The sequence below is a fragment of the Peribacillus frigoritolerans genome, from assembly GCF_030676415.1.
In the GTDB taxonomy this organism is placed as follows: Bacteria; Bacillota; Bacilli; order Bacillales; family DSM-1321; genus Peribacillus; species Peribacillus frigoritolerans_A.
On sequence record NZ_JAUUTW010000007.1, the window covers coordinates 115,343 to 173,013 of the forward strand.

The window sequence follows — 57,671 nt, forward strand, 5'->3', positions numbered from 1 at the left end:
GTCAAGAACCTGGATTATGGCAAATTAGAAGGAGCTTCTGGCGGAACCGTTCGCCAACGGGCTAAGTTAATTCAAGGCATCGATAAAGAGCAAGCAAAAAAAATCAATACCATCATTAAAAATAGCGGTCTTAAAGTGAAAAGCCAAATCCAAGATGATCAAATCCGTGTTACCGGTAAGAACCGGGATGATTTACAAGGAATCATTTCCGCAATCCGGGGCGCTGATCTGTCCATTGATGTACAATTCTTAAATTACCGCTAAGTATGAAGGCCTCACCTGCTTTGGGTGGGTCTTTTTTTATTTATCATCATTGCCTCAATAGCGGTCATCCCCCCTTTTCTTCAAATGAATCTCCTTCATGGAACATGGAAAGACTAGTCATGTTCCCTTAGTTATATAAATAATCACCCATGATTTATTTGGTCATTTTTTCCATGTTTTCTTTTTTCTAAAAAAAGGAATAGAAAAAGCGTAGATAATTAAACAGGAGGCGTTTATATCTTGACTACTCAAAACCAAAATCAGAACAAACAAGGATTTCCACCTCAACATCAGCAGCATCAACCTGGATTGGAAACAAAAATGGAACCGAATCCTGATTCAGTTAAAGCTGCCTACAAAGGAAGCGGCAAACTAAAAGGTAAAACGGCAATCATAACAGGAGGAGACAGTGGAATCGGTAAATCGGTTGCCATTTACTACGCTAAAGAAGGAGCGAATGTGACTGTTGCATACTTGGATGAACACGAGGATGCCAAAGCGACAAAAGAATTGATCGAAAAAGAAGGCCAGAAATGTTTACTCATTTCCGGTGATATCGGTGATGAAGCCTTCTGCCAGGATGTCGTCAAAAAAACGGTTGATGAATTTGGCGGTTTGGACATTCTAGTCAACAACGCCGGAGAACAGCACGTGCAAACAAGTATCCTTGACATTTCAGCTGAACAATTGGAAAAAACGTTCCGCACGAATATTTTCTCGATGTTCCACTTAACTAAAGCTGCATTGAAGCACCTTAAAAAAGGAAGCAGCATCATTAATACAACCTCTATCACAGCCTATCAAGGCAACCCAAAACTAATCGATTACTCTTCAACAAAAGGTGCGATACTGGCATTTACAAGAGCCCTGTCGAACTCCATTTCAAAAGATGGCATCAGAGTGAACGGTGTGGCGCCAGGACCGATTTGGACACCGCTGATTCCTGCCTCATTCGGTGAAGAGGATGTTGCCAAATTCGGACAGGATACTCCAATGGGCCGCGCAGGGCAGCCAGAGGAATTAGCACCAGCCTATGTATATTTGGCAAGCGATGATTCATCCTATGTCAGCGGACAAGTCATCCATGTAAACGGCGGAACCGTTGTAAACGGATAAGGCCTTACCTTTCCAAAAGCAGTGGATTTCACAAATCCACTGCTTTTACTCTTTCAAGCAGGATATTTCCGGTTAACGCGGAATATATGAATGGGAAGGAGTGGAGTCATTTTTGAAAAATATTGCAGATCCATGGTTCACCGTTCAGGAATTGGACTCAAAAACGTTTGCAATCAGTGAATATGGTCATTGGGAGAAAGTTCATTCCTTTTTATTACTTGGGGAGACCCGAGCTGCGTTAATCGACACAGGGTTAGGCATCAGTTCGATTAAGCGGATTACAGACCAGCTTACCGATCTTCCGATTATCGTCTTGACCACACACGTTCATGCGGATCATATTGGCGGTCATGGGGATTATGATACAATTTATGTTCATGGTGATGATGCCAATTGGCTGATCAACGGCATTGAAGGTTTGTCCCTGGAACAAATAAGAAAGAACATGGCCCGGGATATCACTGTACCCATACCCGAATCATTCGATCCTTTTACATACAAGCCATACCAGGGGTACCCTGATAGGCTCTTATCGGATGGGGACACGATTGACCTTGGGAACCGCAGTTTAGGCATTTATCACACACCTGGGCATTCACCTGGCCACATCTCAATTTTGGATAATGAAACAGGGTATTTATTTACTGGCGACCTGCTTTACTCAGATACACCAGTTTATGCATTTTATCCCTCGACAAGTCCTGAAGACCTTGTGAATTCGTTAGAAAAAATCGCAAAGATCAAGGCAGTCTCCAAAATCTATGGCGGACACAACCAACTCGGCCTCGAACCAAGGATCCTTGAGGAAGTCCTTGCAGCCATTGAATATCTTAAAGAGAATAAATTGGTCAGACACGGAACGGGTGTGCATGCATTCACAAGTTTCAGCGTACATTTCTAGCAAAAAAAGGCATTGCTCTTGCAATGCCCTTATCGTCAATAAGTCATGGCGATTGCACCTTGCTTGATCGATCTGCAGGAATGCCTTTCCACGAAATGATGTGGAATGATGGTCCCGGCAGGAGCATCCCCCGTCTGCAGCATGTCAATGATGCCCTTAGCGGCCTGATATCCCAAATCAAAAATATTAATATCTACGGAAGTCAGGGCCGGTAATGACAGTTCAGAGAAAAGAACGTTATTGAAGCTGACGATTGACATTTCTTCAGGAGTGCGGACGCCCATCTCGCGAAGTGAATGCACGATGCCAAGTGCCATAAGATCATCACTGACAACCAAAGCGGTTGGTGGTTCATCGATTGATAGTAACCTTTTTGCAGCTGCTTGTCCCCCTTCATGCAAAAAATCTTCATGCAGGGTATATTCCCTCCTTCGATCGATTCCAGCCCTCTTCAATGCCCGTTCATATCCTGACAAGCGATCAAGGGTCATCACAAGGGTTACATCACCTCCGATGAATCCAATCCTTTCATGTCCTAGCTGTATGAGGTAATCCGTTGCCTGTTCGGCAGCCAAGACATTATCATTATCAACATATGTTATCTCCTCGATAAAATCATAGGGTTTCCCAATGATCACAAATGGAAAAGCCCTTGCTCTCAAATAGGTCAGAATGTGATCGTTCATCCTTGAATACATCAGGATTATTCCATCCACCATCCCTCCCTGCACCATATTCACTACTCCTTCGTAGATTTCATCTTCTGTTTTTCCCGTGCTTAGCAACAGGGAATAATGGTTTTCCTGAGCTCCCTCACTTAGACCCTGGAGAATCGTCGGAAAAAACGGATTTTGATAATAATCATTTGACGAACTTGGCATTACCAAGCCAATGATCCTGGTCGATTGATTGGCAAGACTACGTGCAATGAAGTTTGGATGGTATCCTAATTTACTCATCGCCTTACGTACCCGTACCTTTGTTTTTTCACTTATTCGAGGATTGTTTGCAATCACTCGAGAAACTGTTGAAGGAGCAACATTCGCTAGCTGTGCCACATCTTTTATTGTGATGGCCATGCATTTCCCCTCTCCCCTCTTAGCCTTTATTGTCTTCATTTAAAAAAAGTTGAATACCAATAAACACTTCTCTATTATTCGTTTTATATTTATACATTTTGTATGTATCCATAATACACTCAGTTCAATAGTTATATCCATACTTTTTTTATGTTTGTTCAATTTTTCAGAAAATACTCACTTTTCCGTTTTTTCACATCTGTTTTAAAATCCAAAAAGAAGCTGATGTATGATCAGCTTCCTAAAAAACGACAGGTGTATTGGAAAATAAGAAGTCAGACGACTAACTACATAGGTTTTTGGCTAATTTCCAATCAAGTCCATAGAAATCAATAACGATAAACCCTCGTTTCATATGGACGTAAATCAATAAGGGACACCTCAGGGCAATCATCATAATTAGCTAGTAAAAGATCCATTTTCCCCCAATGAGAAAGGTCGATTTGATGGTGATTCATACTAAAGTTACATACTACCATGACTGAATTATCATTCATATTTCTTGTATAAATATAAAGTTCAGGGTGATCTTCCCATAACAATTCATATTCCCCATAAACGAGGACCTGATGTTTTTTTCGAAGTTCAATCATCTTTTTATAAAAATGATAAATGGATGACGGGTCATTTTTCTGCTGTTCTACATTAATGGCGCGATAATTTGGATTAACCCTCATCCAAGGTGTTCCATGGGTGAATCCCCCATTTTCAATATCGTTCCATTGCATCGGTGTTCGTGAATTATCACGGCCGCTATGCCATATAATGTTCATGATTTCATCATGCGGACGACCTTTCGAGGTCTCTATCCGGTAAAAATTTTTCATTCCTACATCATCATAATCATCAATCGAATCAAATTGGACATTCGTCATGCCAATTTCCTGACCTTGATAAATAAAAGGTGTGCCTTGCATGAAAAAGTAAAGAGCCCCAATCATTTTTGCGCTTTCCAACCAGTATTGATGATCATTTCCCCAGGTGGATACACTTCTTGGCTGGTCATGATTTTCAAAAAACAAAGCATTCCATCCTTTGTTTTTCAGCCCCTTTTGCCATTTGGTCATTGTGCGTTTTAACCCCTGAACATCAACATCGTGATTCTGTCCCCTATTCCAAAGTCCAAGATGTTCAAATTGAAAGATCATATTGAACTTCCCATTCGATTCCCCGACCCATTCTTCCGCCTGCTCAATCCTGACGCCATTGGCCTCACCGACCGTCATGATATCATATTTAGAGAATGTCTCTTCTTTCAACTCCTGAAGGTAATCCAGAATCCCGTCCTGATTGGTGTGCATTTCAAACGCAGGTACATACTGATGCCAATAAGGATTGGGCATATCCGGAAGGCCTTCACGCTTATGAATATGCGTGATCGCATCAATCCGAAAGCCATCGATTCCCTTATCGAGCCACCAATTGACCATTTCATATAATGCCTGTCGTACATCAGTATTTTTCCAGTTTAAGTCTGGCTGCTTTTCGGCAAATAAATGTAAATAGTATTGATTGGTCCTTTCATCGAATTTCCAGGCACTTCCGGAAAAGATACTTTCCCAATTATTAGGTTCACGACCGTCCTGCCCATCCCTCCATATATACCAATCCCGTTTCGGATTATCGCGGGACGAACGTGACTCTACGAACCAGGGGTGCTCATCGCTTGTATGATTCAAAACCAGATCGAGTATCACCTTCATCCCACGGCCGTGAACATCTTTCAATAACAGATCAATATCTTCGATTGAACCGAACTCATCGGAAACTGCTTGATAATCACTAATATCATAGCCATTATCCGCATTGGGCGATTTATAAAACGGACAAATCCAAATAACATCTATCCCTAATTCCTGCAGATAGTCAAGCTTTGAAATCAATCCTTTTATATCCCCGATTCCATCACCATTACTATCCATGAAACTGCGCGGGTATATTTGATAGCAAACCGCTTCTTTCCACCAGGTCTTTTTCATGCTGTAACCTCCCGATCCTGTTTTCCACAAAGCCTTAGGGACAATGTTTGGCGGCTACCGACAATCGAGAGGTATATGATTATTTTGGTTGGTTCCGTTTTGAACGCTTAATAACCAAAGCAATGAATATACCAAAAATAAGAAGAACTAATCCTATAACTAACAGGTAAGGAATATTAATAATCGACTTAGGTGACAGCGTGTAGACTTCTGTCGTCTCCCTGTCGATTACGATAGAGTAACTGTTGTCCTTACTGCGGACCAGATCCCCATTCAGCATACCTCTCAACTCTTTATTACTATCAAGTTCCTTATCAGTAAGGTTTATCGTTTGAGTTTCAGTCGTATTGTTCATGGCGACGACAATCGTTTCATCACCATATACACGCTTGAATACCGAAGCTCCACCTTTTTCATATAAAAGCTCCATATCCCCTTTTACCAATGCTGGGTACATGTCTCTGAGATCAGAAAGCTTTGTTATATATTCCACCAATTCCTGCTCTGTCTTAAAATTCATCAACTTATGATTATCCGGGGCAATATCCCCATTTAAGGCAATTTCCGATCCATAAAATACGATTGGCACCCCTGGCATCGTATATAGATACGACAGCGCCATTCTCCATCTGGAACCTGGATTTTCGTTATGATCGGCTGCATCCTTTGTAAAACGGGGCATTCCCTGTGTATCCATGAACAATGCCTGATGGGCATTGCCCCCTAATTCATCTTCGCTTTTCGCAAACGCATTAAAAACAGGCTTCAATTCTTTATCGGGTGCAGCAAATGCTTCCCGTAGCTCAGCATTTTGCGGATAAGCCATAAAAGCATCGATACCCGTCTTCTTGTAGCTTGAAATCAAATCGGCATCACCTTGTACATCGCCGATTGTATAGAAATTTGATTTTTCAGATTTGACTGCATCCACAAATTCCTTCCAAAAATCTTTTGCTACGTATTGGACTTTATTTATACGGTATCCATCAATATCGGTTTCCGTTATCCACCATTTAGCAGCATCAAGTAAATATTTCCTTGTTTCCTCATTATCTTGATTCAAATCGGGAAGACCAGCGACCCAGCCTGTTTCCAAATCCGTTTGGCTACCGTCCTTGGAGATCTTTTTTTCTTCATGGAACCAATCTTGTTTTTTTGGATCGGTCAGCCAAGTGGAGTCAGGACCCACATTATTTGCTTGAAAATCAATGATCACCTTTATATCGCGTTTATGTGCCTCATTCACGAGTTTTTTAAACTCTCTCATTGTCCCATAGTGTTTATCCGTTTTATAGAAATCGGCCACCCAATCGCCATGATAGCCATTTTCATCATTAGCGAAAATCGGTGAAAGGATGATAGCGGTATAACCCATATCTTTTAAATAATTCAGTTTCTTCGTGACACCTTCGAAATCCCCACCATTAAACGCGGATGGGTCATTCACGTTCGCATCTCCATTATTTTGAGTATTCCCATCGAAAAATCTGTCGACCAATAATGAATATACGATTTCATCCTTCCAAGTTCGTTGTTCTTTTTCAGCTGCTCCTACTGGAATGGCGTAAAAAAGAAGCAACGGAATTAAAGCGAGTGATAACACTCTTTTCCTCATATCCGCTCTCCTCCTAGCTATCTCTTTACGCCTTTAAGATTAGCCTTTTGACCCCTTAACGTCAAATCCAATTTATAAAAAACTTTACACTAAAGGGACAAATTGGGGATACTGGTTATGGTTACTGAATCGGAGAAGGGCAGAACACGATTAACGTTCTTTTTTGATCGTCTTAACCGCTTTATGCAAGGCTCTTTTTGGTTTTGCTTTTTGGGTGGTTATTTCATCCATGGCTGAATTCATCGGTCCCCATACCTTATTCATTTCTGGAATATTCGGCACTGGTTCAGCGTATTGTAATTGTATGCTTAAGGCTTGTGCCCTTTCATTTTCATTGATTGCGGCATTGTGTTTGATTGATTTATTCGGAGGGACTTCCCCTGTTAAACCATAACGCTGCATTGCATTATCATCATTTGTTAAATATTCAACTAATTTCGTAGACCAATAAGGATGTTTGGTGAATGCTGTTACATGCCAGCCTTTGATTTTCAATAACGTTTTCATTGGCTGGCCATTGGGCAATTCGGGCATGGGTGCTGTGCCTGTATCCTTTCGCTCGGTAAATGAGGTCCCGTCACTCATGAAAGAAGCCAAATTCCCTTGTATGAACAACTTCTCGATCGCTGCCTTGTCGCCTTTAGGAATCAAACCCGCCCTATACCATTTTTGGATGTACGCAGCCCCTTTTATGGCACCCTTATTATTCAAACCAATGTCAGAAGGGTCTAGTTTTCCATTCTTATCTTTAAATATATAACCTCCCATTCCAGCCATTACTCCATACGAATCATGGAATTCATTCCAATTGGCATAGTAACCATGCACGTTACCTTTTCTTAATTTGCTCGCCATTTTATATAGGTCATTCATCGTCTCAGGAGCCTTAGCCATCAATTTTTTATTATAAATGAAAACGGAAGTGGTTACGGATTTTGGCAACCCAAATACCTTATCTTGATATATTTCTCCCCTAATTGAAGGTTCAATGAAGGCATTTAATACATCATCATTCACCTTCACTTCCTGAATTAGGCCTTCCTTCACGATTTGCCCGACTTTTTCATGAGAAAAAGTTACGACATCCGGGGCCTTTCCATTTCCGATTGGCCCATCACGACGAAGCCGCTCATACATTTCGCTAGCTATTTCTAGCTCCTCATGTTCAACTTTGATTCCATATTCTTTTTCAAAAGCTTCAATCACCGGCTTTAGGGCATCCGCTTTACCTTTTTCCTCCCAAATGATTAATTTTTCCGGCTTCGCTTCATTGCTGGCTTCGTCTTCTTTTTTCTTATTTTCCTTCACTACTTCATTTTCCAAATCTGGACTGGAACCACAAGCACTTACACTAACGATCAAAAACATGGACATGAACAAATGAAAAATCAGCTTCTTCACTTTCATTCTCCTTTTTAAAATGTTTATTTTATCATGTCCAAAAGCACCAAATAATACTGTTTTTCAGTTCAGTCATTCAAATAAGGCCACTCAATGAAAGCGGTACCAAAGCTATTGTTATCATTATATGAACGGCTTTGGTTTTTACAACATTTTCCTTGGCGTATTTATTTCCTTGTAGTGATGAACACTTTTTGTTATTTTTTAGTTAATAAGTGCTTCTTTCAATTGAAATTGGGTATATAACCATATTGAAAAAACACTTAACCTGGCTAGTGCAGCTTCATAGAGCCCCCCCTCATAAACAGCCGGAAGTTTCCTTTTTTACATCCCCAAATACTTATAGAATTGGAGTGGTTTTTAATGGAATTTTCATCCATACACCATAGACCTAATGACAATTACGGCTATCCCATCAACACTGAAACCCTACATATCCGCCTACGTACAAAAAAACAAGATATCTCCTCAGTTGGATTGATTTTTGGGGATCCATACATTTCAGATAATGGTAAATGGCAGTACGAAGAACTTCCCATGAGTTTGTCAGGCAGCGATAACCGTTATGATTATTGGCATATCTATGTGAAGCCTCCCTACCGAAGAATTCGATATGGGTTCAAGGTATCCTCAGAGGATGAAAGTGCCATTTACACGGAAAAGGGCTTCTTTAAAGAACCCCCCCGAGATCCCGGATGCTATTTCGCGATTCCCTATCTACATCAAAATGAAGTTTTCGGGGCTCCGGAATGGGTCAAGGATACAATTTGGTACCAAATTTTCCCTGAACGATTCGCGAACGGAAACCCCGACAACGATCCGGATGGTGTAAAACCCTGGGGAAGTGAAGATCCGGCCGTGGATAATTTTTTTGGCGGGGACTTCGAAGGGATCATTGAACATTTGGATTACCTAGTGAATCTCGGCATCAACGGAATTTATTTCACGCCAATCTTCCATGCCCACTCCAATCATAAATACGATACGATTGATTATCTGAGCATCGATCCTCAATTCGGAACGAAGGAAACATTGAAAACACTAATAACCGAATGCCACAAACGGAATATCCGGGTCATGCTGGATGCCGTTTTTAACCATAGCGGCTACTATTTCCCCCCTTTTCAGGATTTACTCGAAAAAGGAGAGAAATCGAAATATAAGGATTGGTTCCACCCACACAGCTTCCCTCTTAAAGGAGGGGAAAGACCCAATTATGAAACATTCGGTTTTTTTGAATCGATGCCAAAATTGAATACGGCGAATCCGGAGGTGAAAGAATATCTGCTCGAAGTCTCGGCTTATTGGATCAAAGAGTTTGATATAGACTCCTGGCGGCTCGATGTGGCAAATGAAGTCGATCAGCCATTCTGGCGTGAATTTCGAACAACGGTGAAAAATATAAAGCCTGACCTTTATATCCTTGGGGAAATTTGGCATGACTCCATGCCATGGCTTCGAGGCGATCAGTTCGATGCGGTCATGAATTACCCTTTTACCAACCAAGTTTTTCGCTTGATCGCTTCACAAACCATCAATGCACGAGAGTTCACAGAAGAAATGACAGCCATCTATCACAGTTATCCTACCAATGTTTTTGACATGACATTCAATCTTCTTGGAAGCCATGATACACCGCGGATTTTCACGGATTGCGGGGAAGATCTAGCTCGAGCCAAGCTCATCCACGCAATCCTGCTGACATTCAATGGCAGCCCTTGTATATACTATGGAGATGAAATCGGCTTAACCGGGGGCATGGATCCAGGGTGCCGAAAATGCATGGTCTGGGAAGAAGAAAAACAAAATACCGAGCTTTTCAATGAAATTAAGGCATTGATCCACTTGCGAAAAGAAGAACGGTTACTTGCCAATGACGGGAAGTTCAAATTCCTTGATACAGCCGGAAACGAAAATATCGTGGCCTACCAAAAGTATAATGAAAAACGTTCTGTCGTGATCCTCATCAATCCGACGGATGTCCAGCAATCCTTTACCCTCCCTTTGGATTTGGAAGGACGTACACTAACGGATTTAAGAACAAAGGAAACCACACAGGAAGGTGAATTTGAATTGGGCGGTTATCAATATAAAATTCTCGCATTCAATCATTGAGGCAATGAAAACGGGGCAATGAAAATCATCCGCCCCGTTTTTTTTAATCGATTATTTGGATATCATATTCTTTGAACCATACATGGGTTTGTGCCAAGTGAGCGAGCAGCTGTGGACCTGACATCAATTGCCCGAACCACGGCACTTTAAAAGCGGCACCCTTGGAATCTACTATATCTGTTAGCTTCTGTTTATCGAAAAACTCATGCAGGACCGAATTTTTATCCGTCAGTAAGTCTTTCAACCATGCCTGCACACGGTCTGTATATATAGGATTATGTGTTTTTGGATATGGGCTTTTTTTACGATACAATACTTCATCCGGTAACAGCCCCTCCAAAGCCTTCCTTAGAATGCCCTTTTCACGGTTGCCTTCCATTTTCATTTCCCAAGGAATGTTCCATGCATATTCAACAAGGCGATGATCGGCAAATGGCACGCGCACCTCTAGACTTGCACCCATACTCATCCGGTCCTTTCGGTCAAGGAGCGTCGTCATGAACCATAATAAATTTACATAGAAAAGCTCTCTCCGCTTTGCTGCTACACCGCTTTCCCCTTCCAATTTAGGCGTTTCGGCAAGGGTGGTCAAATAAGCTTCCTGCGCATATTCCTCCAGCTTCAATTTCTCGCGCCATCCCGTTTTCAATAAAGATACCCGCTCCCCGGTCGATCTCATCCATGGAAAACCAGCACGATTCAAATCATCCTCACGATGAAACCAAGGATAGCCTCCAAAAATTTCGTCCGCACATTCGCCTGACAGGCCTACGACAAAATCCCGCTTAATTTCCTTACAAAACCAAAGTAAAGAAGAATCCACATCCGCCATGCCTGGGAGGTCCCTTACAAGGACAGCTTCTGTTAAATAATCCGTCAACTGCTCTTGAGTGATGATCGATGAATGGTGAACCGTGTTAAAACTATCCGACATCTTTTTAATCCAATAGCCATCAGAGTTAGGCTGAAAATCATTTGCCTTAAAATAGCGCTCATTATCCTCATAATCAATGGAATACGTATGAAGCTGGCCTTGCCCTTCTTTTTGATAGGCATTTGCAGCAATGGCCGTTATCGCGCTTGAATCAAGCCCTCCTGATAAGAAGGTACAAAGTGGAACATCTGATACAAGTTGCCGTGTCACTGCATCTTCGACAAGGAAGCGAACCTTCTCGGCCGTCTCATCAAGCGTATCCCGATGTTCTTCGCTTTTCACATTCCAATATCTCCAAATCCGGAGGCCTTTCCTTGATAAGGTAAGCGCATGGGCAGGCCTTAATTCCTGGATATTATGAAATATGCCCGACCCTGGCTTTCGGGATGGACCAACACCAAAAACTTCAGACAACCCTTCGCGGTCAATCTCCGTTTTAACATCCGGATGGGCCAGAATCGCCTTCAGCTCCGATCCGAAAATGAACCCGCCGTCCCTTTCCGCGTAAAAGAATGGTTTTACCCCCATGCGATCTCTTCCAACGAATAATTTCTGTTCCTTTTCATCCCAAATCGCAAACGCAAAAATCCCATTGAACAAATCAATGCACTTTTCTTTCCATTCTATATAAGAAGTTAGCAAAACTTCTGTATCAGAATGACCGTTAAAGGAATATCCTTTTAATAATAGCTGTTTACGAATATCCTCGGTGTTATATAGCTCACCATTATAACAAAGCGTATATCTGCCGTTTTCGTGATTTTTCGTCATCGGCTGTTTTCCGCCTTCCGCATCGACAACCGTTAACCGTTTATGGCCAAAGGCAACATGGGCTTCGCTCCAAACATTTCCTTCGTCTGGCCCCCGTTTTGCCAACGTTTTTGTCATGTTTTCCAGTGTTTTCGTTTTTGTCCGTAAATCTTTTTGAAAATGCACCCAGCCTGTTATCCCACACATTTTACACTTCATCCTTTCTATCCGGACTATCAAAAATATATTGGCTCCCTGTCTTAAAAAGATTTACAGTCCCTAAGTATCGATCGGCATCATTCCGTAGGACCCACTGCCCACAACGCCCGGCGTTGTTAATGAATTGTTGAGCAAAGCATCCCGTGTTTAAACATAGCCTATGCAAAGACGGAAGGATGGTTATTTGTCCATAATATTTTAAAATATACAGTTATATTTTCATTGGATTTTGACTAAAAAGTAGGTGAGGATTCCACTATTGGAGGTATATGTATGAGTCAGCAACAACGAACCAAGTTAATGAACAGGCAAACAAGAGCTTTTACCGAAGGAACAGTGGAAAATATCAATCAACAATGGATTTTTTTCGATGATGAAACAGATGAGGCCTGCTCCATTGAAGACCATGTTGATAGCATCATTGAAGTGTACAGGGGTGGGCGCTGGCAGCAAGGAGTAGTTGAAGAAGAGGGGAAAATCCTGCTTCACCGGGAAATCACCTTCTTAAGGGAAAATGAGCCAATTCGGATACGCAAAAAACTGCTCTACTCTTTTGAACGTTTATTGGAAGAATTGAACGACGATTCCTTTTTCCAATTTGTAACGACATTGAATTCACTTGATTTTTCTATTTATGATTGTATATATAGTTATAACCAGCTCACTTTTTTAAGGGCCGTCCCTAACCAGTCCGGCGTGAATTTCTTCACCTTTGATAACGAGAGCCAAATATGTCTCGTTCAACACCACTTTTCTTATGGGAAAAAGGATCACGATCGTTTTGAATTCACCCTGAACACTGGAAAAAGAATCGTCATTGAGAAAGTGAATTCACAATATGGGTAAAAGAATACGGGTAAATGAGATTTCCTCATTTACCCGTTTTCAATTCTGTATTAAAAAAAGTCCATTCCTTGTGGCAGCGAAAGCCCTAAATAAAGGACGAATACAAGCGCTACGATGAACAATATCCACATGGCACTTGTGCTTTTTCCTTTTTTCGTACGAACCAACACCATTTCCATCGCCGCAATCACGATGATTCCAACAATCATTTTTACTGCGTAAGCACCAAAATCCGTAATCAGCATGCCGCCAGTAAGGAAAATCAATAGATAAAACAACCGTGTTATCATATGTAGCATTTTCGCTTTCGGATTTCCACCTTTAAGCATCGAATATGTGACAAAGAAAAGAATGATTCCGATAACCCAAGCTGTAATATGCATATGTGTCATTTTTTTACCCCCTCGTTCAGTTTCCATTTCATCATATCATAGGCTTTTACACAAAAACAAAACTAAGGATCTATCCGAATAGGTAAAATCAACAATTTAATGAACATCATTTACATTTCTTCTTAACTGGTCCTCACCGGCGCATAACCGGCTTTTTACCATATGTAACAAGACGCCAAATATATTCAACCGGTCCGTATTTAAACAGACCCATCCACAATAAGGAAAGCAAAATTTGCAGGCAAAACAGGGCTAATAGAAAAACAAATCCTGTGGTATAAGAGACTGATCCATATAAACCAAGGCCATATGAATAAAAAATGGCCGTACATACCATCGATTGGAACAAGTAATTGCTCATCGACATCCTTCCTATATACGAAAGCGGGCGGAACAGACGGGAAGCTCCTCGATATTCCGCCAAAAGCGCGATTGCCGTGATATAAAAAATCGTAAGTAACGGTCCGCCCAAATAATCCTGCACGAATATCGTACCAAAGTGGTATATCGTCAGATATGGCAGAATCTTAACTGAAATGCCCAACAGCACGCTTATAATCGATATCGCTTTCAATTGTCGTTTATATTGAGTTGGGTTTTGGAGAAAGCCTTGTTTTGCAACTCCTGCTCCAATTAAAAAAAACGGAAAAATCGATAAAAAAAGCATAAGGGCATTTAATGGGTTGTTCACCATATACCAATCTAGTGCCCTTTGACTCATTATTTCCGTAAATGTACCAGATTGATAAACTTCCAAAGACTGTTTCATCATCGCCGAATCAGTCGTAATCGCCATCCCTTCCCTATCAAAAATGCCCATTATAAGAAATAGTGAACCCAATATCGCAAAAGGCAGGACATAACAAACAGAGCCTAGCAGAATTAAATTCCTGCCCTTCATCTTATAAAAAAACAAAAAGGCAAACCCAAATACAGCATAATTAATGAGGATGTCCCCATGCCAGATGAAAAAAGCATGAATGCACCCAAGTACCAGCAGGAAACTTAGCCTTTTCATATATAGCAAAGGAAATGAAATACCCTTTTCTTCACTCCTTACAGCTAGTATGATTGCCCCGAAACCGAACAAAAAGGCAAATAACGGATAAAAGCTGGCCTGTGCGACAATATCACTGAATCTGTACAAAATTCTGTCCCATCCTCCGGACCACCGCTCGGCACCATCTATGTACAAGAGCGGAGAGTGGAAAGAAGGCATATTCACTAAAAAAATCCCTAAAATGGCTAATCCACGTAAAATATCGATGCTTACGATCCGTTTACTTTCCTGCAATGGTACCATCGTGCCCTTCATAGGTACACCCTCTTTCATCCATAACGATTTAACATCTTTTTATAACTCCATTGCATCATCTTTGACTTTCGTGACCGCTTTTTGCTTTTTTATCAGTATGACAAACAAGCTCCCCAATAAGCAAAAGATTCCTGCAAGGAAGAATGCCCATGTATAGGAGTTGAATATTTTGAAGATAAGCCCTCCCCCGTACGCCGCCACTGCTGCACCCACCTGATGGGCCGCGAATATCCACCCGTATACAATCCCACTTTTCTCCATGCCAAATACTTGCCTTGAAATGCCTATGGTCGGAGGAACAGTGGCTATCCAATCCAAGCCATAAAAAACGGAGAAGATGATCAATAGACCGATTGAGCCTTCATTTAGCGCAAAAGGCAGTAATACGAGGGAAGCACCCCTTAGAGCGTAATACCAAAACAACAGCCAACGATTATCAAAACGATCTGATAACCACCCGGATACAGTCGTACCAATCAAATCAAAGATTCCCATGAAAGATAGCAGTGATGCTGCCGTCACAACCGGTAAACCAAAACTAATGCAGTAAGAAATGAAATGTGTGCCGATCAACCCGCTCGTTGAAAGTCCGCATATAAAAAAGCTTCCTGCCAATAACCAGAATTCCTTCACTCTCACTGCTTCAATCAACGACTGAAAAGCCATGGCGATGGGGTTCTTTTTTTGGACTGTAACAGCCTCCTGACTTTCCTCTTCTAATCCATATGGAAGAGTGCCGACTTCCTTCGGATTGTTTTTCATGAATAAAAGGATGATTGCCAGCATGATCAAGCTAAGGACCAAAATTAATCCAATCGCCCATCTCCATGAGTGATTCTCAATGATAATGGCTAAAACCGGAAGTAAAATGAGCTGACCTGTGGCTGTACTTGCCGTTAGTATCCCGACCGCCAGCCCCCGCCTCTTCTCGAACCAACGATTTGCCACATATGGGCTTAATACCGTTAAAAACACTCCAGAACCCAATCCAATGATAATTCCCCAAATTAGCATGAGCTGCCACTCATGCTCCATGAAAAAAGTGAGGAAAATCCCTGCCAATAAAGTGGACATGGCCAATACCATCATTTTCTTCAATCCAAGCACTTCAATTAGAGCGGCCATGAATGGACCCGATAATCCATAAAGAAAAAGACTTATGGCGAAGGCTAAAGAAATGACGGACCGGTCCCACCCGAACTCATTTTCAAATGGTACGATGAATACTCCCGATGATGACCTAACGATTCCGGCTACAATAATCGAGAAAAATGTTATGATTAAAATAACCCAGCTATAATGAATACGTTTCAATGTTCTCCCCCACAATCCAAAACTCTTAGAATCAACATGATGAAAAAGAAAAACTATAATAATTTGAAATATTTTAATAGTAACACTTTATCGTTAAACAGGAAGCTTTTTATCGAAACAAATTCAAGTGCTCCTGAATGACCATCCTTATCCAACAATGGCTTGAGTTACTGTGGCTTATTTACGAATGGAAACATATATATCGCCCTCTCAATCTTCATTTCATCAGGGTCGATATCTTCATGGCTTAATATGAAACCCATCGAACGGGCAAACAGAAAAAAAACGCTGATCATTTCTGAACAGCGTCAGCGAAGCATCAATTAACGAATCTGCCTGATTTCCCCTTAGATTCCCAGTAATCATTACGGAGGTGGATTTTTTGTATTTTCCCCGATGCCGTTTTTGGAAGCTCATCGACGAACGACACACTGGTAACTGATTTGAAATGAGCTAGTTTTTCCCGTGTGAAGGTCCTTATATCATCCTCCGTTAATTCCACGCCCCTTTTTGGCACAATGAAGGCATGCGGCGTCTCTCCCCACTTTTCATGCGGAACGGCAATGACTGCCGCTTCAAGAATGTCCGGATGTTCGTAGAGTACTCCTTCCACTTCAATCGAAGAAATATTTTCTCCGCCACTAATGATTATATCCTTTTTGCGGTCAACGATATCAACATTACCATTTTCATCGATTGTGGCCATATCCCCTGTATGCAGCCATCCATTTATCAGTGTCTGGCTGGTCGCTTCTTCATTTTTCCAATAACCTAACATCACTCCATGACTGCGGACGATGAGCTCCCCGATATCCACGCCATCATGGGCAACTTCCACACCATTGTCATGGATAACCTTTACCTCACTGCCTATGATGGGATATCCGGCTTTCGCCTTCATTCTGTATTTTTCTTTTTCCGGAAGATCATCGAATTCAGAACGAATCAGCGAAATCAGACTAACCGGTGTTGATTCAGTCATTCCGTAAATTTGAATGAATTCCCAGCCTAACTCTTTTTCCACCCTTGTAACGAATGCAGGAGGCGGAGCGGAACCCGCAACAACGATTCGGATATCCTGCTCGATATTCGGAACATTCCGTTCATAATATTGAAACAGTGAATTCAGAACCGTTGGTGCCATATGCATTATGGAAACCTTATGCTTTTCAAGTGCATCAAATATCATTTCGGGGCTGGTTTTCCTCAAACAAACTTGAGTGGCACCATTTGCCGTATAATAAAATGGGGCACCCCACCCATTCACGTGGAACATCGGCAGTACATGCAAATATGTATCGCGGTCATTGACCCTGAAATGATGCATCGCACCTAGGGCATGTAAATAGTTGTTGCGGTGAGTCAGCATCACCCCTTTGGGATTTCCTGTGGTCCCGCTAGTATAAAGGAGGCTTGAAACATCATTTTCATCCACTGACTCCCGGTTAAAGCTCATGTTATCATAACGTTCCAGCCAATGGTTGTAATCGGTTTCATTTATTTCTTCATCTTTATAATGAACGATTATGTGCTCCACCGATTCAAGTTCATCCTTGACAGGGGAAATTAGATGATACAATTCCTGATCTACGAAAAGGACCTTTGACTCGCTATGGTTCAAAATGAATACATAATCGGCAGCCTTCAAACGGATATTCAATGGAACGATTACTGCCCCAAGTTGAAATACCCCATAAAAGCCTTCAAGCATCTCAATTGAGTTAGGTGCCAAATATGCCACCTTATCACCCTTTTTGACTCCAAGATCCCTTAAACCATTTGAAAGCTGGTTTACACGGCCGTTCAACTCTGAGTAGGTTAATACCTTGTCATCTCCAATGATGGCTTTCTTATCGCCATATAGTAAGGCTGCTCGATCTAAGAAATGCGATAATACTAACGGTACGTTCATTTCCTCACCTCTTTTATTTTATTTGAAAATTCTGAATTAGTTTTATATTACCATATCTGTTCCCATTTTTTCAATAATATCAGCCGTTGTTATATAACAATATATTGATAGGCGGATGAATCACATCAATCATGAGTCAACATACAATACATTGAAACTCCCTTCAGTTATAGGCTCATGCCTAAGATTCAAGGGGAAAACCAGAATAAAAAAAGGGTGATTTTCTTGCCGGCCATCGTAGGAATCGTTCAAGTCATCAACGTCGGTAGCAGTGGAATTGTCCATATTGGTGACGTCTTTAAAATCAGTCCATATTCCACTTCTAAAACGTTTGCAGGTGCTGGCTCGTTTAATACGGGTGAATCCATATCCCTCTATAATGCCTATAGCACCACAAATACAAATGATACAGATGGTGTCGATCAGCCACTGGTCTTAAATCTCTAATGTTTTTAAGAAAGGAGTCAGCATGATCTTCAATATTCACCAGACCATACAAATCAATATGATAAAAATTGAAAGCATCGCCAATTCATCCGTTTTTCAAATAGGAAGTGCCGGTGTTATTAAACCATATTCCACATTAGCCAATACTGGAGGATTCACTGAGCCTGCTCCCGAAATTGAAGCTGATGTTACCCCGTTAACCAGTTTCGTCCCATTTACTCCTAGTTAATAGGCATTCACCTACATCCAACTTTTTCATATACTGTCATATATGAAATTAACATATTGTGAAGGTGAGGTGTTGAATCGTGAATCAGGATCTATATTCATATTCCATACAAATGCAGCGTTTTCTTGAAGCCCAGGATAAACGGATCATGAAACTTGAACACGAACTCAAACGCCTGACAGATGAACTTGCCGAGCTGAAAAATAAACCGCCAATCCATGTAGATAAAATTGAATATAAATTCGATCAGTTAAAAGTAGAATCTTTAGATGGAACGTTGAATATCGGTTTAAATCCCAATGACCTTAACAACATTGATGAATTTGCCGTCAACAACCAACCCGTTCAACCAGCACCAAACCTATTTCCAGGCAGGGAAATCGTTGTCCAGGAAATTCACAATGATATAATTTCAGACTTGGAAAATATGATCCACGATGCGGAAACCCAGCTGAAAATATCATTGGAACCCTCTTATCATGACTTCATAAGGCAAGACGTCGAACGCCAGCTTCATCAACGAATCAATATGTATTTCGATAATCTTTCTTACGCGGAACGTGCACCGCAGCAACGGGAGAATGTCAAGGAAAAGGTCAGGGAGAAGGTAAAATCCGATATTCAAACTGCATTATTACAATTCATTACCCATTCACAAGCCGAGACAGGAGGAAATCCAAATGGAGTTTAATGTAACCAATCACCAGCTTTGTGTAGGAGATATTAAAATTACCGGTGTAGCAAGCTCTGCTTTATTTCTCATAGGGGATGTACAAACGGTCCAACTATCCTCAGCATTCGATACCCCGCCGGAATCCCTGATCATCGGGCCATTCGTGCCGTTTTCTCCAGAAGGATAAATAACATGTTTTCTAGAATATCAAAAGTAAAATCTTTATTATCCGACACGGTATCATTCAGCTCCACCCTGCAAATCGGGGATACATCATATATAGATGGAAATGCCCTGGCGATAGCCGTTCAGAAGAAAAGTGAAACTTTCGATTCAGTGGATATTCATTTCGAGAACTATGACATTTTTAAGAAACCACTTTATATCCCGAGATTGAATGAACCAGTCATATCAAGTTTTTCAAATCCGAATCCCTTCATACGGGTCGGCAATATCAATATAATCGGGATATCAGCCTCATCTGTGGTTGGTGTGGGGAACGTAGGCCATGCACGTATGGAATCAAGAGCGAAACATATTCGAGAGGTTCCTAAAGATTCAACGGACAACACTTAAACTTTTAAAGGAGGGGTTCATATGCCCGCCATTACCGGCCCAGTTCAAGTATTTAATGTCGCGCAAGGAAACCTGGTATTCGGTGATTGCGCCGTCATTTCCCCTAAGTCTTCGTCCAAATCCGTTTTCGGATCCGGTTCGGGGAACACAGCTGCAATCACCTTCACGGCCAATGGCCTGAATGGAAGCAATGTCCTTGATATCAATGGGGTCGACCAGCCCATTACAGGGAATAATTAGTGAAAGAAGAAGCCTCCCATTTCCAGGGAGGCTTTTAAATTCGGCCTATTTTTCTAACATGTTAAATACTTGCTCGACGTCTTTGTCTCCCCTGCCTGATAAATTAACGATCAGTACATCCTCTCTTGATAACTCTTTTGCCAGCTTCATGGCGTGAGCTAGAGCATGTGAGCTTTCGAGAGCTGGAATGATCCCCTCTGTCTTGGATAATACCTGAAAAGCCTCAAGAGCTTCTTCGCCTTTTACTGTCTCATATTCCGCTCGTCCGCTATCTTTCAAAAAACTATGCTCGGGCCCCACGCTTGGGTAATCCAAACCGGCTGCTATGGAAAATGTCGGTTTTGGTTCCCCTTGTTCGTCCACTAACGTCAAACTTTTGAATCCGTGCAATACTGCCGGGACGCCTTGCGAAATACTCGGGGCCTCAATTGGCTCTACACCAATTAAACGGACATTTTCTTCATCGATATAATGAGCAAAAGCACCAATCGCATTACTTCCCCCTCCTGCACAAGCAATGATGGCAGTTGGCAGTTTTCCTTCCTTTTCAAGGATCTGACGCTTTGATTCTTCACTTATGATTGATTGGAAATGCTTAACGATCGTTGGATATGGGTGTGGTCCCACTGCTGAACCAAGCAAGTAAAAAGTATTTTCATAGTTTTGCACCAAATCATTCAATGCCTCATCAACGGCATCCTTCAATCGACCCTGTCCCTTTTCGACCGCTACGACTTTTGCCCCCAACAATTCCATCCGAAAGACATTCAATGCCTGTCTCTCCGTATCCAGCTTGCCCATATAGATCACGCACTCCATGCCAAACATCGCACATGCTGTCGCAGTCGCCACACCATGCTGTCCAGCCCCAGTTTCTGCGATGATGCGTTTGGCACCCATCCGTTTAGCGAGCAGGATTTGTCCAATCGCATTATTAATTTTGTGAGCCCCTGTATGATTCAGATCTTCACGCTTCAGGTATATTTTTGCCCCGCCAACCTTTTTCGTTAAATTCTTTGCATGGGTTAACGGGTTTTCGCGTCCGACATATTCTTTCAGATAATATTGAAACTCCTCAATGAATTCCGGGTCATCCTTATATTTCAGGAATTCCGTTTCTAAACTATCCATTACTTCCTGAAGTTCACCCGGTACAAAGCTTCCACCGAACTCACCAAAGTATCCCTTGCTCTTGATCTCACTCTTCATACTATTCTCTACTCCTTTATGAAGGTATTTTTCTCCACTAGTATATAGTAAGCATTCATGACTTTTCAAACTATTCTGTTTATTCAACCAAAAAGAGTATCCCACATCAATGGGACACTCCTTCTCTCTTATACTTCCAATAAATGCGAGCCGTCAAAGAAAAACAAGTAACGGCCGGTTACCTTCTTATTCATTATCCCCTCAACAGCCCTCGTATAGAGCTGAAGCTGCATCCGGTATCGATCGGCAAGAATCTCTTTAGCCCCTTCATACCCGCTAGCAAAACGGCCGGTGATTGTATCCGTTTTATAATCGAGAAGCACAAGACCTTGTTCATCTTCAAAGATACAATCAATCACACCTTGGATAAGGATCTCTTCATCTCCAGCTGCCCAATCGCCGTAAGCTTCCTTTGCAGGCAACGACATCGTAAATGGGACTTCACGGCGAATGCTCTCGGCCCTCTGCATTCTTTGTCCGATTTCACTGTCAAAGAATTCGACGATCGTCTCCGGATCCACAGCTTCTTTCTGTTCCTCCGTCAACAACTCGCGTTGAATCAAGTCAACCTTCAGTTCCTGAATCGATTGAATGGTAATCTCCTTAGATAGATCTATATGCTGCATGACTAAATGTGTAATCGTACCCCTTTCAGCAGGAGTCAGTGACTTTTCTTGCATGAAAGTCGGCCGCTTCGTGATAGGACGCTTAAATTTACGCAACAACTCTGTGGAGCTTTGCTCGTCCTTAAGTTCATATTGTCGTTTTAGTTCGGAAACGGATTGCTTGGAACGATACACCGTCGCCTCATGTTCGGGGTACTCCCATTCCAGCTGTTCCTTGATATCATCATAAAACTCGGAAACGATACCGACTTTCTCCGATTTCTGGACATGATCAAGTATTTGCTCTTGAACTAGTGCCTCTTCCTCATCCAGAACAGCAAGCTCTTCACTTGGAATGACGGAAATGGACCAATTCGATGGATGCGACTCCATTTCCAAGCCAAGACCTGCAGCACCAAGAGAATCCCGATGTCGGACAAGGGATGGACCAATCCAATCAAGATAACTTTTTGCACCTGCCCGTACATAGTCCTTTAATAGCCAATCCCCATGTGCCGCATTACTTTCCCAGTTCTGCTGCGTTTTTTCTGCATCATTGATACTGGCGATCAAATAAAGCTTTTCCTTAGCCCTTGTAAGAGCCACGTAGAGGACACGCATCTCCTCGGCAATTAATTCAAGCTGCTTTTTTTTCTTAAAAGCCAATTGAGGGAGGGATGGATAAGTTATCCGTAATTCGGAATTCACATACTTTGCCGCAAAGCCATAATCCTTATCCAGTAAATAGGGCTTGCGTAAATCCATCATATTGAATTGCTTGGAAAGACCGGCAATGAACACGATCGGGAACTCAAGCCCCTTTGACGAGTGAATCGTCATCAGCCGGACTACATCTTCCTGTTCCCCTAAAGCCCGAGCTGCCCCTAAATCATCTCCACGTTCTTGCATCCTTTCTATGAACCGCAAGAAACGGAACAGACCGCGGAAAGAACTTGCTTCATATTGCCTTGCCCTGTCATACAGCGCTCTTAAATTGGCCTGACGCTGTTTACCACCCGGCATCCCACCTGCAAAATCATAAAACTGCGTTTCGCGATATAGAAGCCAGATCAAATCTGATAATGCCTCCTGCCTGGCAACCTTCCTCCACTTCACTAGTTTTTTATAAAAAGCAGAGGCTTTTTCATAAAGCCCCGGATGTTCTTCCGGGTCACTCTTTCTGTAAAAATCAGCTAGCGCTTCGTAATAGCTTCCTGTATGGAATAAACGCACCTTTGACATCTCTTCTTCATCCAGCCCGACGATAGGTGAACGGAGAACGGATGCCAATGGGATATCCTGTTGCGGATTATCAATCACCTTCAATAAGGAAATCATGATGGCCACTTCAGTCGCTTCAAAATACCCTGTCGACAAGTTGGCGTAAACTGGAATTCCCTGTTTTTTAAATTCCTCCATGATTTGCGGTGCCCATGGCATCGAACGAAGAAGAATGACCATGTCTCGATAAGTGGCAGATCGGTACTTTTTGGTTTTCGTATCATATATCCGATGCTTTTCGCTTATAGCCTTTTTAATGAGCTTGGCCATCTGCCTTGCTTCGAGCTGCGCTTTTTCGAGCTCCTCGGCCTCAAACCCGCCATCCGATCCTTCCGTTTCCGAATGAGCTTCCGGATCGGCTGTTCCATCAATTAAATGGAGTTCGATCGGGTTTGGATCGTCTTCGGGATATGGAGCACCTTTTTTCAATTGGGCATCTTCATCATAATCAATCTCACCGACTGTAATGCCCATCAACTGTTGAAACAAGAAATTGGTCCCATCGAGAACTTCCTTTCGGCTCCGAAAATTGCGGTTCAAATCAATTTTCAGTCCGGAATCAACACCATCATGGGTAAAACGTGTGTATTTTCCAAGGAAGAGATTCGGTTCCGCAAGCCTGAACCGGTAAATGGACTGCTTAACATCGCCTACCATGAAAAGATTCCCATGATATTCGCTGTCAGCCGTCACAAGTGTTAAGATGGATTCCTGAACCAGGTTCGTGTCCTGATACTCATCTACAAGTACCTCTTTGAACTGGTTCCTGTATTCGACGGCTGCCGCTGAAGGTTTTCGTTCACCATCCACAATTTCCCCTGTCAAAATTTGAAGACAATAATGTTCCAAATCCGCGAAATCCACCAAGTTCTTTTCTGCTTTTGCAGCAAAGAATCGATCGTCAAACCGTTTAACTAGCATTACAAGTGTATCGACATAACCCTTGAGCTCCCTTATATCCCGCAAGTAGCTTTCCGGTTTACGGGAAAATAACTCTTCCTGTAACGATTTGATGATCTTCTTTGCCTTATCCCGATACTTGGTAGCCTCATCCGTGACTTCTTTGATAAAATCTGTACCAGTAAGGCGTTTTACCGTCCCAAATTTCACGTTTTGGATTTCTTCATAAAAAGCATTCCAGGATTGGTCCTTCACTTCCGAAAGTTTAGCAACCAGGGCAAGATCGGCTATATAATTCTCAGCCCTTGGTGCCGGCCCCCCAGGGACTTTTGTCAACGCAAGCGAGCGTTCCAATAAATCCCTGGCAGTGTCCAATTGTAAACCAATATCGAACTTCAATGAATCGATAAACGAAAGATCATCAATCCCATCATCATCAGCCAACTCATACATGCCAGCGGCACCATCGAGCCATCGGTCCGGGTCTGGATTCGATTGTGAAAAATCATGCAGCGATCGAACGATATTCTGAAGTGCATCATCGTTTCGATCGCTTGTGAAAGCATCAACCAAATTAAAGAACTCTTCATTATCACTTTGGCCATACTGCTCCTCAAAAAGCTCTTCCATCACTTCATCACGGAGCAGCTGGATCTCCGTAGAATCTGCAATCCGGAAGCCCGGGTCGATATCCGTCAGATAATAATACTTCCTGATCACCTCTAAACAAAAGGAATGAAGTGTGGAAATCGAAGCACGATTAATCAAGCTCAACTGCTTACGCAAATGCTGTGAATGCGGATTATCATTGATCGCTTTTTCTAATGCCTCACTTACCCGATGGCGCATCTCGGCAGCCGAGGCATTGGTGAATGTAACCACGAGCAGTTCATCAACATCGATTGGATCTTCTTCTGAAATGACTTTTTGAATGATCCGATTGACGAGTACCGCTGTTTTCCCTGAACCTGCAGCGGCCGCAACCAGTATGTCCTGATCTTTAGCCCATATCGCCTTCCATTGATCTTCCGTCCAAGTCACGTCTCCTGGCAGAGCAGGAATTTTCGTTTTACTCATCGCTCTCCCCCTCCCCCCTTAATAGCTCAAGAACGTCATTTTGTTTCTTCTGTGCCAAATTCCTGAATTGGTTCTCCTCCAGTGACTGGTCGAATTGGCATACAGATTTAAAGGAACAGAAGGTACACGGCGTTTTTTCCTTTAATTTGTATGGCGTTATTTCCACATCACCATCGACCATTCGATCACCAGCCTCCTGATAAATACGGCGCACATGATGATTCAGAAGCGAAAACTCTTCCCTGCTGGCAACCTTGGAAGCCGCCAGGAGCGATCCGTCCTTTTTAAATCCAGCTGGGATGATATCCGACTTACCCGAATTTTCAATATCAAGCGAGGTATCCATCATCTGAATGACATTTGAATGATCTAGTACAAGTCCATTCATTTTAAAACTTTTATAAATTTCTTCTTCAATTTTATCCAAACTGAGCATTCCCTTTGATTTGACAACGGGATTATGCACATGAAAATACAAAACGCCGGCTGGAATCGCTTCTTTTCCAATAAGCGACTTGGAATGGGTGACGACGATATCAAGGTATGTCAACATTTGCAGCGCGAGTCCATAATATACTTCACTCATGTTCAGTTCCTTTTCACTCGACTTATAATCGAGCACACGCAAATAGACACCCTCATCTTCTTCCGCTTTATCCACGCGGTCGATCCTCCCGATCAATTCCATCTTCGTACCGTTTTTCAATGTGAAAGAAAGTGGAGGCAGCTCGCCATTTTTTCCGAATCCAAGTTCTAATCCGATTGGAGCAAAACCGCTCACCTTTGCATGTTCACTTAATACGATCGAGGCACGTCCAATCACGTGTTCCAGTTTCCTGCGTAAATAGTGATGGCGGTTCGTACTTAACAAAATCTGATTTTGGAGTTTAGGAGCAAGTCTCTCCACAGCAATTCTAGCCAGCTCCAAGCATTGTTCCGAGGTCAATGTAGACCAAGGAATATCATGTTCCTTTAAGTAATCGGAAATCATTTTCAACGCTCCATGGAACATCTCGCCTATATCCGGTGCATCCAAACGGAAAATTTGCCGTTCCCGCAATTTCAAGCCATGAGCGGCATAATGGGAAAACGGGCAGCTATTGAACATTTCCATCCGGGATACACTTGTAAGAATGCTCTCACCGTATAATTGCTTACTTGTTTCCTCAGATAATTTCTTTGTCCTGTTTTGATAAAAAAGGCTCGATAAAACCTTAGTTGCTGAAGGACCGGCCATTTCATCATCCATAATGGCATTATATACATCCCACCATAGTGAATGGATTGGATAGTTCCTTTTTTTCAGCTGCAATTGGGCAGCCAGGTACGATAGGGCCACATCATGATTTGCAGCATATTTCACCTGTTCCTCAGCAGACAGATCGGACGGATCGTTCATATAATATACATCGGAAACGTTAGGCAATACGTCCCTTACCCGTTTTAAATAGGATGAGGGTAAAAGTGCCTTTCCTTCCTCATCGGCAAGCGGATATGATAAATAAAGGGCCTCAGCAGGCGTAGTAAATGCTTTGTACGCTGTAAACTCCTCATCCAGCAGGCGCACTTTTGAACTTGGGGCAACATCAAGTCCACCAGCCAGCAGCGCCTCACGATCAGTATCTGAAAATATCCCGTCAGATACAGCTTTTCCTGGCAGAACCCCTTCGTTCAGACCGATAACAAAAGCTGTCTTCACATCATCCAGGCGGGATAAATCCAGATTAGCAACTAATACTTGGTCAATTGCCGGCGGTACCAAAGAAAATTCAAGAGACTCCAGACCAGCTTCAATGATTACCGCAAACTGTTTCATGGAAAGCTCTTCCCCGCTCAGCAGTTCAACGAATTGGTCTAATAGGTCGACAACCGCATTCCATGTTTGCTCATGCTCTCTAGCCGATACTAAATCACCTGCTTCTTCTGCCTCTTGTTTCAGCTTTTCCAATTTTTCCGGTACATGCAATTCTTCAAGATATAGATAAAGTGCTTCACACAATTCCCTGCCATTAGCAGCCTTTTTAACACGTTTTGAGAGCTTCAGGATGGGCTCGGTAAATAATTGCTTCATCTCATTCAACTCTTGCTCAAGCTGCATCTCCTTATCCGTTTGGTTCCGATCCTCGAGTTCCAGTCCGCGGAAGCGCCGGTAGGTCCAACGATCTTTGGACGTCCACCTGCTTCCTTTAATGCCACGGGCCAGCACATAGTTTTCCAGCTTATCTACCTGTTCACGCATCCTATCGTGGTTTTTTTGCAGCGGAAATAGAAGCTCCGTCTTGATTGCACGAAATACCGGCTCATAACGCCAATAGCCATTGATGATCTCCAAAGTGGAACGAATCAGTTCGATCAGAGGATGATTCAGCATCGTCCGTTTGGAATCGACGAACAAGGGAATTTGATAATCCCGAAAAACGGTTTGTAAAATATCTGCGTATGCTTCTCCATTACGGACTAAAATCGCTATATCACGGAAACGGTGCTGTTTCTGTCTGACCAGCGACAAGATGTCCCGGGCAACTCCTTCAATCTCAGCTCTGCGGTTAACTGCCTGGGCGATCGTTACATCTGGTGACTGCTCAAACGTTTGTGCAGGACGAATGGCAAAATAAGTTTCCAGATGGTTCAGCCCCGGACTCTTTCCAAACCTTTCGGTTCCTTTTAAGATTCGATCTTCTGAAATGGGTATGCCATTCCTCAATCCAGCCTGATAAAGGTGATGATAAAGATTCCCTGTTTGCCTGAACAATTGCAAATCATCCGGAGCAGATTGTCTGTAGGGCTGATCTAACGTCAGCGAGATCGTTACACTCCTGCACAGCTTCATCATTTCTTCCACAATCACTAATTCCTGTGGAGTCAAGCTATAAAAACCATCGATATATATATCCGCATTCCTTATATATGAAGACTCTGACATTTTTTCGATCAGTAAAGTGAAATAATCTTCGGAATCTAAATATTTGTTAACCATTTCATCCTCAAAAGCCTGATAGACCAATTCAAGATCATACAGTTTATCCTGAATGCCGCTGCCGGCCTGTGAGGTTTCGGCCAAATAGTTTTGAATGTCGTCAGGTTGGATGCAATACTGCTTGAACTCAGCCAGCATTAGCTCCATCTGTGCAATGAACCCCTGCTTATCAGCAGATCGACCAAACATCTTTAATTCTTCCTTTTTATCATCCATGATCTTCCGTATCAACATATTAACGCCAACACTGTCCAAATGCAGCCGGCTCATCCCCCCGGTTTCCTGAAGAACGCGCCAAGCAAGCCTGCTAAAACTGAAAACCTGTGTCCGGATCATTCCGGCAAGGCCTGGTGTTTTAATTAATTTATATTCAGATAGAAACGTCATCTGATCAGGAACGAGGTAGATAATTGGATTTCCTTCGGGATCTTCTGCCAATTTGGAGCGAATTTCGTCCAATATATTCGAAGTTTTCCCTGCACCCGATCTTCCCAGTAAAAAACGGAGTGACATCTCTTTTTCCCCCTTACAACATAATATCTAGTTCCATCATACCAGAAATACTTTCGTCTTTATGACTAGGTTTCTGTTTCCAATTAGATTTACTTTCTATTATTTTACCGTTTCCCTTTAAAAAACACCAATCGTACGTTCGCGTTTTTCCCCAAAAGAAAAAGCCCACATAATTTTCGGGCTTCCACTATCAATACAATCATTCACCTGTAAATTTATAATTGAATTCTTTGACCGGCCAATATCGAACATCCACTTTACCGACAACATTTTCAACCGGTATATAACCAAAGTGACGGCTGTCAGCACTTTCAAGACGATTATCACCCATGACAAAAAGCTTGCCCTCCGGAACTTTGGTCATGTCCGTCAATTCTTTTAATGTAAAATCACCCGTAAAATCCTGTCCTGGGAAACCTTCCTTGAATTTCTCAAGATAAGGCTCATCCACTTTCTCACCATTTACGTAAAGCCAATCATCTTTATAACGAATTCGGTCACCTGCGATCCCTATAACTCGCTTAACATAATCTTCTTGTGAATTCGCGTGAAAAACAATAATGTCAAAACGGTTGATATCATGAATCTGGTAATTGATTTTATTCACGACAAGTTTATTTCCATCTTCAAGGGTCGGCTGCATCGACTTCCCTTCAACATCATAGCTTGAAAAGAGAAATGTACGGATTAAGATGTAAATAACAAAAGCTATCATCACTGGTTTTATCCAATCGGATAAAGAATTCTTGTTTGTTTTTTCCATCTAGTTCAACCCCTACTACATTTATATACTAATTTATTGTCCTTCTTCTCTCTTCATGCTTTTATTTAACCTGACTTCCAGTCTTTTCCCCACATACCATAGGATAAAGATGACAATCCCGATAATGATCGTACGCACAGGCTTATGAATTAATGATACTAAATCGTAACCTACGAAGCTGATCGTAAAGATCATCACCGCTTTCCCTCCCACTACTGCAAGTCCATATTGCAAGGGACTTACTTTTGAAAGTCCTGCCACGATATTAACGATAGCCGAAGGTGTAAAAGGGAAGCAGAGCAATATGAACAAAGGACCGAATCCATGGCTTTCCACCCACACCATCAACCTTTGCACCTGTTTATGCTTTTGCAAAAATCGGAAAAACCTCAATTGACCATATCTTCTAATAACCAAAAAGATTAAAAAAGAACCCGCTACCGCACCAATCCAAGAAAATAAAAATCCCCACCAGAGACCAAAAGCCGTTGCATTAGCAAGCACGAACACCACTAATGGCAAAAAGGGCAAAAAAGCTTCCAGCATCGGCAGTAAGATCCCAGGAATTGGACCGAATGAGCGATATTGCTGAATAAGTGCAGATATATTATCAAGTGTAAACCACTCTCGTATAGTATCCAAATCCATAATTATCTCCCTCGACATGCTACTATCAAAGCAGCATAAACTTATTAAAAACTGTTTATTTTAGATATATCACTTTCCCCTGAAATTGCAAGAATTATTATCCATATACCTTCATACTTTCCCTATCTCCGGAAAACATAATCTTGTTAACGAATATTTCTTGATTTATCAAAACTGCTTGCATATACACTTAAAATACATTAGGATAAAAAATAGAACAAATGTTCTTTTTTTTTTACAAGGTATACATACTAATATTAAAAACGTGCTATTTTAGAAAGGAGCGGTCAAGATGACCCGCATTCCAGAAGATGACCGAAATATGATTGAAAAAGCCATCTACCTCCCTATGGTTATTACAGTCTTAAACCGGGATCTCAAGGTCATCGAAATTAGTCCGTTTAAATTAAAAAGGCCCTATTCGGAGCTAGTCGAACATATTTTAAAAGTGGTTCAAGACGAACTTGCCGAGGTACGGCGCTATTTGCGCAAGGAGAATATAAAGGTTAGTGAAATCAAACGCGATGAATCGTTCACGATGTATTGTTTTTTATATAAAGGATACGAGGAACATCATAATTATTTCAATCCCCGCCTTCGCAATAAAACCGAAGACTTGTTATGTTATTACTTTTTAGAAAAAAAACACCGTTCAAGGAAATAGCGGGTTACAGGCATCCTCCATATATGTTTGCCTGTGAAATATGGGTGTTTGGAGCCTTTCCGGGAGGATACAGATGCCCTTGGATTTAAAAAAGTATGACCATTAAAAAAGCTGCCCATTTTTCCTGGCATAAAGATAAGGGATTTCAATTTTTCAGAATTAAGATCGATAAGACTCACTAACTTCCTTTTACCTGTTTGGATTTTCCATTATCATACTTTAATTGGCTAGTTCAAACCATGGATTTAGCTCTATTAAATATTACTTTTCGATCAAGCATAACCTATGTAATCAAGTGCATACTGAATACCCTTAATCATTTTTTGTTTTGAGATTCTTTAAATCAAAGTTATTTACATGCTCCTTGGCAAAGCTTGGAGTGACACCCTTTACTAGGAGCTTCGACAAATCAATGATAAAGCAATCAATATCACTATCCGCTGCAGAATGTAACACATCACTCATGATTAGCCCTGATCGATTACGGTCAACAATTCCCTGTATCGAAAGAATGGAAATGCCTTTAGTAATCGGGATGATCGGTACGCATAAAAAGACCATACTATACTTTGTGATTGAGCTTTATCATGTGGGATAAAATGTCTGCCATGGATTTCAGATAGTTAATATCTTCTCCTGAAAACACCTTTTCCTCCTTGTCCATTACACAAAGGGACCCGAATACATTCCCTTTCAAATCCTTAAACGTCACTCCTAAGAAACCTTTTACATTTAACTGACCGGTTACTTCAAGCTCCCTTGTTATGGCATCCTTCATTAAGTTTGCTGTATGTATAGCATCGCCTTTGTTCTTCATGATTAAACGGCAGAATGTCCCTCCATATTCGGCACTGTACCTTCTGGTATAATCTCCTCTTCCCCATTATAGGAACTGAGGACTGTCATCGTCCTTTCTCCCCTTTTTGTTACATAAGCCCTTTGCACAATTAGCTCCTTACTTATACTATTCGTCAATACATTTTAGAGTCAGCACAACGTTTTTGCAAAAGATTGTTATAAACCTTCATTAGAAGAAATAGAGAATAACATCCACTATCTTATTTGAGAGACAAGTTAGGCTTAATCAGTAAATTTGAGGATTTATCGTGACGGGATGTTTCAAATGTGGTTAAGAATAAACTGATATTGTTTTTAATTGGAACTTTATCAGCAAATGATTTTCCATCGAATAAATTTGAATTGTTGAACTACACTACATATAAATATTCTAAAAACATTTAATTATATCCAAACATAGTATATATATGGTGTACAATTTATTAGAACTAAATAGCGGGAAATATTTTGTCTAAACTCAGAAAGTCGATATTGATTTCGAAAACTTTGTTATGTATTTATCCAGAAGAAATACATAACAAAGTAGACGGAAAGTACAAGACCTCTCCCGAAGAGTTAGTGGAAAGAGATAATAAGGGTTATATAGAGACAGAAATTATACATCGGGGTCAGAAAAAGAGAAAAGTTCCAAAACGTATAAATCTTTATACCCTCATATTGATTTACGGCATGTCGCCTTAAATAATGATGTACGGGTGCTTATGAAGTACTGTCAAAATAAAGATGGGGGAAATTATGAAGAAGAGTAGCTTTGTAATAAATTCTATACTTGGATATATTGCAATAGGAGTATTCGTTATCGGTTATATTAAAAGTATACCGGTATAACTATACAATTCTAGGTTTTGAAGTCGATCACATTATTCTTATATTAGGAACTTCTTTCATTTTTGGGTATATATATTACCTTGAAAAGCAATTAACAATCCCCAAAAAGGCACTTTTTATTGGGGGAACATGTTTTTTTATCACTTTAATAGGTAGTTTCATTTTAGAATGATTTTGCAATAATGAAATTTAGCATTCTCTCCATTGTAATCCTATTTTTAATTGAATCACCTCTATTCCTGAACCATTTGAGAGAAGAAGTCTGTACAAATTTCAAGTAATTTTAGATCTTATGATACATATATTTAAACTGTATGCAGCTAACTTCTACAGATCCAGAAAATTATTGTAAAGACGATGAAGGTATATACTAAATTATCCTAATAAGGCAAAAGGTGGAGATATGTTGAATATCGATGGTTTGTCAAAGAAGACTTTGAAAATTTATGGATGAGTTATTTGGAGATTAATTCGAAAGCCCTTCTCATATGAGAAGGGCTTTCGTTATGCCTTAAACCCTTTTGCTAAAGAAAGCATTGAAATATAAGAAGGGCTTGCTTTAATTTTGAATGAATCCCGTTTGCATTCTTCTATGATTATCCCTGAAACCCCTCTACCGTGGTATATACATTGACTTTACCTCTGAAGCCTTTGCCCCATTTGCTTCGGTGAACAGATAGAATGATTTCCTCTTTGTTTCCTCAATCCTCTGGATCAATTTCGTTTTTAAAAAAGATGTCCGGTGCAGCTGGTTTTCGAAAGAACTGCATGATACTTCTATATCGATGGTTTGTCTATTCCTGAATGTGATGGTTGTATGTTTGGAATCCAGGCGATCATAGGATACCACATGCTCATGTGATAACCAGATGCATTGAGGACGCAACGGAGATGTAGTGGGAAAGAAGAAAATCGAACTGGTCGGATCAATCGCAATAGGCGCTTTATGTGTGATGTTTATGAGCTGTTTCGTGCCTCGCTTGCGTCCTTCATAACTTGATCCGAAGAACTCACAGCTTTTCTTTATTATTTCCATAGGTTTAAACGGGGAGATGAACTCGTCCTCCATTTCAACGATGCGGGCATATATTTTACTGCCGTAATTAATTGGCGAAACCATTAGTGTATGTGGCGTGATTTCGTATTCCTCGATGATACCCTGATTATTTTCCTTCATTTTTAATCCACCTCTTCCTCATTGCTAAACACCGCTTTTACTTGACCAAAGCTTATCCTCTTAATTGCTTGAACCCTTCCATTCCCCATTGTCCAAGAAGAGTGAAGGGAGATAGTAAATGTATGTTAAATTACTCACTATAATAGCACAACCCTTAAACATAAAAAGCAAGTTCACAAAAAATTAAAAATTCTTTTATAAAGTGGCTTTTTCGTCATTTAAACGACACATTCTCTATTAGGATTTAAATTTTTTAAATTTTCAGTTGATTTTATCCGCTCAAATCCATATAATAATAAAAAGGGTCAGGGGTGGTAACTTTGAAAAATGAAAAATCTTATTCAGAGTCAGTGAAGTCCTTATCAATGAGCGAAATGAAAAACGATGCCGTGGTTCAGGAAATGTTAATTGATATGATTATTCAGGAAGCCGTCCTTACTACCAAAAAGAATATCCTTGCAAAACAAATCGATGAAGCCTTGGATATGAAAAACAAACCTTTATTCTTAAAACTAAGTTCTGAAATGAACGTTTTACTAAAACAGTTTGGAAATTAAAATGCATGACTAAAAAACAGCCTAATGATCAAAAAAGCCTCCCATAATGTTGGGAGGCTTTTCTAATTATCATCACTCTTTATGAAACATCCCCATGACCTCGGCTGTTTCGGTTATATTGACAAAAGCATTCGGATCCACTTCTTTTATCATCGTTTTTACATCGGTTAACTGATAACGTGTAATGACTGTCATCATTACTTTACTCTTTTCTCCTGAATATGCACCTTCACCATCCATGACTGTAATTCCGCGATATAGGTTGGTCAGGAGCTTATTTTTCATTTCATCACTCTTTTTGGTAACGATCATCAATGTTAATTTAATGTGATTGGAATGGATCGTATCAATCACCTTTCCTGCTGCATAAATGGAAATCAGCGTATATAATGCAGCATCCCACCCAAAGATGAAGCCTGAGATAACCACCACAACTGCATTCATCACCGAAAGCAATGTACCAAGTGGAAAGTCGCTCTTCTTAGCCAATAGCATGGCAATGATATCAAAACCGCCCGAAGACCCCGAAGCACGAAAGATGATGCCTATACCGAACCCCGATATGATTCCGCCAAATAAAGAAGACAAAATCGGTTCAGTGGATATTCCGTGAACAGGAATGAGGTATAAACTGACCGAAATCACGACAACTGATAATATCGTATAGGTGATAAAGCGTCTCCCTAATTTCAGGTATCCAAGAATCAGCAATGGCAGGTTCAACATAAAATTCAATATCCCTGTGTTGACTGGGGTAATGATTCCGAACATAATCGCAAGTCCACTAAGTCCGCTGCTTAAAATTAAATGAGGTATCAAAAATAAGTTGTAGGCTACTGCAACAAGCACTGAGCCTAAAGTGATGAAAAGTACATTATACATATCCGATCTCCTTAAAACGAACTGGGAATTTAATTTATTATAGTAGAGAACCTAAGATTTTTAAAAATAATAGTTTTTTCTGAAACTTTCCAAAAAAAAAAGCCAGCTGGTTTTCAGCTGGCTTTCAATCACCCTTTGTATCTGCATTTTCAACTGTTGAAATCCGCTCAAGCATGGTTGGATGGGAATATCGCAGCCATTTAACCAGGAATGGTGGGTTGACCTGACTCAAACCCGACCTCGTGAGTTCCTGGAACGTCGTGATAGCTGATTCTTTATCCCCGGTCATTTCAATGGCATAACGGTCAGCCCTTGTTTCTTGATATCTGGAAACATAATTGGACAGCGGACTTGAAGCAAAGAGCAGCACGGACGTTATTAAGAGAAATAATGGAAGAGAAGAAATGCTGTCAACCGAACGGACCTTTAACAGATCGCCCCAGCGTCTAATAATAAAATTCATGATTTTCGATGTCAGCCACAAACCGATTAAAGTCAGTCCTAAATAACCTGCAATCCCTATATAAATGTGCTTTTCCACATAATGAGCCATTTCATGAGCCATGATAAAAAGGATTTCATCTTCTTTCAGTTTGTTCAGGGTCGTATCCCAAAGGACTATTCTTGAGTTGGAACCTATACCGGTCACGTATGCATTCAAGGCATTTGTCTTTTCCGCCATATTTACTTCATACACGTGTTCAGCCGGAATTTCAGCCTGTGAGGCAAGTGCCAATATTTCCGTTTCCAGTTCTTTATTTTTGAGCGGATAGAATTCATTATACAGCGGATCGATCAATACAGGCTGAACAAACATCAGGAACAAGGTAAATGGAATGGACAACATCCAAGCATAGAGCCACCACTTCTTCACACTTTTCTTCATTAACCAATATAAAACGGAAACGATGATGAACATCATCCCAAAATTCACCCAGAATTCGATGACTCCATCCTTCATCCACGAAGTGAAACTTTGTGTACTTATTTGGTAACTCTTGCTCATCCGATATCCAATGAAACTGATTGGAAACAGTGCCAGGTAAGAAATAACGGAGAGCCAGAATAAGTAAATGCCCGTTCTGATCACTTTCCGTCTCGAGACTGCCATTGACGATTTTTCGAATACTTTTGAAAAACCAAATAATAAAATGAAGAAATACAGCAGCCATTCATATGGCGTGGATACGAAAAAAATAAAATTCCGCAGTTCTGAATACTCTTCGCTAAGCTTTAGTTCCCTTGCATTCAGGAATGTTGCAGGATCTGCTGCAGTTCCACGCAAAGCTTCGGGAATGGAGGTATCAGCTCCATAAAAAATATACCAATACATCGCTGCTGCATAAAGGATATATAATAGAATCGCTCTTCCAGCCCATTTTCTTACCATGATGCCCCTCCTTAAACGAATCTCCCTCTTAATAGTTTAATCCAAAATGGACAGGTTAGAACCGCATTTCCCTTCTATATTATTTATTCCTTTAAACCTTCTTCATTTTTATTTTTTATTCTTGGATTATCAACCTTAAGAGTTCACAGAATGCACCTTCAGTCAAAAATGTACTTTCATGGACATACGAGGAGGCGGAATGATGTATATGCAGAAACATAAAAAAACGGCTGGGAGGTTTAAGGTAACGACGAATTTGTCCCTTTGCCGCCACTAATTGCTTTGATGAAAATCGTTTCATCAAAGTTTTTGGAATGTGAATTAGATAAAGAATCCGTGTAAAGGCCATTTATGAAAGAAGCCGATTAAAGGAAGGCGGGCCTGAGTTGTCATCCCCTCATCCCGCTATTTTGAAAACTATACAAAAGTGCCATAAGCTCCGGTCGATTATTAACATTCAGTTTTCTGTAAATACTACCGTGCCGATGGATAGAAAAAGTTTTTTTGTAATTTGCTGATTCGTTTCGCCTTGTATTAGCAGGGGAAGCAGCTCATACTCTCGTTTAGAAAAGGCCCACAATTTTTCTATTGCCTTATCCAAAGTTACTGGTGATCTTTCAACATCCTGCTGTAGCTTCTTCATTAAAATTGATTTAAATGAGGCAGGATAAACTATCTGACCGTTGGCACATTGACGGATTGCCGACACGACAGCACTTGTTTCATTCCGCCATCCTGTAACACATAACCTGCAGCACCATGGCATATGGCTTCGATAAGATAATGATCTTCTGAATAAGCAGTAAAAATGAGGAAAGGAGTGGATGGATGGTTTTCCTTTAGGATTGGCATGACTTCCTGTCCAACTTCCCTGATGACCGGGCATCAATAAGAATAACATCTGGCATGACTAATGATGGATGATCGGAATCAAGAACTTCCATTCTTTCCTAGTTACCCCTATGTCCTTAATGTCTTCTTCTTTTTCGATGATTCCCTCAAGTCCTCCCTGACCACCATATATCATTAGCTTAATCGACTTCATAACTTCACCTGTTACTTTCATTATTTGTTATAAATCCGGTAATTTTTTATAATTGTCCGCCACTAATAGTTCTATTGGTCTATATTTCACATCAAAAATTCACCTGAAAACAAATTTAAACTGTAAAATGCTTAAAATGTGGACCTCCTGAAAGTAAAAAGGCTATCAACCCGTTTGCCTTCAGGATGATAGCCTTCTTCTTTGTTCCTCATCTATGAGCGTATCAAGTTTCATGATGCTCTCCTTTGCCCGGAGAAAATCAATTTTGCGATAATGGTGTTTTCCACCTTCTTCTTCATCTTTTTCGTCGGCCCATTTGACGACTTGTTGAAGCGGTGTACGAATGATATCATTTGAAGGTAAGAACGAATCGGTGTGAAATAAAATGGCGAGGGAAATGGTCTTTGCCTTTATCGGGTTTTCTCCCAAGCGGATTAACAGTTTATGTGCCCGTTCTGCACCTTTGATGGGATGGATATCATTTTGTTTATACATATCATAATCCCATTTACCATTGCGATACCAGGTGAAATGACCCATATCATGCAAAAGTCCAGCTTTAGCTGCAATATCAGGGTCTATATTGTATTCGTTTGCTAAGTGAAACGAATGGTATGCTACCGCAATTGCATGTGCCAGACCTGAACGGTTCAAGTATTTTTGAGCAATGGGATGTGTAAAAATATCTAAAAGCTTTACATCTCTCATCTAACCCCTCCTTACAATTATGTGGAAATTTTTAATGACAATCATAACTCTTTTCGAAACAAGAATCAAGGTTTTAAGATGCGCCAATATATTTTATGCAGCCTGATACACTTTGGTTGTACAAAAAAAGGACCATTGCCGTTTATCGGCAATGATCCCCTTATGATCAATGAATATTCAGTTTTGCAGTACATGGTTTTTCAAGGAGCGGCGTAATATTTTACCAGTCGCATTTTTTGGAAGTTCATCCAAAAACTCAATTTTTGCCGGCACCTTATATTTGGCCAAGTATTCCAGGCAATAGGCAAGCAGTTCTTCCTCGGTCAATGCATTATTTTTCTTTACCACAAAGCATTTAACCACTTCTCCTTGATTGGGATCGGGAACGCCTATGGCTGCTGCCTCAACTACTTCTGGATGGGCATACAGAACCTCCTCCACTTCACGTGGATAGACATTATAGCCACCGACGATGATAAGCTCCTTTTTACGATCTACAATGAAAAAATAGCCTTCATCATCCACCCTGGCTAAATCGCCTGTATATAACCAGCCATTTTTCAAGACAGCGGCTGATTCTTCAGGCATTTCATAATAACCCTTCATTACATTCGGACCTCTGACAATCAATTCCCCTACCCCATTGATCGGCACTTCTTCTCCAAGCTCATTGACCACTTTGTTTTCCACCCTAAGAATGGAGGTTCCGATGGACCCCGCCTTCCTTGGACGATCCAAAGGGTTGAAGCAGGTAACAGGGGATGCTTCGGATAAGCCATATCCTTCTGAAACCCTGACATTAAATTTCCGCTCGAATGATTCAAGCAGGGACACTGGCATGGCGGATCCGCCCGATATGCATATCCGCAACGACTTCAAAGCATCTTCTTTCGCATCTGGATATTGGAAAAGAAAGTTATACATCGTAGGCACTCCAGCAAAAACGGTTGCATCGTATTTTTTGATTTGCCTGAATATTTCCTTTGGACTGAATTGCGGGACAATTAAAAGCGTACCTCCGCTTATCAATGGGGCATTCACAACTACCGTTAAACTGAAAACATGGAACATTGGCAATGTCGTAATGACACGGTCATTTTCCGTGATTTTTAAATATTCACCAACATCATGTGCATTGGAAAATATATTGGTATGTGTAAGCATGGCCCCCTTTGGTTTCCCCGTTGTCCCGGAAGTATAGAGTATGATTGCCGTATCTTCAGGATCCAGTTCTGGACCTTTAAAGCCGTCATCCCCCGATTCGATCATTTTTGTAAACGATTTCATTTTTGGGTAGATGTTAAATTTGCTTATATCCCCATTATCCGGCTGCGTTTCACAAATTACATATTGTTCTACGCTTGAGAGGATCGGGTCCATTTTCTCTAGTAAGGGTAAAAGCTTATCTAATGCCACAACAACCTTTACATCGCCATTATTCAGGATGTAACCAATCTCGTCAGGTGTGTAAATTGGATTGACGGGAATTACGGTCGCCCCTGCTCGCATAGCTCCATACAACGAAATGATGAAATGTGGAGAGTTTCCCAATAACAGGGCAACGTTATCACCGTTTGAAACACCAAGCCTATGTAATTCGTCTGCGAACTTCGTCACGGCTTTATCCAATTCCCCATATGAAGTGGATTGATCCATAAAGTAGTATGCTGGCTTATCAGCCTTTTTTAAAGCCATTTGATGAAGCTGTTCAGATAAATTCATCTTTCTCCCTCCCCTGCAAATAGCATGAATGAACAATCATTCATTTTTATGGTAAACTAAATACATTTTCATTATATTAAAAGAAAGCAATCACAGCAACAATTTTATCCATATTCAAGAAATTACTGCCATTATTAGCACAAAAGCCGTCCTATTATGTCGGGACGGCTTTTCTGGCTTAATATATTAAAGCCAATATTTCTTCTTTCGTTACATTGCCAAAATAATGACGAACATCAATTTCATCTAGTACACTGCCGATTGCTTCCTTTTCATAGCGTGTTCCAGTAAGCTTTTGTTCAATATCCGCAATCTCTCCGACCCCGAAGAAATCACCGTAGATTTTACAATTCTCAATGATTCCCCTGTTCACTTCAAGGCGGATGTCAACAGATCCCACAGCGAATCTATGTGAGTTTTGCAAGTTGAATTTAGGTGATTTTCCGTAATTCCACTCCCAGTTTTGATATCTTTCTTCCGAGATTTTGTGAATTTTCTCCCAATCCATCTCCGTTAAAACATACTCTGTAACCTTTCCGCTATCTTTGAAAATATTTTGCAGAAGGAATGAACGGAACTCTTCAACAGACATCGGTTCTTTTAAGAAATCAGCGATATTACCGACACGGCTTCTTATCGATTTAATCCCTTTGGACTCGATTTTATCTTTTTTCACTTTTAAAGCGGATACAATGTGATCCATTTCTGATTGAAACAGCAATGTCCCATGACTGAACATTCTGCCCTTCGTTGAAAACATCGCGTTTCCCGAGATTTTCTTTCCTTCAGCAAGAATATCGTTACGACCGCTCAATTCAGCATGTATTCCAAGTTTCTCAAGCGTTTCCACGACAGGCTGGGTAAATTTCTTGAAATTATGGAAACTATCCCCATCATCCCTCGTAATGAAACTGAAATTGAGATTCCCTAGGTCATGATAAACCGCTCCACCCCCGGAAAGGCGGCGAACAACTGTAATGCCATTTTCATCTACATAATCGGCATTGATTTCTTCAATCGTATTTTGATTCCTACCTATGATGATTGAAGGACGATTAATATAAAATAGAAGATAGGTTTCATCTATATTTAAATGTTTAAGCGCATATTCTTCGATGGCCAGGTTAATTCTTGGATCTGTAATTCCCTTATTATCTATAAAAAGCACAGGTGTTCCTCCTTGTAGACTTCATATCACTGATGTTTCATTTATAGTTGGAATTCGAGATTGGTTTTAGCTACAGCTATTTCCCTTTTGAATACCTCGGATGCTTCTTTTTTCAGTTGATCAAGATTCCCATAATGAGGGAGATGAGTTAACAGCAAAAGCTGGACGTCTGCCTTTTCTGCTAGCATGCCCGCTTCTCTTGCCGTCATATGCCCCGCCTTTGAACCATCCATATCACTGTAAAAATTACTTTCACATAATAAAACATTTGCGTCTTTAGCGAAATCTGCAAGCTCATCCATATATGAACTGTCACCTGTGTAAACTATTGAATGATTTTCAGCTTCAATCTTCATTGCAAAACAAGGGACTGGATGTTTTGTTTTCATGAATGTAAATTTACACGGGCCAATGGTCAAGGGTTGATCAGCAGAGTAGGCTATCCCCTTTGTCACGTCTTTATAAGTTAACTTACCAAATTCGACTTCGTCCAAATCATGACCATAAATAGGAATGGTCCTTTTTTCGCTGCCCAATATCTGCTGTATGAACGCAGCGTGCTGCAGGACACCAATATCCGCTACATGATCCGGATGATAGTGGGACAATACAACTGCACCAAGATCCTCCGGCTTCATATGGTTTTGCAGCTGTGATAGAACACCGCTGCCACAATCAAGCAGAATGCGAAAATCTTCATATTCAAGCAAATAGCCGGAACTTGCCTCATTTTTAGCTGGATAACCGCCCCAGCAGCCAATTACGGTGATTTTCATGCTTAGGCACTCCTTTTTTTCTCTCAATGACTTCCCCATTAATATAAACTATTCTTGCCCTTATTTCACCTTTTTTACTTATGTTATAAAACATTCATTGACATCGCAAATCTGTTATAATACAATAAAACCATAGAAAAGCGAATAATAAAAAAAACCAGGAGATGATGTTCATGATTCAAAGTAGCGTTGAGTTCTTTAAAAACCTGCCTCCGAAACAATGCACGGAATGTGGAAAAAAAATTGAAGAACAGCACGAATGTTACGGAAACCACTGTGATCATTGCCTTTCTGGAGAGTAGTAGTCTTGTGTTTCACCATCCACTTCCCAAATAGCAGGATGATTTCATATAAGGTTCGGTTTCACAGCTGGAAAACATCCCCAATAAAAAGAAGAGATACCGATGATTGGTATCTCTTCTTTTTTTATTGGGATTCATTGCCTTTCAGCAAAAAAATAGAATTATCACGTAACGGATAATCCTTTGAACAAATATATTTTAAATAATTCAGCAATTTCCGCTTTCTCTAATGGGTCATGGTTCCTTTCCCAATCAAAAATCAGGGCAAGGTACATCTTTAGCATCAGGAAAGCTGTTATCTCTGGATCGCAAGGCTGTATATAGCCCTTATCAATCGCTATTTTAAGTTTTTCCTTAATGTAGGATACAATGGCTTCTTCCATTTCATTAACCATTTCCTGAACGGCCGGCGTACCAATTTCCCGCTCTTCCTGAAGAAGTTTTAAAGATAATTGATGTTCCTGCCTGAACTCCAGAATTCGATAAACGGCCCGATGCAGATTTTCAAAAAAGGAGAGTTGGTCATCCAAAGATTGTTCCGCCTCATATTTCATTTCCTCTATCATCCGCTGAACGATTTCTTTAAACAGCTCTTCTTTATTTTTATAAAAGGTATAAATGGTCCCTTTTCCCACATTGGCAATTTTAGCGACTTGATCCATCGTCGTAGCCTTATATCCAAAAAGTGAAAACGACTTGGTCGCGGCTTCTAAAATTAATTTTTTACGATCAACAGACATTTCCCACCTCAATCCTGACCAAACGGACAAAACAGTCATTATGTTCAACGATATCATACCAAAAATTTTCAGTCTTTTCAATTATATTTTCAATTTCTTAGAGAAACAATGGCCATCCTCATTACTGGACAGCCACTTTTTCGAAAACATAATCCAACTTCAAATGAAAATATGTAGAGCACATTGCAAGCATGGTTAAACTGGTTTCCTCTATTGACTGATCACTTTTCCTGTAATCTGTTTAAAATGATTGTGGCCAAAGCATCGATGAATTCAGGTTTAACATTGGGCATATCCGGCCTATAGTAGCCTGCACCAATCTCTTCCGTCACAACCTTACATTCATAATCGTTATCATAAAGGACTTCAAGGTGCTCGGCAACGAAGCCAACAGGAATATAAATGAAAGCTTTATAACCTTTTGCTTGATGAAGATCTCTGGTTAAATCCTGTACATCAGGTCCCAGCCATGGTTCAGGTGTTTGTCCAGCGCTTTGCCAGCCTACTGCATAATTGGTAACCCCTGCGCCTTGAGCAATCATGTCTGCCGTTTCTTTCAGTTGATTTGGATACGGATCTCCTGATTGCAAGATTTTTTCAGGGAGGCTATGTGCCGACACAATCAAAGCGAAATTATCGCGTTCTTCCGAGGTCATTTTCCCGATTACTTCTTTTACTTGGTCTACCCAATATTGAATGAATTTTGGCTCATCATACCAACTTTCAACGGAAGTGATGGTCAGTTCCCCCAATTTAGCGGCTTCATCCTGGGCACGTCCATTATAAGACTTCACGCTGAATGTTGAAAAATGCGGTGCCAATACTATACTGACCGCTTCTTTGATTCCATCTTCATGCATTTGTTTCACTGCGTCTTCAACAAAAGGTTCAATATGTTTCAGTCCAAGATATGCCTTGAATTCAACTTCCTCCTGAACGGAATTCAATTTCTTTTCAAGGGCTTCAGCTTGTCCTTCCGTTATTTTTGCAAGCGGGGATAATCCACCGATCGCTTCATATCTGCCTTTTAGGTCGGCAATCAATTCGTCGCTTGGCCGTCTCCCATGACGAATATGTGTATAATATCTTTCAATATCCTCTTCAGTGTATGGAGTACCATAAGCCATGACTAAAAGGCCCATTTTTTTTCTTGACATGAGATTACACCTCTTTTAAAGATTTCGTTCTTTTATTGTGCATCCAATTATGGATTTTTAGCAAATGGTTCGCTCACCTTACTTCATTTTTGATGAATATTCATGAATGAAAGCGGTCAGCCTCTTCAGTGTTTCCGGGTTTACGGAAGGGAAAACCCCATGTCCAAGATTAAAGATGTAGCCGTCCTGTTCCATGCCCTGATCCAGGATCCTTTTCGTCCGTTCTTCTATAACATCCCATGATGATAATAGCAGGGCAGGATCAAGATTACCTTGTACCGTTTTCTGTATTCCCATTTGTCTTGCTTCTGTAATTGGCAGTCTCCAATCAAGCCCGACTACATCAATCGGAAGATCATTCCACTCAAGTGCCAAGTGACTTGCGCCGACCCCGAACATGATTAGCGGTACATTTTCTTCACGCAATGAAGAAAAGATACGAGTCATGATCGGCTTGATGAACACGCGGTAATCTTCAACGTTCAAAGCACCCACCCATGAATCAAAGATTTGGATGGCTTTAACGCCGGCTTTAATTTGTGATTTGACATAGACGATGATCATATCCGCTAGCTTATCCATTAATGCAAACCAGGCCTTTGGCTCGGAATACATGAAAGCTTTCGTCTTATTGTAGTTTTTGGATGGGCCGCCCTCAATCATGTATGAAGCAATGGTGAACGGTGCCCCGGAGAAACCGATCAAAGGAACGGATAATTGTTCCGTGGTCAATAATTTAATCGTGTCCAACACATATGGGATATCTTTCTCTGGGTTCAATTCACCTAATTTTTCAACATCCGTCACCGATTGGATCGGATTGGATATGACTGGACCGATTCCGGACTTAATCTCAACATCGACACCAATGGCTGGTAGCGGTGTCATTATATCTTTATATAAAATTGCAGCGTCTACGTCATATTGCTCAACTGGCAATCTAGTCACATAAGCGCATAATTCCGGCTGATGAGTAATCTCAAAAAGGGAATACTTCTCTTTCAATTTACGGTATTCCGGCTGTGAACGGCCAGCCTGACGCATATACCAAACAGGCACATGATCCGTTTTCTCTCCTCTTGCAGCTTTTAAAAATGTATCATTCGTAATTTCCTTAGACATTAATATCCACCTTTCAAGCAATCACGTTTCTATTTTTATTCATTACCTTCATAGAATATCAGAAGGATGTTGAATTTCAAATCGAATCTCCTTAAACTATAGCTTTTTCTATAATAGAAGTATAGCCAACCTATATATTTGTCAGAAAATCGACGTTTTTATAACCGGTATCAAAGCCTATTGGTTAGATTGAAAATGGTAAAAGCACTATTCATTGGGTAAAATGGGTATACAGGTACTATATAGAAATTGGAGGGGAATTTATGAATGTATTCATCACATCAGGCACTTACGATTTTTTGAAAATCAAAAAAGATAAGCACCCGAATGAAAAAATATTACTTATGCAAAATCCTGACACTGCAGTACTTTTACATGAAACAACTGGTAAAACGATCTTCAGCTCTCCACGTAAGTATGAAGTAGTTGATGGGAAAGGAAACCTTCAGGATCATGGGTATGTAGTCATGAACAATATCCCTGTAAGTGAAGAAGGGAGGCCGGTATTCGAACATCGTTTTAAAAACAGGGCCGGTTTCATTGAAAATGAACCAGGTTTCGTCGCACTTCGAGTACTGCGGCCAATCAACTCTGAAACTTATGTAATTCTAACGATTTGGGAGAAACAGGCCGATTTCCTGAACTGGAAGAACTCCAGTTCCTTTCAGAAGGCGCATAACAGCGACTCCAAAGCTCCCGTTACGAATTCCAGCCAGAAAATGTTTTCAGGTGAAGCCTATATAACGCAATATACATTGGTGAAGGATTCCGAAGAATAATCCATTCTTGCTCAATAAGAGGCCCATCCTTCAAGGATGGGCCTCTTTGAATTCATCGTAATACAGAGCGTTATTTTGGACGGCCCAAAAATCATATAAACCTATAACAATCCGACAAATTCCTTCTTTATTTCCGGGGAAATGCAACGGATATTTACATATATTTTATCTGAATCCTTTTTTCAAAGTACTTTAGCCCCAGGAATTTATACAATTTAAACAAGGTAAAACTATATGCCGCTCCTAATGCAAAACCTGCCAAGATATCAGTTGGAAAATGAACTTTCATAGCGATCCTGCTGACACCGATAAGCAGAACCAGACAAACGAAACCGATTCCCACTGCCCATTTCAATGAGTTTCCTTTAATTTCTTTCATGATTATATAAGCAACCATACTGAAGAAAACAAGGCCCACCATTGCGTGACCACTTGGAAAACTGAAGCCAGCAGTCTCCATCAAATGATTTTCAGGGCGGACTCGTTTAATATGATTTTTTATCCACCCGTTTAATACATCAGCCCCAGCCATTCCGATAGAAAAGACGGCCATGGTCCAATAATCCTTCTTTATCATCCACAAATATAGAACACATAATAAGCTTCCAAAACGATGAACTTGGATTTCCCAAGATAGGTAATGGACTTGAAGGAAGTGAAAGAAAATGTATTCTCACCTACGGAAAAAAGGTCCGCAATATATGTATCGAACGCTAAAGTCTTCTCACTATGGACTTCATGCATCAAAAAAAAGAATAGCAACAAGCAAAGCAGTAGCAATCCAGGAATATTTAATCATTATATATCTCTCCTCGAGGTATTTAATTCACTTTGGATTATTCAGAATATGCTATACTATTTACAATTAATCCAATCATTGGGAGGTGCAAAATGATACAGCGATTACACGATCTTCTAGATGGTTCATATGAAGAAATGGTTTCCATCAGACGTTATCTTCATCAACATCCCGAGCTTTCTTTTCAAGAAACCGAAACGGCGGCCTTCATCGCTGGATATTATGAAAAACTCGGAATCGAACACCGGACGAATGTAGGCGGTAATGGTGTTATTGCCAAGGTCAAAGGCAGTAAGCCTGGTAAAACCGTAGCATTGCGCGCTGATTTCGACGCCTTACCCATTCAAGATGAAAAAGAAGTTCCCTATAAATCTTCCGTACCCGGGGTAATGCATGCGTGTGGACACGATGGCCATACAGCGACACTCCTTGTCCTTGCAAAAAATCTGAATGAACTGAAAGATGAGCTCGAAGGTGAATATATATTTATCCACCAGCATGCTGAAGAATATGCTCCAGGAGGCGCCAAACCAATGATTGAGGCTGGCTGCCTTGATGGGGTGGATGTAATTTTCGGCACCCATTTATGGGCTACGGTCCCTACCGGAACAGTCCAATACGCTAATGGACCCCTTATGGCTGCTGCCGACCGTTTTGAAATCATCATTCAAGGTCGGGGCGGACATGGAGCCCAGCCACATAAAACCCGTGATGCAATCGTAGTCGGCTCCCAGCTAGTCATGGCCCTACAGCAAATCGTAAGCCGCCGCCTTAACCCAATAGATTCTGCAGTCATTACCGTTGGTTCCTTTGTAGCAGATAATGCCTTTAACGTCATTGCAGATAAGGCTAAAATAATCGGGACCGTCCGCACTTTCAAGGAAGATGTCCGTTCATTCATAAGCGAAGAAATGGAGCGGATTGTTAAAGGAACCTGCCTAGCTGCGGACTGCACCTATGAATATCAATACTTTCAAGGTTATCCCGCTGTTATTCCGCATGTTGAGGAAACTAAATTCCTCATCGAAAGCACTGAGTCCGTCAAGGAAGTTTTGATTACTGAGGAAATTGACCCAGATATGACAGGTGAAGATTTTTCTTATTATTTACAAAATGTAAAAGGTACATTCTTCTTTACAGGGGCCAGGCCAAAAAATGAACATACATATCCGCATCATCATCCTTTATTTGACATTGATGAAAAAGCGATGCTCATTGCAGCCAAAATATTAGGCACTGCAGCTGTAACCTATCACAATAAGAAACAATCATCCGAAAAGGTGAATGAATCTTTATTGCGGTAATGGCAAAGGGACGGGTTATCCCCGTCCCTTACTCTTTAAGAAGTCTTATTCGGTAACAATTCACAGCCGTCTCCCCAAGATGTTCCAACAAATGATGGTTGGCATATGCACCGACAGCTGCCCCAAAACCTGGAACGAGCTGGAACATTTTGATGACATCGATGTGATCGCGATATTCCTGCTGAAATTCTTGCCAGTCTATTTCCGGCCATTTCCCTGAATCCCATTCTTCTATTACCCGTAATGTTTCCAGTTTTTTTTCCTCGCTTGAAAATGCCATCTGGAAGATATGGAGAATGAACAATCGTTCCTCATATTTATTTGGATCGAAACCGTATATACGGGATATTTCGAATAATAATTTCATCTTGATGCTAAGCAGTAATGGGAAATCAGCCAATCCAATTAAAAGCCCTGCCGCTCCGGTTCCCACACCTTCTATAACGGCCGTTTTCCGATAGGCCGTTACAATTTCCGCAACCCATTCTTCTTTTTGCTGCAGGGATAGAAGCACTACATTTTTTTCTTTAGACATATATTTCGAACCTGATAATACGGCCTCTATCATCCCTTTAATACTATCAGTAATCATTTTGTGCACTCGGTCTGGAATATAACTATTCAATTTGATTTGCGCCTTTTTGGACATCCGCTCAAGCCTGCCGGATTTCCTGGCTACTTTCTTTTTCCATAATACTAATTCCGATAATGCCTTTTGTCCATATTCATCCATCTTTTAACACCTCCGTTTAATATGTATACACCCCCTATGAGGCTTTTATTTTCTATTTTCATTTCTTAAAAGAAAAAGCTGATTTTTCATAAAATTAACTGAAACGTTTTTTTTGAGGGTTTGTAAAATCTGAACGTTATTTTCCACTCCAGGCACTCGCTTTCCGCGGGCGGTCCGGGAGCCTCCTCGGCGCTCTTTGCTCCTGTGGGGTCTCCCTTGGACGCGTTTTTCCCGCAGGAGTGTCGCACCTTCCGTTCCAATCAGCTGAACTAGATTATTCCTTAATGGTTAACTGTTTTTGAAACCCCCTCACCGGAATGAAGAAATTTGCGAGACTCCTGCCGAATAACTGGCTAGCCGAGACCCCACAGGCGCTTGCGCCGAGGAGGCTTGGCAGACAGTCGGCGGAAAGGGAGCGGATTTCTGAAATTAGCTGTAACATTAATAAAGAAAAAGCTGATTTTATGAAAAATCAGCTTCTGCTTAAAAGTTTTTAATTTTCTTTACTGCATAATTTTTAAAACCGAATAAGAAAACAAACCCCATTGCCAAGGCAGCTAAAGCGGACATCCATTCCCCTTTCACAAGCAGGATCAAACTGAAGACCAGGTCCTCAAATAATAAGAAATAGGAAATTAGCTTTATGACTGCAGATTCTCTCATTTTTGCGGGCAATGGATACAATGAGACCCACACTTTCCATTCATGAGCCTTCCAAACCGGCAGCAGTTGCAGGGCGGTCATGAATAGGAACATAAACGTTACAATCAAATGTGCCCATATGTTAGTGAATACACTTAAAATCACTGACCCAATGATAGTCAAGCGAAGACAAAGTCCCACATAATCATTGGATCGCAACAGAGTACGGGCATAAAGATAGGTATATGTTGATTTATCACCATACGGAATGAAAGATAATAGCCAGTCCATCCATTTCCTTCTCGCTACCTTCCCTTTCAAATGAGGAACATCAGTAAACATGTTCGCTATTCGATAAAAAGAATTCATCCGTTTGTTTTCCAGTTCCACCAGCCGTTCCCACTTCAACACAAAACCTTTAGTTGCACTTCGGTAATACATGTAAAGTGCTAACAACAATAAAAATGTTATAAGTGCAAACAGTATATTTGCCCTTGAACAGATGAAATAAAGAATCACTCCATTAAGTAAAAAGCGGATGAGAGAATCCCAATGGCTCACTGATGTATCCTGATATTTCAACACCTGCCAGCGCATGGTTAAATTCAAGAACTTTAAAATTAGCAAAACGACCAGGATGATTCCAAGGTCCGTACCTCCTGCACCCGTAACCTTCGAATACATCGGTATAGATGCAATTAGGACAACCAGAAGAATAAAACACTGCATGACCCAGCTTAATATCAATGAATTCTTGAAATAGCTTCTCAACTTCGTTTCAAGCGGAAGCAGGAATACCGTATCAGGTTCTTTCAAAAAAGTATTTATCGGGCTTCTGGTTACAATGATCGATAAAACAAAGGCCATGATCAATTCAACAGGGAAATCACTGTCTAACGTCTTCACCCAATCACTGTAATAATAAGCCAAACCACCAAGAACCAATACCATGACAAATACAAGATGACCATTAAAAATATAGCGAAGATATTTTTGCGTTTCATTTATATAGCCTAAATATCTTTCCTTCCAGAGATTTTGGCTATTCATGACCGATTTCTTCTTTCGTCAATTGAATATATAAATCGTCAAGAGTTGCCCCCGGCATGGAAAATTGTTCACGAAGCTGCTCAAGATTGCCTTTTGCCCGGATCTCTCCATTATGCAGTATGATGAAAGAATCACAATACCTTTCGGCTGTCGCCAGTATGTGTGTAGACATTAAAATTCCCGCTCCACTCTCTTTCATTTTCCTCATCAAATCGAGCAGGGATTGAATGCCTAATGGATCAAGACCTACGAAGGGTTCGTCGACGATATATAAAGACGGCTGTACTAAAAAGGCGCACATTATCATGACCTTTTGCTTCATTCCTTTTGAAAAATGGGCCGGAAACCATTTAAGTCTTTTCTCCATATGGAATTCCTTTAACAGAACGTCCATCCTTTCTTTATATGTGGCCTCCGCCAAACCATGTGCCATGGCCGTAAGCTTTAAATGCTCCTCAAGTGTAAGCTCATCATACAAGATTGGCGTTTCTGGAACATAAGTGAATTGTTTACGATATGTATCCGGGTCCTGGGCAAGAGTTTTACCATGAATCGAGACACTTCCGCCTTTCGGCTCCATGAGTCCGATGATATGTTTAATCGTCGTACTTTTCCCAGCCCCGTTGAGCCCAATTAACCCTACTAGCTCATTTGGTTGAATGTCAAAACTTATTCCCTTTAAAACGGGCGTTTTCGTGTATCCGCCCACTAATTGCTTTATTTCCAATAAGGACATATAAACAATCCTTTCTATATAGAGGTTCTTATTTCCATTTTATCAAATTCTCCTGCTTTTATATAGTCGAGTGTTCCCAGAACTAAATTTCCATAAATAACTAATTATATTTTTCCTGCTTGGTGGTCATCATATATAAGGAAGAAGGGGTTAGTCATTACGTGTGATTCACATCATATTGTAAATGAGGTGTCAGTTAAAGACGTATAACTGAATTAAACCAGAAGCTTCATTAAAAAAATCGTTTCGAGCAAGGAGATGGTTCTCTTGCACGTAAAAGCAGAAAAATCATTCAATAATTATCAATTATGCTTGAAAGTTGATGAAACTTTAAAGATATAGGAGATGGTTGCTTTGAATGGAAAATCTCTAATCAGATAATAACCATATTTTACTACAATGTAGATGAGGTGTTTGTCGCAGAGAATTTATGCTAATGCGAATTTTGAAGCAAAACCCCCTTTTTCGACAGGCAGGGTGCAACTTAATGTTGCATCCTGTTTTTATGATTTTTCCTTTTCTCAAGGATTCAAGCTATGGTACGATTAACAAAATACATTAAACTTTTAAAGGAGCGTTTTTTATGAGTGATTGCATTTTTTGCAAAATAATCGATGGGGAAATTCCAAGTACGAAAGTTTTCGAAAATGAACATGTATTGGCCTTTCTCGATATCAGTCAAGTAACCAAAGGCCATACGCTGGTAATACCTAAAGTACATAAGGAAAATCTTTATGAGTTGACACCTGAAATTGCCAAGAATCTTTTTGAAGTGGTTCCGGAAATTGCCCGTGCCATGAAACAGGAATTCCAACCTGTAGGTCTGAACCTTTTAAATAATAACGGGGAAGCCGCAGGACAGTCCGTTTTCCATTTTCATATGCATCTAATTCCCCGGTATGGCGAAGGTGACGGCTTTGGGGCTGTTTGGAAAACGAATACCAGCGACTATACACCAGATGACCTGAAACAAATCGCTGACTCCATTGCACAGCATTTAAAATGAGACTGTGATGGCCTGTGAGGGTTTTCTTTCTCCTTTCGTTATATCTGCAATGGAACTTTAGCTAAACGCTGGTTCATGAAAAAAACAATAATCCCGGTTGGGTCCTCACTCAAAGTGCAGGACCTTTTTACTTTGGGCCATCATTAAAAAGAATTGTCGCTTAAAATTCTAAATTTTCCTCCTATTGAATTTAGTTTTCTGGTAGGATATATTAGTCTCAAATACTTTATCACATAGTCGTATAGGAGGAAAAAAATTGAAACGTGCACGCAATTTTAACGCTGGGCCAGCCGCCCTTCCCTTAGAGGTTTTACAAAGAGCCCAAAACGAATGGTTGAATATTGAGGATTCAGGTATGTCCGTCATGGAATTAAGCCATAGAAGTTCCGAATTCGAAAAAATTCATAACCATGCCATTCAATCATTAAAAGACCTTATGGAAATTCCTGAAAATTATGAAGTTCTCCTGCTGCAAGGAGGAGCAAGTCTACAATTTTCCATGATTCCCATGAACATTTTGAATGATGGAAAAAGGGCAGATTATGTCCTCACTGGTTCTTGGTCGGAAAAAGCATTAAAAGAAGCCAAAAAGGTTGGTGAAACGGCCGTAGTCGCTTCATCCAAAGATGAAAAATATACGTTCATCCCTAAAGTCGAAGACATCGAATTGAATGATGATGCTGCATATCTTCATATCACAAGCAATAATACGATTTACGGAACACAGTGGAAGGATTTTCCGGAAACAGGAAACATTCCTTTAGTAGCTGATATGTCAAGTGATATTCTCAGCAAAAAGATTGATATTAGTAAATTCGGCATCATCTATGCAGGTGCACAAAAGAATCTAGGTCCGTCGGGAATCACAGTCGTTATCATCCGTAAAGATTTAATAACGGATAATGACAAAATCCCATCCATGATGAACTATTCTATCCATTCGAAAAATAAATCTTTATACAACACTCCTCCGACATTGGCCATTTACTTATTGTCCCTTGTGTTGGATTGGGCAAAAGAACAGGGCGGCGTGGAAAAGATTGCTGAAATCAATGAAGAAAAAGCAAAAGTCATTTACGATGCCATCGACGGCAGTGATGGTTTTTATAAAGGCCATGCCCTACCGGACAGCCGTTCATTAATGAATGTAACGTTCACGCTTCCGTCTGAAGAAGCTGAAGTACAATTCCTTAAAGAAGTGAAGCAAGCCGGATTCGTAGGACTAAACGGTCACCGTTCCATCGGTGGCTGCAGAGCATCCATCTATAATGCGGTCCCACTATCCCATTGCCAGGACCTTGCTGATTTCATGAAGAAATTCCAGGAATCGTATAAAGCGAAGGAAGCTCAAACTCTTTAATTCAAACAAATATAACTTCTAAAAAAATAGGTCCTATGATATACTATTTTAAACTTCTTGCAACAGGCAATAGTGCATTGTTGAAGAAAAGATGTTAGTTGAGATGAGAATAGGAGAGATGAGTAAATGAAAACGAAAACCCTTGTGTCACTGTCCCTATTAATCGGGATTGGGGCTGCCCTGCATTTTATCGTACCTGGATTCTTCCTAGGAATGAAACCGGATATGATGCTGTTGATGATGTTTTTGGCGATTACCCTGTTTCCCGCGAAGAAGAATGTATTCATTGTCGCCCTGGCTGCTGGAGCCATCTCTGCCATGACAACTACATTTCCTGGAGGACAGATTCCAAATATCATAGACAAATTGGCAACAGCCTTTCTGTTTTACCTTTTATTCATCAGTCTTAAGAAGTTTTCAACATCCGTTGTCACCGTTAGTATCTTGACTGCCGTAGGAACAATGATTTCCGGCGCTGTCTTCCTTGGATCGGCTTATTATATCGTTTCCCTTCCAGGGCCTTTCGTTGCACTTTTCGGCGCTGTTGTACTTCCTGCCGTACTGTTAAATACAGTTGCGATGGCCATCATTTATCCAATTGTGAACGGCATCGTAAGAAAATCAAATATACCCATCAATGCTTAAGCAGCAGGATCATCATACCTAAAAAAGCACCGGAATTTCCGGTGCTTTTTTTCCAATCTTATGAATCTGGAATTCTAGTCAGAATCATCCTTCAAGGGTCAATGAATCAATATCCACATAAACCAAATGAAAAGCAGTAAAACCCCGGGGAGACCCATAGCGAAGGCTCTAGCCTGGAGCACCCTCTTAGGCGGATAGATGCCAGGATTTTTTGCTTGCCTTAGAAAATACCCCATTCCGCACAGGCATACCAGGCCTAATAAAAAAATGATTTTCATTATTAACCCACCAGTGCCATCCATGTTCCGACAGCTTGTTTTTATTATCTATATGCTGATCTTCCCTTTATATGAAGCATTATTAATAAAGCTTCAAGTTATTTTTAAATATTATATATTTACTCTCTAAGTTTAAAAAAATATTTTTGTGATATAAAGATAATATGGTCGATAGTCTTCCATAAGGATGAAAATTATGGTATTTTGATATCAATAGTATTTCTCTCCCTATTTATCATAATTTCCAATTGATGCTTTTTTCAGCAGGGATTCAGACCATGGAAAGCGAAAACATATTATTAAATGAGGTGATCCTAATGAAAGCAAAATCATTACTAATTGGCTTTTTGACCGGAACAATAGTAGCTGGTGCGGCAACCTTACTTTCAACACCAAGTTCAGGTAAAGACCTACGGAACCGCATCAAAACGAATACCGACGAAATTAAGAATACAATTGATGAGTTAAAGGTAAAAATGCTAAATATTAAAGATGACACGATGGAAGCTTCCCAAATCAGCAAAGAAACGGTAAAAACGTTCATTTCGGATGTTCAGGTCGTCATCGAGAACTGGAAGCGGGAAATCGAACCCAATAAGAATGAATTATTGAAGAACGTTCAAGAAATTGAAAATTCATTGAAAGAATTGGAAGCGGCCACTCCTTCTTCTAAAAATTAATAGCTGACATCGTTACACAAGCTTGATTCTCCATTTTTCCCAATAAATTACATGGTTTATTGGAGAAGAATGGAGAATTCATTAAAAAAACTAAAATTTTCTAAAAATTTCGCAAATATTTATCTTTATTAATTTTTATTTTATTGTCATAATAAATATATAGAATCTTATAAGTAGGTGAGCCCATAATATGCAGAATAAAAATTATTCTATGAAAGAAGCAATGATTTTTAGTCAACGAATTGCACAATTAAGCAAAGCATTATGGAAATCGATTGAAAAAGATTGGCAGCAATGGATCAAGCCCTATGATTTAAATATCAATGAGCACCATATTCTTTGGATTGCCTACCATCTTAATGGCTCTTCCATTTCAGATGTTGCAAAATTTGGGGTCATGCATGTTTCTACGGCATTTAACTTTTCAAAAAAATTAGAGGAACGCGGGTACTTAACATTTTCAAAAAAAGAAAATGACAAAAGGAATACGTATATAGAGATTACAGCGGAAGGTGAAAAAATTCTACTTGATTTAATGGAGACATACGACCCAAGTAAGAACTCTGCTTTCTCAGGTGCACTTCCACTGCGTGAGCTTTATGGCAAGTTTCCGGATATGATTGAAATGATGGCCATCATCCGAAATATATACGGTGAAGATTTCATGCAAATCTTTGAACGATCCTTCGATAACATTGATCAGGAGTTTACTGACGTGGAGGGTAAAATCACAAAAAAAAAGATAGAGAAAGAAACTGAGCCAGTTTAATCTCATACTCTATCCATTTCCTTCATGAATGATACATATAAACCTTGTGAGAGGCATGCATCAATGCATTCCTTAATGGTTATTTTTGGATTAACTTTTCTTTCAAATTGATTAAAAAGCGGTCGAAAGTTCATATACCCTTCCGCTTTTTCTATTTCATAGCGTTTGCTCAAGATATCACATGTTTCCAATAATTCTTCCGCTTCCTTCTTCGTGAAATTTTTTTCCACAAATAGATAGTCCAACTTGGCCTCCGGATTGCGTATAAGATTTAATAAAAGCCGTTGATGAAAACGGAGTATTTCTATTTCTTCATTTATATTTTTCATACATCACTAATCCCCAATCAATCATTCAATTTAACATAAGGCTTATAACCAATTTTTGATTTTCCACGCTCAGTAACCCGCCTGACACCTGGTTGAAAACCTGGCCTTAAAACGCCCTTAGCTTGCTTACACACTAAAGTGATTTTATCTTAAACTTAATCCAAGAATTTCATTGCTTTTTCCACCCATTCATCGTAATGTATGTAAGTATATTCAACAGCTTTGGAGGGCTGATTTCGAAATGAATTCGTGGAAAACAATTGACGTGGCAAAACAATATGGGAATTGCCGTCTGGTCTTTTTTTCAGTTTTTACTATATTGATGTCTTTTGTTCTGATCTATACATTATTAAGTGTCTTTTTAACCCATGTTATTTTGTATGGCGATCAAACAATGGTATTTTTTAGCCTATTGCTCTTATTATATCCTGTTCACAAACTATTACACTATTTACCTTTACGATTATTATGTAAAAAAGTAAAAACTTCTTGGTCCTTGAAGTGGAACCTTGTGCTTTTATGCAGAGTCAATGTGCATGATCCGATTCGAAAGCATCTTTATCTCTTGACCCTTGTGTTGCCTTTCGTCATTATGTCTGTCGTATTGATTGGTTGTGCCCTTAGTTTTCCACATTACATCCATTATTTCACTATTTTATTATCCCTGCACACCGGATTATGCGTATCGGATTTTATTTATATAAAAAACCTGGTTGGTTCCCCAAGACAATCTTTTATCGAGGAACATCTCGAAGGATACGATATACTTATTCAAAAGTGATTTCTTATTTATTCATAAAGATGCCTAATAAGATTTTTAGGTATCTTTTTTCATTATAATTTGGTATCGTATTTATACATGATGTTTTGCAAGGAGGGATTTTAGGTTTTGATCTCGTTCTGGTTTATTATTTTCGCTATTTTGATCCTTTATAATATTAATAGAATGACAAACTCTTTATGCATTCAAAAGGAAATTGCTGAAGACCGGCAGCCTAAAGTATTCAGGACCATTAATGTATTAATTACTATTATGTTATTATCCTCCTATATTGAAATTTTGTATACGTAGAGATGGGCAACAAATGATGGCCATCATTTGTTACATACATTGGTGATACCCGGAGCATTATCCACATAAAGAAAAAGGGCGAAGCAGCAGCTTCGCCTTTTGT

Annotated in this window: 58 protein-coding genes (1 of these 58 cut by a window edge); 23 read left to right on the top strand and 35 right to left on the bottom strand. The window is 40.4% G+C overall.

The genetic code is table 11. The features are described from left to right. The 3 genes from Q8G36_RS09295 to Q8G36_RS09305 form a co-directional block, all read left to right on the top strand. Positions 1-264, top strand: the 3' portion of a protein-coding gene (locus tag Q8G36_RS09295; protein ID WP_063232211.1) for a YajQ family cyclic di-GMP-binding protein. The gene continues 228 nt to the left of window position 1, outside the view; the window shows 264 of its 492 coding nt (coding positions 229-492); the start codon falls outside the window, past its left edge; its stop codon occupies positions 262-264. A gap of 240 nt (positions 265-504) precedes the next feature. Continuing rightward, entirely contained in the window at positions 505-1,380 is an 876-nt protein-coding gene (locus tag Q8G36_RS09300) for an SDR family oxidoreductase (protein WP_214743716.1), read from the top strand. 121 nt (positions 1,381-1,501) lie between these two features. Continuing rightward, on the top strand, positions 1,502-2,281 hold the full coding sequence (locus Q8G36_RS09305) for an MBL fold metallo-hydrolase (RefSeq protein ID WP_305159835.1): 780 nt from the start codon (positions 1,502-1,504) through the stop codon (positions 2,279-2,281). Between the two features lie 35 nt (positions 2,282-2,316). Here the strand turns inward: Q8G36_RS09305 and Q8G36_RS09310 are convergent, their stop codons facing one another. From Q8G36_RS09310 to Q8G36_RS09325, 4 genes are all read right to left on the bottom strand, one after another. Continuing rightward, the gene (locus Q8G36_RS09310) at positions 2,317-3,360 is read right to left on the bottom strand and encodes a LacI family DNA-binding transcriptional regulator (protein WP_305159751.1); all 1,044 of its coding nucleotides are present in this window, start codon (positions 3,358-3,360) and stop codon (positions 2,317-2,319) included. A gap of 329 nt (positions 3,361-3,689) precedes the next feature. Beyond that, entirely contained in the window at positions 3,690-5,339 is a 1,650-nt protein-coding gene (locus tag Q8G36_RS09315; RefSeq protein ID WP_305159750.1) for a glycoside hydrolase family 13 protein, read from the bottom strand. Between the two features lie 79 nt (positions 5,340-5,418). Then, positions 5,419-6,954: an alpha-amylase family glycosyl hydrolase gene (locus tag Q8G36_RS09320; protein ID WP_305159749.1), complete on the bottom strand. Its 1,536-nt coding sequence runs from the start codon at positions 6,952-6,954 to the stop codon at positions 5,419-5,421. A 150-nt stretch (positions 6,955-7,104) separates the two neighbouring features. Then, a complete protein-coding gene (locus Q8G36_RS09325; RefSeq protein ID WP_305159748.1) occupies positions 7,105-8,355 on the bottom strand; it encodes an extracellular solute-binding protein in 1,251 nt (416 codons plus the stop codon). A 363-nt stretch (positions 8,356-8,718) separates the two neighbouring features. On the opposite strand from Q8G36_RS09325, the gene Q8G36_RS09330 reads away from it, so the two are divergent. Further along, on the top strand, positions 8,719-10,470 hold the full coding sequence (locus Q8G36_RS09330; RefSeq protein WP_305159747.1) for a glycoside hydrolase family 13 protein: 1,752 nt from the start codon (positions 8,719-8,721) through the stop codon (positions 10,468-10,470). Between the two features lie 43 nt (positions 10,471-10,513). Here the strand turns inward: Q8G36_RS09330 and asnB are convergent, their stop codons facing one another. Beyond that, a complete protein-coding gene (gene asnB, locus Q8G36_RS09335) occupies positions 10,514-12,361 on the bottom strand; it encodes an asparagine synthase (glutamine-hydrolyzing) (RefSeq protein WP_305159746.1) in 1,848 nt (615 codons plus the stop codon). 285 nt (positions 12,362-12,646) lie between these two features. Between asnB and Q8G36_RS09340 the strand changes: the two genes are divergently transcribed. Beyond that, a complete protein-coding gene (locus Q8G36_RS09340) occupies positions 12,647-13,219 on the top strand; it encodes a DUF2777 domain-containing protein (RefSeq protein WP_305159745.1) in 573 nt (190 codons plus the stop codon). A 50-nt stretch (positions 13,220-13,269) separates the two neighbouring features. Here the strand turns inward: Q8G36_RS09340 and Q8G36_RS09345 are convergent, their stop codons facing one another. The 4 genes from Q8G36_RS09345 to Q8G36_RS09360 all read right to left on the bottom strand — a co-directional run bounded on the left by Q8G36_RS09345 (position 13,270) and on the right by Q8G36_RS09360 (position 18,152). Beyond that, positions 13,270-13,611 carry a YisL family protein gene (locus Q8G36_RS09345; RefSeq protein ID WP_076367205.1) on the bottom strand — a complete coding sequence of 114 codons (342 nt, stop codon included), beginning with the start codon at positions 13,609-13,611 and terminating at the stop codon, positions 13,270-13,272. Positions 13,612-13,744: 133 nt separating this feature from the next. Further along, positions 13,745-14,926, bottom strand: coding sequence for a DUF418 domain-containing protein (locus Q8G36_RS09350; protein ID WP_305159744.1), 1,182 nt, complete (start codon positions 14,924-14,926; stop codon positions 13,745-13,747). Positions 14,927-14,965: 39 nt separating this feature from the next. Further along, on the bottom strand, positions 14,966-16,240 hold the full coding sequence (locus Q8G36_RS09355) for an MFS transporter (RefSeq protein ID WP_305159743.1): 1,275 nt from the start codon (positions 16,238-16,240) through the stop codon (positions 14,966-14,968). 319 nt (positions 16,241-16,559) lie between these two features. Continuing rightward, positions 16,560-18,152: a long-chain-fatty-acid--CoA ligase gene (locus Q8G36_RS09360; protein WP_305159742.1), complete on the bottom strand. Its 1,593-nt coding sequence runs from the start codon at positions 18,150-18,152 to the stop codon at positions 16,560-16,562. A gap of 225 nt (positions 18,153-18,377) precedes the next feature. Here Q8G36_RS09360 and Q8G36_RS09365 point away from each other — a divergent pair, with 225 nt between their 5' ends. From Q8G36_RS09365 to Q8G36_RS09390, 6 genes are all read left to right on the top strand, one after another. Beyond that, complete coding sequence (locus Q8G36_RS09365) at positions 18,378-18,599, top strand: spore germination protein (RefSeq protein WP_034315507.1); 222 nt, start codon at positions 18,378-18,380, stop codon at positions 18,597-18,599. Positions 18,600-18,621: 22 nt separating this feature from the next. Next, positions 18,622-18,828 (top strand): spore germination protein GerPB, encoded by a 207-nt coding sequence (locus Q8G36_RS09370; RefSeq protein WP_305159741.1) that lies wholly within the window; start codon positions 18,622-18,624, stop codon positions 18,826-18,828. Between the two features lie 79 nt (positions 18,829-18,907). Continuing rightward, positions 18,908-19,519: a spore germination protein GerPC gene (gene gerPC / locus Q8G36_RS09375; RefSeq protein ID WP_305159740.1), complete on the top strand. Its 612-nt coding sequence runs from the start codon at positions 18,908-18,910 to the stop codon at positions 19,517-19,519. Continuing rightward, positions 19,509-19,688: a spore gernimation protein GerPD gene (locus Q8G36_RS09380; protein WP_305159739.1), complete on the top strand. Its 180-nt coding sequence runs from the start codon at positions 19,509-19,511 to the stop codon at positions 19,686-19,688. Before gerPC ends, Q8G36_RS09380 begins: the two co-directional genes overlap by 11 nt. A gap of 5 nt (positions 19,689-19,693) precedes the next feature. Beyond that, positions 19,694-20,077 carry a spore germination protein GerPE gene (locus Q8G36_RS09385; RefSeq protein ID WP_305159738.1) on the top strand — a complete coding sequence of 128 codons (384 nt, stop codon included), beginning with the start codon at positions 19,694-19,696 and terminating at the stop codon, positions 20,075-20,077. A gap of 21 nt (positions 20,078-20,098) precedes the next feature. Further along, positions 20,099-20,317 (top strand): spore germination protein, encoded by a 219-nt coding sequence (locus tag Q8G36_RS09390; protein ID WP_305159737.1) that lies wholly within the window; start codon positions 20,099-20,101, stop codon positions 20,315-20,317. Between the two features lie 45 nt (positions 20,318-20,362). On the opposite strand, the gene trpB is transcribed toward Q8G36_RS09390, so the two are convergent. The 5 genes from trpB to Q8G36_RS09415 form a co-directional block, all read right to left on the bottom strand. Next, on the bottom strand, positions 20,363-21,526 hold the full coding sequence (trpB, locus tag Q8G36_RS09395) for a tryptophan synthase subunit beta (protein ID WP_305159736.1): 1,164 nt from the start codon (positions 21,524-21,526) through the stop codon (positions 20,363-20,365). Between the two features lie 128 nt (positions 21,527-21,654). Then, on the bottom strand, positions 21,655-25,389 hold the full coding sequence (addA, locus tag Q8G36_RS09400) for a helicase-exonuclease AddAB subunit AddA (protein WP_305159735.1): 3,735 nt from the start codon (positions 25,387-25,389) through the stop codon (positions 21,655-21,657). Continuing rightward, a complete protein-coding gene (addB, locus tag Q8G36_RS09405; protein ID WP_305159734.1) occupies positions 25,382-28,879 on the bottom strand; it encodes a helicase-exonuclease AddAB subunit AddB in 3,498 nt (1,165 codons plus the stop codon). The genes addA and addB overlap by 8 nt, the downstream gene beginning before the upstream one ends. A gap of 199 nt (positions 28,880-29,078) precedes the next feature. Next, positions 29,079-29,642 (bottom strand): signal peptidase I, encoded by a 564-nt coding sequence (lepB, locus tag Q8G36_RS09410; RefSeq protein ID WP_305159733.1) that lies wholly within the window; start codon positions 29,640-29,642, stop codon positions 29,079-29,081. A 33-nt stretch (positions 29,643-29,675) separates the two neighbouring features. After that, positions 29,676-30,290, bottom strand: coding sequence for a TVP38/TMEM64 family protein (locus tag Q8G36_RS09415; RefSeq protein ID WP_305159732.1), 615 nt, complete (start codon positions 30,288-30,290; stop codon positions 29,676-29,678). 292 nt (positions 30,291-30,582) lie between these two features. On the opposite strand from Q8G36_RS09415, the gene Q8G36_RS09420 reads away from it, so the two are divergent. Next, the gene (locus Q8G36_RS09420) at positions 30,583-30,954 is read left to right on the top strand and encodes a hypothetical protein (protein ID WP_305159731.1); all 372 of its coding nucleotides are present in this window, start codon (positions 30,583-30,585) and stop codon (positions 30,952-30,954) included. A gap of 312 nt (positions 30,955-31,266) precedes the next feature. Here the strand turns inward: Q8G36_RS09420 and Q8G36_RS09425 are convergent, their stop codons facing one another. The 4 genes from Q8G36_RS09425 to Q8G36_RS09440 all read right to left on the bottom strand — a co-directional run bounded on the left by Q8G36_RS09425 (position 31,267) and on the right by Q8G36_RS09440 (position 33,817). Beyond that, complete coding sequence (locus tag Q8G36_RS09425) at positions 31,267-31,515, bottom strand: hypothetical protein (protein WP_305159730.1); 249 nt, start codon at positions 31,513-31,515, stop codon at positions 31,267-31,269. Between the two features lies 1 nt (position 31,516). After that, a complete protein-coding gene (locus Q8G36_RS09430) occupies positions 31,517-31,771 on the bottom strand; it encodes a hypothetical protein (RefSeq protein ID WP_305159729.1) in 255 nt (84 codons plus the stop codon). Between the two features lie 2 nt (positions 31,772-31,773). Beyond that, positions 31,774-31,899: a hypothetical protein gene (locus Q8G36_RS09435; RefSeq protein WP_305159728.1), complete on the bottom strand. Its 126-nt coding sequence runs from the start codon at positions 31,897-31,899 to the stop codon at positions 31,774-31,776. Between the two features lie 1,354 nt (positions 31,900-33,253). Then, positions 33,254-33,817: a competence protein ComK gene (locus Q8G36_RS09440; RefSeq protein ID WP_305159727.1), complete on the bottom strand. Its 564-nt coding sequence runs from the start codon at positions 33,815-33,817 to the stop codon at positions 33,254-33,256. A 320-nt stretch (positions 33,818-34,137) separates the two neighbouring features. On the opposite strand from Q8G36_RS09440, the gene Q8G36_RS09445 reads away from it, so the two are divergent. Further along, positions 34,138-34,374, top strand: a complete 237-nt coding sequence (locus tag Q8G36_RS09445) for an IDEAL domain-containing protein (RefSeq protein ID WP_034314641.1) — start codon at positions 34,138-34,140, stop codon at positions 34,372-34,374. A 72-nt stretch (positions 34,375-34,446) separates the two neighbouring features. Here Q8G36_RS09445 and Q8G36_RS09450 read toward each other — a convergent pair whose 3' ends face one another. The 9 genes from Q8G36_RS09450 to Q8G36_RS09485 all read right to left on the bottom strand — a co-directional run bounded on the left by Q8G36_RS09450 (position 34,447) and on the right by Q8G36_RS09485 (position 42,065). Beyond that, positions 34,447-35,256 carry a YitT family protein gene (locus Q8G36_RS09450; RefSeq protein ID WP_305159726.1) on the bottom strand — a complete coding sequence of 270 codons (810 nt, stop codon included), beginning with the start codon at positions 35,254-35,256 and terminating at the stop codon, positions 34,447-34,449. 124 nt (positions 35,257-35,380) lie between these two features. Further along, positions 35,381-36,646, bottom strand: coding sequence for a M48 family metallopeptidase (locus Q8G36_RS09455; RefSeq protein WP_305159725.1), 1,266 nt, complete (start codon positions 36,644-36,646; stop codon positions 35,381-35,383). A 457-nt stretch (positions 36,647-37,103) separates the two neighbouring features. Next, complete coding sequence (locus Q8G36_RS29205) at positions 37,104-37,289, bottom strand: LuxR C-terminal-related transcriptional regulator (RefSeq protein ID WP_370694031.1); 186 nt, start codon at positions 37,287-37,289, stop codon at positions 37,104-37,106. Between the two features lie 29 nt (positions 37,290-37,318). Next, positions 37,319-37,498 carry a hypothetical protein gene (locus tag Q8G36_RS09460; protein WP_305159724.1) on the bottom strand — a complete coding sequence of 60 codons (180 nt, stop codon included), beginning with the start codon at positions 37,496-37,498 and terminating at the stop codon, positions 37,319-37,321. A gap of 58 nt (positions 37,499-37,556) precedes the next feature. Continuing rightward, positions 37,557-37,691: a hypothetical protein gene (locus Q8G36_RS09465; RefSeq protein ID WP_305159723.1), complete on the bottom strand. Its 135-nt coding sequence runs from the start codon at positions 37,689-37,691 to the stop codon at positions 37,557-37,559. Between the two features lie 180 nt (positions 37,692-37,871). Beyond that, positions 37,872-38,399, bottom strand: coding sequence for an HD domain-containing protein (locus tag Q8G36_RS09470; RefSeq protein WP_305159722.1), 528 nt, complete (start codon positions 38,397-38,399; stop codon positions 37,872-37,874). A 177-nt stretch (positions 38,400-38,576) separates the two neighbouring features. After that, complete coding sequence (locus tag Q8G36_RS09475; protein WP_305159721.1) at positions 38,577-40,121, bottom strand: fatty acid--CoA ligase family protein; 1,545 nt, start codon at positions 40,119-40,121, stop codon at positions 38,577-38,579. A gap of 178 nt (positions 40,122-40,299) precedes the next feature. Further along, positions 40,300-41,289 (bottom strand): lipoate--protein ligase, encoded by a 990-nt coding sequence (locus Q8G36_RS09480; protein ID WP_305159720.1) that lies wholly within the window; start codon positions 41,287-41,289, stop codon positions 40,300-40,302. Positions 41,290-41,330: 41 nt separating this feature from the next. Then, positions 41,331-42,065: an MBL fold metallo-hydrolase gene (locus tag Q8G36_RS09485; RefSeq protein ID WP_305159719.1), complete on the bottom strand. Its 735-nt coding sequence runs from the start codon at positions 42,063-42,065 to the stop codon at positions 41,331-41,333. 173 nt (positions 42,066-42,238) lie between these two features. Between Q8G36_RS09485 and yhfH the strand changes: the two genes are divergently transcribed. After that, the gene (gene yhfH, locus Q8G36_RS09490) at positions 42,239-42,367 is read left to right on the top strand and encodes a protein YhfH (RefSeq protein ID WP_065310849.1); all 129 of its coding nucleotides are present in this window, start codon (positions 42,239-42,241) and stop codon (positions 42,365-42,367) included. A 164-nt stretch (positions 42,368-42,531) separates the two neighbouring features. On the opposite strand, the gene Q8G36_RS09495 is transcribed toward yhfH, so the two are convergent. The 3 genes from Q8G36_RS09495 to hemE form a co-directional block, all read right to left on the bottom strand. Next, positions 42,532-43,107, bottom strand: a complete 576-nt coding sequence (locus Q8G36_RS09495; protein WP_305159718.1) for a TetR/AcrR family transcriptional regulator — start codon at positions 43,105-43,107, stop codon at positions 42,532-42,534. Positions 43,108-43,328: 221 nt separating this feature from the next. Continuing rightward, positions 43,329-44,264, bottom strand: a complete 936-nt coding sequence (gene hemH, locus Q8G36_RS09500; protein WP_305159717.1) for a ferrochelatase — start codon at positions 44,262-44,264, stop codon at positions 43,329-43,331. A 78-nt stretch (positions 44,265-44,342) separates the two neighbouring features. Beyond that, positions 44,343-45,386 carry a uroporphyrinogen decarboxylase gene (gene hemE / locus Q8G36_RS09505; protein ID WP_305159716.1) on the bottom strand — a complete coding sequence of 348 codons (1,044 nt, stop codon included), beginning with the start codon at positions 45,384-45,386 and terminating at the stop codon, positions 44,343-44,345. A gap of 263 nt (positions 45,387-45,649) precedes the next feature. Here hemE and Q8G36_RS09510 point away from each other — a divergent pair, with 263 nt between their 5' ends. Next, complete coding sequence (locus tag Q8G36_RS09510; protein WP_305159715.1) at positions 45,650-46,165, top strand: antibiotic biosynthesis monooxygenase family protein; 516 nt, start codon at positions 45,650-45,652, stop codon at positions 46,163-46,165. Between the two features lie 154 nt (positions 46,166-46,319). Here Q8G36_RS09510 and Q8G36_RS09515 read toward each other — a convergent pair whose 3' ends face one another. Continuing rightward, positions 46,320-46,718, bottom strand: coding sequence for a phosphatase PAP2 family protein (locus Q8G36_RS09515; RefSeq protein WP_305159714.1), 399 nt, complete (start codon positions 46,716-46,718; stop codon positions 46,320-46,322). A gap of 338 nt (positions 46,719-47,056) precedes the next feature. Here Q8G36_RS09515 and Q8G36_RS09520 point away from each other — a divergent pair, with 338 nt between their 5' ends. Continuing rightward, positions 47,057-48,268 (top strand): M20 family metallopeptidase, encoded by a 1,212-nt coding sequence (locus Q8G36_RS09520; RefSeq protein ID WP_305159713.1) that lies wholly within the window; start codon positions 47,057-47,059, stop codon positions 48,266-48,268. A 28-nt stretch (positions 48,269-48,296) separates the two neighbouring features. On the opposite strand, the gene Q8G36_RS09525 is transcribed toward Q8G36_RS09520, so the two are convergent. The 3 genes from Q8G36_RS09525 to Q8G36_RS09535 all read right to left on the bottom strand — a co-directional run bounded on the left by Q8G36_RS09525 (position 48,297) and on the right by Q8G36_RS09535 (position 51,429). Next, the gene (locus Q8G36_RS09525; protein ID WP_305159712.1) at positions 48,297-49,001 is read right to left on the bottom strand and encodes an EcsC family protein; all 705 of its coding nucleotides are present in this window, start codon (positions 48,999-49,001) and stop codon (positions 48,297-48,299) included. Positions 49,002-49,484: 483 nt separating this feature from the next. Beyond that, a complete protein-coding gene (locus Q8G36_RS09530) occupies positions 49,485-50,693 on the bottom strand; it encodes an ABC transporter permease (RefSeq protein WP_305159711.1) in 1,209 nt (402 codons plus the stop codon). Further along, complete coding sequence (locus Q8G36_RS09535) at positions 50,686-51,429, bottom strand: ABC transporter ATP-binding protein (RefSeq protein WP_137017091.1); 744 nt, start codon at positions 51,427-51,429, stop codon at positions 50,686-50,688. Before Q8G36_RS09535 ends, Q8G36_RS09530 begins: the two co-directional genes overlap by 8 nt. 583 nt (positions 51,430-52,012) lie before the next feature. On the opposite strand from Q8G36_RS09535, the gene Q8G36_RS09540 reads away from it, so the two are divergent. The 5 genes from Q8G36_RS09540 (at position 52,013) to Q8G36_RS09560 (ending at position 56,167) form a co-directional block, all read left to right on the top strand. Then, entirely contained in the window at positions 52,013-52,435 is a 423-nt protein-coding gene (locus tag Q8G36_RS09540) for an HIT family protein (RefSeq protein ID WP_305159710.1), read from the top strand. A gap of 256 nt (positions 52,436-52,691) precedes the next feature. Beyond that, positions 52,692-53,795: a 3-phosphoserine/phosphohydroxythreonine transaminase gene (gene serC / locus Q8G36_RS09545; protein ID WP_305159709.1), complete on the top strand. Its 1,104-nt coding sequence runs from the start codon at positions 52,692-52,694 to the stop codon at positions 53,793-53,795. Positions 53,796-53,921: 126 nt separating this feature from the next. Beyond that, complete coding sequence (locus tag Q8G36_RS09550) at positions 53,922-54,440, top strand: tryptophan transporter (protein WP_305159708.1); 519 nt, start codon at positions 53,922-53,924, stop codon at positions 54,438-54,440. A 595-nt stretch (positions 54,441-55,035) separates the two neighbouring features. Further along, positions 55,036-55,398, top strand: a complete 363-nt coding sequence (locus Q8G36_RS09555) for a YtxH domain-containing protein (RefSeq protein WP_305159707.1) — start codon at positions 55,036-55,038, stop codon at positions 55,396-55,398. A 190-nt stretch (positions 55,399-55,588) separates the two neighbouring features. Then, positions 55,589-56,167, top strand: a complete 579-nt coding sequence (locus Q8G36_RS09560) for an HTH-type transcriptional regulator Hpr (RefSeq protein ID WP_034314691.1) — start codon at positions 55,589-55,591, stop codon at positions 56,165-56,167. Positions 56,168-56,169: 2 nt separating this feature from the next. Here the strand turns inward: Q8G36_RS09560 and Q8G36_RS09565 are convergent, their stop codons facing one another. Then, positions 56,170-56,496, bottom strand: a complete 327-nt coding sequence (locus Q8G36_RS09565) for a DUF1878 family protein (RefSeq protein ID WP_305159706.1) — start codon at positions 56,494-56,496, stop codon at positions 56,170-56,172. A gap of 394 nt (positions 56,497-56,890) precedes the next feature. On the opposite strand from Q8G36_RS09565, the gene Q8G36_RS29210 reads away from it, so the two are divergent. Together Q8G36_RS29210 and Q8G36_RS09570 are read left to right on the top strand one after the other, a co-directional pair. Further along, a complete protein-coding gene (locus tag Q8G36_RS29210; protein WP_423806845.1) occupies positions 56,891-57,277 on the top strand; it encodes a DUF3267 domain-containing protein in 387 nt (128 codons plus the stop codon). Positions 57,278-57,385: 108 nt separating this feature from the next. Beyond that, the gene (locus Q8G36_RS09570; RefSeq protein WP_034314696.1) at positions 57,386-57,568 is read left to right on the top strand and encodes a hypothetical protein; all 183 of its coding nucleotides are present in this window, start codon (positions 57,386-57,388) and stop codon (positions 57,566-57,568) included. Positions 57,569-57,671 lie beyond the last annotated feature (103 nt).

Excerpts from the sequence above, each read along its gene's own strand:
- Q8G36_RS09310 (WP_305159751.1), bottom strand. The coding sequence starts at position 3,360 with ATGGCCATCACAATAAAAGATGTGGCACAGCTAGCGAATGTTGCTCCT.
- Q8G36_RS09315 (WP_305159750.1), bottom strand. The coding sequence starts at position 5,339 with ATGAAAAAGACCTGGTGGAAAGAAGCGGTTTGCTATCAAATATACCCG.
- Q8G36_RS09320 (WP_305159749.1), bottom strand. The coding sequence starts at position 6,954 with ATGAGGAAAAGAGTGTTATCACTCGCTTTAATTCCGTTGCTTCTTTTT.
- Q8G36_RS09330 (WP_305159747.1), top strand. The coding sequence starts at position 8,719 with ATGGAATTTTCATCCATACACCATAGACCTAATGACAATTACGGCTAT.
- asnB (WP_305159746.1), bottom strand. The coding sequence starts at position 12,361 with ATGTGTGGGATAACAGGCTGGGTGCATTTTCAAAAAGATTTACGGACA.
- Q8G36_RS09340 (WP_305159745.1), top strand. The coding sequence starts at position 12,647 with ATGAGTCAGCAACAACGAACCAAGTTAATGAACAGGCAAACAAGAGCT.
- Q8G36_RS09345 (WP_076367205.1), bottom strand. The coding sequence starts at position 13,611 with ATGACACATATGCATATTACAGCTTGGGTTATCGGAATCATTCTTTTC.
- Q8G36_RS09350 (WP_305159744.1), bottom strand. The coding sequence starts at position 14,926 with ATGAAGGGCACGATGGTACCATTGCAGGAAAGTAAACGGATCGTAAGC.
- Q8G36_RS09360 (WP_305159742.1), bottom strand. The coding sequence starts at position 18,152 with ATGAACGTACCGTTAGTATTATCGCATTTCTTAGATCGAGCAGCCTTA.
- Q8G36_RS09370 (WP_305159741.1), top strand. The coding sequence starts at position 18,622 with ATGATCTTCAATATTCACCAGACCATACAAATCAATATGATAAAAATT.
- Q8G36_RS09380 (WP_305159739.1), top strand. The coding sequence starts at position 19,509 with ATGGAGTTTAATGTAACCAATCACCAGCTTTGTGTAGGAGATATTAAA.
- Q8G36_RS09385 (WP_305159738.1), top strand. The coding sequence starts at position 19,694 with ATGTTTTCTAGAATATCAAAAGTAAAATCTTTATTATCCGACACGGTA.
- Q8G36_RS09390 (WP_305159737.1), top strand. The coding sequence starts at position 20,099 with ATGCCCGCCATTACCGGCCCAGTTCAAGTATTTAATGTCGCGCAAGGA.
- trpB (WP_305159736.1), bottom strand. The coding sequence starts at position 21,526 with ATGAAGAGTGAGATCAAGAGCAAGGGATACTTTGGTGAGTTCGGTGGA.
- addA (WP_305159735.1), bottom strand. The coding sequence starts at position 25,389 with ATGAGTAAAACGAAAATTCCTGCTCTGCCAGGAGACGTGACTTGGACG.
- addB (WP_305159734.1), bottom strand. The coding sequence starts at position 28,879 with ATGTCACTCCGTTTTTTACTGGGAAGATCGGGTGCAGGGAAAACTTCG.
- lepB (WP_305159733.1), bottom strand. The coding sequence starts at position 29,642 with ATGGAAAAAACAAACAAGAATTCTTTATCCGATTGGATAAAACCAGTG.
- Q8G36_RS09415 (WP_305159732.1), bottom strand. The coding sequence starts at position 30,290 with ATGGATTTGGATACTATACGAGAGTGGTTTACACTTGATAATATATCT.
- Q8G36_RS09420 (WP_305159731.1), top strand. The coding sequence starts at position 30,583 with ATGACCCGCATTCCAGAAGATGACCGAAATATGATTGAAAAAGCCATC.
- Q8G36_RS09425 (WP_305159730.1), bottom strand. The coding sequence starts at position 31,515 with ATGGTCTTTTTATGCGTACCGATCATCCCGATTACTAAAGGCATTTCC.
- Q8G36_RS09430 (WP_305159729.1), bottom strand. The coding sequence starts at position 31,771 with ATGAAGAACAAAGGCGATGCTATACATACAGCAAACTTAATGAAGGAT.
- Q8G36_RS09440 (WP_305159727.1), bottom strand. The coding sequence starts at position 33,817 with ATGAAGGAAAATAATCAGGGTATCATCGAGGAATACGAAATCACGCCA.
- Q8G36_RS09450 (WP_305159726.1), bottom strand. The coding sequence starts at position 35,256 with ATGTATAATGTACTTTTCATCACTTTAGGCTCAGTGCTTGTTGCAGTA.
- Q8G36_RS09455 (WP_305159725.1), bottom strand. The coding sequence starts at position 36,646 with ATGGTAAGAAAATGGGCTGGAAGAGCGATTCTATTATATATCCTTTAT.
- Q8G36_RS29205 (WP_370694031.1), bottom strand. The coding sequence starts at position 37,289 with ATGAAGAAGCTACAGCAGGATGTTGAAAGATCACCAGTAACTTTGGAT.
- Q8G36_RS09460 (WP_305159724.1), bottom strand. The coding sequence starts at position 37,498 with ATGCCAATCCTAAAGGAAAACCATCCATCCACTCCTTTCCTCATTTTT.
- Q8G36_RS09465 (WP_305159723.1), bottom strand. The coding sequence starts at position 37,691 with ATGAAGTCGATTAAGCTAATGATATATGGTGGTCAGGGAGGACTTGAG.
- Q8G36_RS09470 (WP_305159722.1), bottom strand. The coding sequence starts at position 38,399 with ATGAGAGATGTAAAGCTTTTAGATATTTTTACACATCCCATTGCTCAA.
- Q8G36_RS09475 (WP_305159721.1), bottom strand. The coding sequence starts at position 40,121 with ATGAATTTATCTGAACAGCTTCATCAAATGGCTTTAAAAAAGGCTGAT.
- Q8G36_RS09485 (WP_305159719.1), bottom strand. The coding sequence starts at position 42,065 with ATGAAAATCACCGTAATTGGCTGCTGGGGCGGTTATCCAGCTAAAAAT.
- yhfH (WP_065310849.1), top strand. The coding sequence starts at position 42,239 with ATGATTCAAAGTAGCGTTGAGTTCTTTAAAAACCTGCCTCCGAAACAA.
- Q8G36_RS09495 (WP_305159718.1), bottom strand. The coding sequence starts at position 43,107 with ATGTCTGTTGATCGTAAAAAATTAATTTTAGAAGCCGCGACCAAGTCG.
- hemH (WP_305159717.1), bottom strand. The coding sequence starts at position 44,264 with ATGTCAAGAAAAAAAATGGGCCTTTTAGTCATGGCTTATGGTACTCCA.
- hemE (WP_305159716.1), bottom strand. The coding sequence starts at position 45,386 with ATGTCTAAGGAAATTACGAATGATACATTTTTAAAAGCTGCAAGAGGA.
- Q8G36_RS09510 (WP_305159715.1), top strand. The coding sequence starts at position 45,650 with ATGAATGTATTCATCACATCAGGCACTTACGATTTTTTGAAAATCAAA.
- Q8G36_RS09515 (WP_305159714.1), bottom strand. The coding sequence starts at position 46,718 with ATGGCCGTCTTTTCTATCGGAATGGCTGGGGCTGATGTATTAAACGGG.
- Q8G36_RS09520 (WP_305159713.1), top strand. The coding sequence starts at position 47,057 with ATGATACAGCGATTACACGATCTTCTAGATGGTTCATATGAAGAAATG.
- Q8G36_RS09525 (WP_305159712.1), bottom strand. The coding sequence starts at position 49,001 with ATGGATGAATATGGACAAAAGGCATTATCGGAATTAGTATTATGGAAA.
- Q8G36_RS09530 (WP_305159711.1), bottom strand. The coding sequence starts at position 50,693 with ATGAATAGCCAAAATCTCTGGAAGGAAAGATATTTAGGCTATATAAAT.
- Q8G36_RS09535 (WP_137017091.1), bottom strand. The coding sequence starts at position 51,429 with ATGTCCTTATTGGAAATAAAGCAATTAGTGGGCGGATACACGAAAACG.
- Q8G36_RS09540 (WP_305159710.1), top strand. The coding sequence starts at position 52,013 with ATGAGTGATTGCATTTTTTGCAAAATAATCGATGGGGAAATTCCAAGT.
- Q8G36_RS09550 (WP_305159708.1), top strand. The coding sequence starts at position 53,922 with ATGAAAACGAAAACCCTTGTGTCACTGTCCCTATTAATCGGGATTGGG.
- Q8G36_RS09555 (WP_305159707.1), top strand. The coding sequence starts at position 55,036 with ATGAAAGCAAAATCATTACTAATTGGCTTTTTGACCGGAACAATAGTA.
- Q8G36_RS09560 (WP_034314691.1), top strand. The coding sequence starts at position 55,589 with ATGCAGAATAAAAATTATTCTATGAAAGAAGCAATGATTTTTAGTCAA.
- Q8G36_RS09565 (WP_305159706.1), bottom strand. The coding sequence starts at position 56,496 with ATGAAAAATATAAATGAAGAAATAGAAATACTCCGTTTTCATCAACGG.
- Q8G36_RS29210 (WP_423806845.1), top strand. The coding sequence starts at position 56,891 with ATGGTATTTTTTAGCCTATTGCTCTTATTATATCCTGTTCACAAACTA.